Consider the following 56180-nt stretch of genomic DNA (forward strand, 5'->3'; position numbering starts at 1 on the left):
CGGCACCATGAACCCGCCGCGACAATCTGTTCTCATCCTGATAGTCGCTGACCTCTCACCCAGATCGTCGCGCTATAGTTCCGAAGCGGGCGCGCACGTCCGCCCCGGTCGGATAGAGGTTTTGCAAGCCATGCCGGCGCAGGATCGTCGACCTTACCGTTGCGATCTGTGCGGCTTCGTCAGATGTGGGAACACACGGCGGCCATCCTTTTACGAACCGCAGGTGAGGCGGCATGCTACTCTCAAGGCGTCGGCGCTCACCGGCATCGACTTTGGATTGGTGGATCGAGCGTAGCAGTGACGGTTGCAGGAGCTGCGGTGCCACATCGGCGAGCCAGCGCCCCGGCTGGAAAGAAAATGTAGAATCCGCCTCAATCGCGACAAGATGACGATAAAGGTCCAGATTGCCGGGTGCGCAGGTTGACGCGGCTATGTCGGAGAGCGACGCCAGAACGCAGAAGGCACAGGACAGTCGGCCAGCACCATAGTGGGCATAGGCTTCATGGAGCGGAAGATTGTGCGCAACATGGGCTGCAAAAACCTGGGCGGCAGTCCAGTGGACCAGTGGATGCCAACTGATCATGTGCGTGCCGGCCCGGTTACCGGGCTTGGCAAAGCGGTGATCCTCTCGCGAGACCGGCGTAAATCGCCGCGTGACACTTTCTTCGCGGCGTAGTCCGATGACGGAAACGATGGTCTCGCCTCTAAACCGTCTGACGAGTTCCGGGCCGATCTGGGTTGCCTTCATTTCACTCTGGCAAAAACGGAGACTTGCGCTCGACCAGGGACCGATGAGATTATAGGTTTCGAGCGCTTCGTAGCGTGCTTTGCCGCTTTCGAAGCGCTGCTCCCAGCGCGCCACCATATCGCCGGCTGGTCGGCGAACGACCGCGAGGGGCACGTCTAGCCGGGCTGCGATCTCTTCGACCATAGCCGGGGTTGAACGCCACTCAGCGCGACCGAGGTCGGCGTGGATGGCAATACGACGATCGCGGGGGTGACCGAGCCGGTCGAGCAAGGACATCGCGGCCCATGCGGAGAGTGTCGAGTCCTTCCCACCTGACAGGCTGAAGGCAAACCAAGCCTTTTGTTCTACCGCGGAGAGGATGACGGCGTCGAAAGCAACGGGAAGATCCTGCCTGGTGATGAGTTGTGAAGCGGAATTTGGAAGGGACATGGGAAGCTCCTGACCGCTCCACCAAATGAAGCGCTTCCCCGCTCCCTCTTCCCTTTCCAAAAAGGCATTTTCACCCAAGTCCCGAATGACGCTCGTCGAGAGCGCCCGTTACGGCTGCTGCATATAGAAGCTCTTGACTAGGCAGTTCGCCCCTTGCACTTCATATTCGATACCGACCCGATGATTTGAGAGCTTCCCGGTCAGTACCAGCGACCATAGCTTATCCTGCTCCGGTTGGCTCAGATGCGTGGCCTCCAAGCGGCCATTGCAACTGGCTGGCGTATTCCAGAATACAAATCCAATACCGGCATAGATTTGCATACGCCAGTTCACCGGGACCTCTTCAATTGTTTGTATTCCCTGAGCGTGGGCCTGCTTCGGCACGAAGTTCGAACCAAGCACAAGCGACGCAAGGATGAGGGTTATCCGTCCTGACAGTTCGGCCTTGAAGGGTCGAGAAAATTGCGCACGCTCCCCGCTCGCCAGTCGCGCTCGAGCACCAGGATGTCTCATCGCGGTGTCACCGGAATAACCGTGTAGCCGTTCAAGGGCAAAACGAGAACGGGTTTGATCGGTGGGCGATTTCTCCCGCCTGTGACCGAATAGCGCTGCCGGTTTCCCGTTGAATCGTAGGCGAGCTTGGTCTGATTTCCATTTGCTGGCCCACCAGTTACCTTGACCTCAATTAGTCTACCTAACTGGTCGTACTGAAATGTTGTATCCTCCTGGGCAAGAGCGGGCGGAGAAGAGCTGATTAATACCATTCCCGCTGCTGCGAAGAGGAGGTAGCTGAGAACCCGGTGTTTAGCTGCTCTCTTGATCATGCTCATTGTTCCATTGTTAGCCACTTGATGCTTTCGGTATCGGCCCAGACGTCACAGACCCCCTTGCCATCAATCCTGATTTTGATCTGTGAGGTGTAAGCGGTCAGGAGCTGGGACATCAGCGCCTGTCCACCCGGTGACGAAACGTCGATGACCCATCTCTGAAGAGTCGCGCATGTCGGCCGAGCCGTTCTCGGCCCATCGGTGGTGAAAAATACGATCCCGTTTGGTCCAGCTGAAATTACTCTCACATAACCCAACTGGGCTTCGCTGGCCTCGGCGATCTTTGGCAGAGCAAGGAGGCATAGTGCCAAGATTTTAGCGACAATTTTGCCTCGGCCCAAAAAGCGATATATCTGAATCGGTATCACCTTATTTCTCCCATGCATTTAACGTCTCTCATTCGATGAAGGCGGCGTATGGGAAAGGGACAGGTGTGCTGGAGCCAGGCGGAAGCGTAGAGCAATCGGTGGTCGTGCCATATTGATTGAAGAACAGCCTGACGCTTGCTCCCGTACTGAAAGCTGTCAAGAATAGCCCATAATATGACTTACATGTCTCTGGCCTTATCGGATTACCTCCTGAACCAGCAATGGGCATGTCCCCGTTTATATAACAATAATTATAGCTTACCGCGCCCGCTTGACCACTAGGCCGAAATATTACCTGGACAAGCCCATCAGTCGTAATCGAGAGGCTGGAAACGCTCGCGGTGCAAGAAAATATTGCGGCAAAGGCATTGGATGATGTCAGAAGAAGCGACAAAAATACTAAGAGAGAAAATTTTCTCATCCCGATACACTCCTCAAATGTGGAAGTGATATTAATGCCGTTGATCGAACATCGCGCCGATTTCCCGCATCACTATCTTTTTTCATTTTATGCCTCACGGTTTTTCCCCGAGTGCGGCTTCCATCCAACAAGGGGATGTCGAGGTCCGGGCGCTTCCGCTGAAGCACAGTCAGGAAATGTCTCAGGTCGGCTGGGCGGTGCGCTTCGAGAACGATAGAAATCTTCTCCTCCGTTTCTCTGATCCGATAGTAGATGGAAAGACCCTCAAATTCTCGGCCGTAGAAGTCGCGCTCTTGCTTGAGCCTGGTTATACTGAATATAGGGATGATCTTTTTGATCGGAATAAAGCCATATTTCATTCCGCGTTTGAAGATCAGATTAGCACCGTCAATTATATGCTGATGCCAATATATTGAAAACATCAAATATACCCAGCTAAACAGCCCAAATCCAAATATGTAGTACGACCAACTTGGATCACCATCTATTCCTATCAATTGTATCGGGGGCATCGTTGCCAACCCCACAAAGGTTATGCCGCCAGCCATAATGGAAAAGGCGACATAAGGCTGGAACGTGACGCGCAGTTCAGCTTCCGGGCGATGGTGGTCATTCATGGAGTGACGGGCCCCCATATATAGACTTCGATGTTAACACGCGGCCGGAGAAACTGATTTATATGCTGTTGCGCCGCCTGAATTTGGGCCCGCAGCGCCGCTGCACCGATGGCGCGGGCGACCGCAATCGGATTGGGCAGGCTCGGTGCGATCTGGTTGGCAATGTCTGGTATGGCGCTGACCGCGGTGCCTGCAGCGCTCCCCGGCAGATCATGCACATAGCGGCCGACAGCCCCCTTGAATGCCGTCTTTGCACTGACACGCGATATCGAGCCATTGTGGAATTTGGTGATGAAACTCCTCCCGATCGCCAGCCAGCTATTACGACCGGCGGAGATCGAAAGGTACGACACCCGAAGTCCTTGACTGGACACAACTCCGGGAGGGATAAACCGTGCGGTGAGGCCTCCTATTGTCGCATCCAATGCTAGCTTACTAGGATCAACTCTGCCGGTATCAATTGTTTGTTCGACCGCGCTCCCGAACCCTGTGGCAACGCCACCTGCCAAAAGTGCAGTGCCAGTAGCCGGTAGGTACAAGATCGCAGCGCCTGCCAGCCCACCTGTCACCGCAGCCCCAGCAACCCGACTCCACGATGTTTCACCCTTGACTATCAGGTCGGTGGTGACCGTGAGGCCAACATTCAAAAGTGCCCCACCACCTATGAATGCCAGATCGTCCCATCCGCCCCAAAGGCCTAAAGGATCGACCATGTTGACCGGATCATTGAGGCCATAGGCATAGAGGTTCATGCCGCCCTCTTCCCCGATCGGGTCGGGCTGAAGGAAGCGACCTAGCTCCGGCGAGTAGCTGCGGGCTCGAACATGATAGAGTTCAGCCTCAGGCATCCACATCATGCCCGCGAAGCCAAAGCGCCCACCGTTCGTCAATGCCGGCACCCCCCAACTATCGTAGGAATTAATCCGGCTGACGACGCCATTGTCCCCCGCCTCGGCGATGATGGAACCGCGTTCGTCACCGTAAAGCCAGTGCTGGCGTCCACGATCATAGACCATGACCGGTTCGTCGATGCCCGGGCCAGTGACGATCCGGCGAAGGAGTTCCCCCGTTCCCGCATCATACTCACCAATCAGATCCTGGCCGTCGTAGAGAAGCTGGGACACGGTCGATCCACGTCCGATCGTCGCAAGGCGTCCTATGGCGTCATACGCAAGACTAGTGCCGTTCGCGTAAGTCAGGCGCCCCTCGCTATCGTAGTGGAAGGTTTCGGCGCCGATTGAGGACGTGTTGGCTGTCAAATTGCCTGCCGCATCATAGGAGAGGGCATTCGACGCAGGTTGAGGCTGCGTGATCTGGCCATATTGGTTGAGCCCGTTGCCGCCGAGCGGCCCGCCCGACGCTGCGCGGTACTCCCGTGAAACGTTCATCGCATCGCGATAAGCATAGGCGTCATTATCACGCCGCCGCGAGACGATCTCACCTGCTTCATTATAGCCAAATGAAAGAGTAACGTCGCGAGCGGTCCCCGCGAGGTCATGGGTGAGGCTCGATAGGCGGGTTTGCGCATTATAGCCGTAACGGGTCTGCGTCCCGTTTCCGAGGGTGGTTGCAGTGCGACGGGACAATTCGTCATAGCTGAACGAGGCGACGGCTGGCCCGGCAGAGATTCCGGTTGTTCGGCCGAGCACATCGGAAGCATAGCTGGTGGAATATGCGTCTGGCCATCGCATCGTCATATTCGCGAGGCTGGGGTCATAAGTGTATCGAACTTCGCGGTTGAAGGGGCCGTTAGCCGTCACCACACGATTCATCCTGTCGTAGGTCCACGAGACGGACAAAGCGGCGTTTGGCCCCGGCAAGCTGGAAGCGGTGCGGCGTCCAAGCAAATCATAGTGATAGGTCAAGTCGCGATTTGCGTCAGGGACGTCTTTGCTGATGATCCGACCAAGTCCGTCATAGCGGTAAGCGATGGACTGGCCGTCACGCATAACGACGGAAGCCAGGTCACCATTGGCCGCGTAGACATAGCGCTCGCGCGTAACGCCTGCTGGCAATGTTCCGCCGACGCCAATCGACGTGCAATCCGGGGCCTGACCAGTAGAGGGACTTGGATAACGTCGCTCAATGAGTCGACTGAAGCCATCATAGCAGAAGGTTGTCAGGTGGCCGGATGCGTCGGCTTGTGTGAGCATGAGCCCGGCTGGCGAATAGGTGTAGGTGACTGTCGCCTGCTCAAGCGGACTTCCGACACCTTCGCGGACCGCTGTCAAATTGCTGAATGCATCGTAGATGTTGCGCGATCGACGTTCGGCACCACCAACCACCTCGGTAGTTTGGGATGGCCGGCCTAGTGCGTCATATACGAACGAGATTGCAGACCCATCGGATGCAACGGCCGCGGTGGGAAATCCGCGTGCATCGTAACTTACAGAGCTGGTAACCCAACCCGCTCCTAGCTTCTGTTGTGTCTGATAAGGTCGACCATCGGCGTCATACTTGTGGCGAATGACAGGGCTACCGCCTGCGACCGTCGGCGCAGTGATCTCGGTCGTCTGCCGCTTGCGATCGTAGCTGTAGGATGTGAGGTCATTGTCTTGCCGTGGTCCATCTTCGCCTATCAGATTACCGATCTTATCGTAGAAAAGTCGTGTGGTGGCATTCGTACCGAGAGAGTCGAGCGAAACGCTCTCGAGTTCAAAGCTCGACGGCGAGGTCGAAGTTGAAGGTGTGTAGGAGAGCGCCGTCCTCACGGTGTTCGCTGCAGGGCACACGAAGCTGGTGGTCGCGTTTGGCTGCGAGGAGAGACACTGATCGACGGTGAGGGCAAGCGCCACCGGAACCTGAGCGAGGGGATCGCTGCCAGGTATGGGGGTCGGCACGGTTCCGGCCGCAGGTGCGAAGCTTCCATAGCTAATGCGGGTGACTGCGCGGAGGCCCTCCTGATCCGGAGGTACAACGATAGCGGTCACGCCGCCATGGGTGACGTCATAGGCATAGTCCGTTCGTTGACCTCGTGGGTCAACTGTGTGCGTTGGCTGGTTGCATATCCGGTAGTTTGACGCGTCGCATGGTGGAAAGCTCGCGGTTGAAACCAGATCCGCCAGTCCTGAACCGGGCGCTGCTTTGCGACGCACCGTGGTTGAGTTGTTGCGGTCGTCTAATTCGATCGCAATGCTCGAGCCTGTCGGCAACTTGATATCGACGGTGCGATAGTAGCTATCGTATGTGAAAGAGGTACGGGTGGTGGAGCCACTGTCACCGACTTTCTCTATAAAGTCCGGTAGTGGTTTTCCTTCACTAAATCCGTAACGGGCAACGTTAGACAACGGGTCGGTGATCGTCGTTAACGTTGGCGCATAGGCGTATGTCGTTTGTTGCGCTGCAGCGTCAATTTGCGCGACTACACGACCGGTGGAATCATAACTGTTCCGAAACGCATCCACACCGGGGTTCGCGGGATATCGGACTCTTTCGAGGAGCAGGGTTTGCGAGTGGATATACTCAGTCGCGTTTCCCTCGGCGTCGGTGAGCCGATTCACAACGCATGCATAGCGAAAAAGCGTCGGGAGCGTGCATCGAAGGCCGTAGGTGACGCTGGCAAGATTTCCCGTTGAGCAATTGACTGCAGCTGAGTTTACGCAACTCGTCCGGATTGCAGTAGCTCGGACAACTGAGCGTCTCGTAGCGTCCGTGTTGCCATATTCGAACTCGACGCCATAGCCTCGGTTATTCACCACTTTGGAGATGTAGGCGAGAGGCCAAATAACGTTGCTTCCGGTGGATCGCGTTACATATTCATATGAAAGACTCTCACCGTTAGGAAATTCAACAACGCGGAGCCGGACGCATGTACCTTGGGCCCAGATGAGGCTGGGTGTGCTGCCATAAATATAGCCGCATGCATGGGTTAGAGCAAAATCAAAGGTCGCTCGCACACCTCCGCTAGTTACGAGCTGTAGTCGGTTGTCTGCGGTGTTGCGCGTAAGAACCGCTCCATCTCTTTTGAGATTGTCGTAACTTCCGCCGGCGTTCTGAACGAAGCTGTGGGTCTGTCCGAATAAAACGACGTCGACACCCGCCCACCAACTTGGGTGAAAATTATCAGCTAGCTTCGTGTTGTTATAGGGCGAGCAGGTAGTGCAAATCACTCGACCTTCGATGAGATACGCCTCCCCACGGAAGGTCGAAGTTCGGCGCACGAGATCGATGCGGGATGGGAAGGATCCGCTGCCAACCGAAAGGTCGACCGTATCGAGGACGAATTCTCCGGTCTTCGGATCGACACTACCATTCGTAAGTATCTGATATTTCGGTGGGGAGTCATCCGCCCCGACAGCGCCTTGCTGCGCATACGCCAGAGATGTGCCAAACGGCAGCAATAACACCATGAGAACGAGTAAAACGGTCAGTTGCGCTCCACTCCGGACATTTCGTCTGGCGATCATCCATTCCCCTGACTGGGCCATGCCCCATTTGGCGAGTTAGCCTCCTGCTGCTAGCCCCACCCTCGTTAGGTAGACACTTTGGAAGGGGGAAAGTGGCAAAGGCGGCATGAGGATTTCGGTAGGACGGCACTCACTGGTCAGCACAGCAAGGTTGAACTGAGGAGCGACCCGTAGACGGAAATGCGGTGCGGCTTCATGACCTGGCGCCTTCAGGTTCGTGGTCGGGCCCGTAGCTACGGGAGCGGACGAAATCGGTGTCTCCAGCTTCATCGACCAGATAGCCTGTGATCTCGTCGGCATAGTCGGCGTCCAATATGGTCGGCGATGTCGCTGTCAGCCGAAGGGGAAGGCCATGTGTGAACAGCAGTTTGTCGGCCGCCTCCATCGCCGATCGATGGTCGTCAGCATCGACTTCCACTTTGATGCGGATCACGGCGTAGACGTGAACGAAGTGGCGTTGATCGGCGGCGCCAGGCGTTTCGTTGACTTTCTGTCTATCGGTTTTGGTCATGCTTCGTCCTTTCCGCTGCCCTGCGGGAGCGACGCGGGTTCGGGGTGGACTTGGAGTGCGGAGTGCATGGATGATCTTTTCAAAAGCACGAAACCCGGCGCGATGGCCGGGCTCCGTGCGGATGATCGATAGGATGGGAAGCAGATCAGTCGCGCAGTTCTCCTGCCGCTATATCGGCAATCCAGGAGGCAGCTTCCTCGAAGTCCGCATCCTGATCATCGACGAGTGCAGCGACCTCGACCGCGGCCGTGCGGCCAAGCTGACCAAGACGTTGGATGGCGGCAAGCAGGACTGGTGCGAGTTCCTTCGGTTCGGCGGTGCTGAGGTCAGGAATCATCATACAATTTACTCCAGATTAGAAAGAGGTCGGTAATCGGCCGGCAATATCGGCCAGCGCTCCGATGCGCCCGACCACGCGCAACGGAAACCAATGACAGCAGCCATGGGGCGCTCGGTCGCCCGTCCCCGACCGCGGCGCGCCCTCGTTTTCTGGTTGAATGAAGGCTCTCGCGGCCGCTTGAGGATCTGCTTCGCTCATCGCCGGAATAGTCAAAATACTCCCGTAACCGGAATTATACGGCGGCGTTAAGCTGAAGGGCCGTCAAGGTGCGGCAAGCAGCATGTCGAGCGCCCTTGCAAACACCTCGTCGCTCGCGCCGTTGACTATAACTGCGTCGGGATTGGTAGCGCGCACCGCACGGGCGATGGTCTCGAGGGGGCGCTTGCGTAGCGGATATTTGAGGATGCTGTTTTGCTCAATCGTGATCAGGTTTGTGCGGAGCAAGCGCACGAGCCGCCGTCGCTCGAGTTCTCGCGCAAGCAGGTCACTCACCTCAATCTCGAGATCGTGATCGCAGGCTATATCTCCCAGGGAGCGCAGCGGGCGGTTCGCCTTGAGCCAGCCATCGACCTCAGCTTCTGTCCACCGTCCAACACGGTGATAGAAATCAGCCCCACCCGTCCCCTGGTTGCGGGCGTGAAAGGCCAATTTGCCATCAATCCAGATTTCGGCGGTATAGGCCGCAGTTTCCTGTGACAAAGCGGCGTTATAGCTGATCCTGCGTAGTTCGATTTTCATGGGAGAACTCCTGACTGCTCCAAAATGGCAGCACTCTCCCCCGTCCCTTCTCTCCTCCTCTCGTTGGGCCGAATTCGGATCGTCCGGGCCTGATAACGCGCAACCCTATGTCCTCAATCGAGCTTTCGGCGTCGACCAATCTGGTTGATCGTCGATCGGGCGCGGAGGAGAAAGTCGGCTCAAAGCTCATCGGCCTCTCCGCATGGTGAAGCGGAGGTTGCACGCCTTAAACATGCTCGTGACGCCAGACATTTTGTTGTTCGGGTCGTAGGCCCATGCGTCGATCCAGCCTTCCCAATCAATCACGACCGGCAGGTGCTCATCGTGAACTGAACCGCCCCGGGATTGCCGGAGGCCCTAACTCCTGAGAGGAAGGGTCTACGATGAGCAAGACGACGAACAAGTTTGCACCGGAGGTTCGTGAGCGGGCAGTCCGCATGGTGTTGGACCACGAAGGTGACCATCCGTCGCGCTGGGCGGCGATCACATCGATTGCCGAGAAGATCGGCTGTTCGGGGCACACGCTGCTGGAGTGGGTAAAGAAGGCCGAGGTGAACAGCGGCAAGCGCGCCGGCGTTCCTAGCGAGCTGGCGGAGCGCCTCAAGGCGCTGGAGCGCGAGAACCGCGAGCTGCGCCAGGCCAACGAGATCCTGCGCAAGGCTTCTGCATATTTTGCCCAGGCGGAGCTCGACCGCCCGTTCAAGCGATGATCAACTTCATTGATGAGCATCGGGATGATTATGGGGTCGAGCCGATCTGCCGTGTCCTGCCGATCGCCCCATCCACCTACCATGAGCGCGTGGCGCAGCGTCGTGATCCCTCGCGCCTGTCACCGCGTGCCCAGCGGGATGAGGCCTTGAAGCCCGAGGTTCGGCGCGTGTTCGACGCCAACTTCAGAGTCTACGGCGTACGCAAAGTGTGGCGGCAGATGCGGCGCGAAGGCTTCGACATCGCACGATGCACAGTGGAACGGCTGATGCGTGATCTTGGCCTGCAGGGCGTGGTCCGCGGCAAGCCGGTGAAGACGACGATGAGCGACAAGGCTGCGCCGTGTCCGCTCGACCAGGTAAACCGGCAGTTCCATGCGCCGGCGCCGAACATGCTGTGGGTGTCAGACTTCACCTATGTCGCGACTTGGTCAGGGTTCGTCTACGTGGCCTTCGTGATCGACGTTTACGCCCGCTATATCGTGGGCTGGCGGGTGAGCAGGACGGCGCATGCCAGCTTCGTGCTGGATGCCCTGGAACAGGCGATCCATGATCGACGCCCAGTCCATCGCGGTGGCCTGATCCATCATAGCGACCGCGGCAGCCAGTATGTCTCGATCAAGTATACCGAGCGCCTGGCCGAGGCCGGGATCGAGCCATCGGTGGGCAGTGTTGGCGACAGCTACGACAATGCGTTGGCCGAAACTATCAACGGCCTTTACAAGGCCGAGGTGATCCACCGGCGCGGACCGTGGCGATCCTTTGAAACCGTTGAATACGCCACGCTCGAATGGGTGGACTGGTTCAACAATCGCCGGCTCCTCGCGCCCATCGGCAATATCCCACCCGCCGAAGCCGAGGAGCGCTACTACGCCATGCTGGACGACACCCCCATGGCTGCATAATTTAATCCAATAGGCCTCCGGCAATCCCGGGGCGGTTCAAACATCCCAGATTTCTATCTCCCAATCAGGCAGGCGGCGGCGTTCACTCTCGACGCAGACCTCAGCCTCCACCTCGCCCCTGATCATTTGCTTCTTGCCGGAGGACGACCAGCTATCCCGAGATAGAAAGAAGTTTGCGTACTCGGCATGCCATTCCATGTCGCCCACCGAGAAGTTGTTCTCGGCAAAGCCTTGATGGGAGTTGCTACCCGTCTTGCGTCCTAGAATTATGCATCCCTCCGATGCCATCAGCGCTTCACGGCGCGCTGGGCCTACGGGTTCGATAGGCATATGTTCAGCTACTACGGTTCTCCGCGTGTAAAGCCAGCGCCAGCAGTCAGCGAGGGTCAATATCCCATCCTTTATTAGCGCGTTGAGCGAGAAAGAGGGCCAGACATGTCGAGCGGTCCAGCGTATCGGCTTCCAATGCCGATGCTTGTGCAAGACGTTCCCGTGTTCCTACGTCGAACTGGCTTCCAGCTACCCGAAGAGTGAGGTCATGCGGTTCGATAGGATGTGCGAACATCGCGGTGGGTAGCGCAGCCTCGGGATCGAATGCCAGGATAGCCGAAGCATCATACTCCTCCTCGGTGAGGGATATGACGGTGTCCGGGAGACGCGTGAGGATTTGAAAGCCGTGCTCGATGAGCGCGTCTCGGCTGGCTGGAGAAGCGTGCATAGTCTCATTCCTTGTGGTTGAGTTCATGGGAATGCGTCGGCAGCGCCACGATGACGGCGTCTGCTCGTGTTGCGACCGGGTCAGAGGCGGATAAGGTGTACGCTGAGGGAAGCCGTGCCTTGCTCTGGGCTTGCTTCCAGTGGGATCTTATCAGTCGCGTATGTCGTTGGCGTCGGTTTACACCGGCACCGCCCGGGCAACGGCGGCGCGGCTGAGAGCCGGAATCTCAGGACGATAATAAGTGCTGTCGTCGGACAGGGCGATCGCCGCTTGCTCAGCACGGTGCCAATTCAAGGCATTGATCCTATAGATTTCGCTGGCATAACGGTCTCCGCCACTGAAGAATTCGACGGTCACGACGAAAGTGCGAAGCGGAATGTAAACGTCAGTGCTCATGAGACAGTGCTCCTTCTGATCAAGGGAATTGGGCCCGCACAAACGCACACGAGAATGAGCGTGATAGGCGGCGTGGTTGATCGCCGGGGCCAGTAAGACCCCGGCGACTCAGCCTCAGTTGACTCGTACGAGAAGCCCGCGTGCCTTGCCTTCAAGATCGAGACGCGCATCTTGATGTGTTTTGGTGCGCGCAAGGGCCGTGATGCCGTTCACGAAATCGAACACGCTCTCCGGCGGATGGCCTTCTTCTGCGAGAACCATCTCGATTACCTTCGTGGTTTCCGATTTGGAGAATCCCCGCTTGCGCAGAAATTCCTCCCGGTCTTCATCCTTGCGGGCCACGATCCGCGTTCGCGCCGTCTGGATGCCGTCCACGAAGCAGCGCGGCGAGGCGTTGGCGAAGTGCTCAAGCGCAGGTTCAGCCTGTTGGGCAAAGCGCCCGGCGGCGAACTTGCTGTGCCGGATCTTGATCTCCTGGAAGTTTTCGACGCCCCACAAAATCCGATTTGCACACACCGCCCGCAGGTAAAATGTCGCAATTCCAAGAGTTTTTGCACCAACTTCGGAATTCCAGGCGTAAAAACCGCGAAAGAACAAATCCGGTTCGCCATTGGGCAGTTTGCCAGCCTCGATCGGGTGAGTGTCGTCGACCAAAAAGAGGAATACGTCACGGTCGGACGCAAAGAGTGTCGTCGTGTCTTTTGAGACGTCGACAAAAGGATTGTAGTGCATTGTGCGCCAGTCGAGCAGGCCCGGCACCTTCCAACGCGTGTCACCCGTCCCATTGCCGGCGAAGCGCATGACGGCGGATACTAACTCATGGTCCCAGATCCTACCGTACTCAGGGCCAGTTACGGCGCGGAGTTCCGGGCGACCGTTGTCGGTCTGGAGAAGTTTGACCTGTTCGCCACGATGATTCTGTAGGCCAAATTGGAGGTTGATGGCGGCGAGCGCTCCGGGCAGATCACGCAGGTAGGACGCCGGAGCGCCGACAAGGCTGCACATTTGCCCGAAAGACCAATTGGTCGGCGCGACCGGCATATCGTTGTCGGGCAAGACCAGAGCCAGGCGTTCGGGTGCATCGCGACGAGCCTCGACCTTGATCGCACGGCTCTCGATAATTCGGGTGTGGGCACGCTCAGCTCGAGCATGAACGCTTTCGTAGAGGTCACCGAGCGACAGGAAACGTTCGTCGTCGGGGCGCGCAAACCATTCGGAGGAAACGCGCGTGTTGGATGTGCCGCGCGAGATATCGACGCCATAGGCACCTGAAACAGCGCGCGTGGGACTGGGAACAAGCGTTGCCATGGAAGTTTCTCCAGGAGATATTTGGATGGAAGCCGGGTGCAGCGCGCATTCACACTGCCCAGCACCATCCCTTTCCCCCTTCCCTTTCCTGCCATCGGTAAGCAAAAGCGGACGCAGTCGCGGAGAGCATTGACAGAATCGTCACGATAGCGGGCGTAATGTTGTGGCCGGGCCCTATAGCGCTTGCTATCGTGGCTGCTTGCCCAGAGGCTCAGTGAACATCAGACCGAAGTTCCAAACAAAAGTGGGAAGAAAGATCGTATGACCGACAGCGCCGATATGTCCGAAACGCTCATCACGCTGACTGCGGACATCGTTGGGGCGCATGTCGCCAATAACAGTGTGGCGGTGGGCGATCTGCCGGCGCTAATACAGAATGTTCACGGTGCGTTGAGTGGGCTTGGCCAGAAAAAGGACGAGAGTCAGACCAAACCCGAACCGGCTGTGTCGATCCGCGCCTCCGTGAAGCCCGACTATATCGTTTGTCTGGAGGACGGAAAAAAACTCAAGATGCTCAAACGTCATCTGATGACGCACTATCAGATGACGCCGGATCAATATCGGGACAAGTGGGGCCTTCCCAACGATTATCCTATGGTCGCGCCTAACTATGCCGAACAGCGCCGTACGCTAGCGAAGGCAATCGGCCTTGGCCGGAAACGCAGTTCCAAGTCGGTCGAACCGGAAACGCCCGTAAAACCGGCCAAAGTACCGGCGACCCGGCGCCCCCGTAAGAAGACAGCTGAGTCCCCCGAACCCGCATGAGGGGCGGCCTTTGAAGTTGCATTTTGTATAAAGCTGAATAACCTTTGCAATTCGCAACTTGGCATCGCTCCATTGGCGCGATGCGATGTTCGAAAAGCGAGGGTTCTATGATCGCGGATGCCCGTCTGTACCGCCTGGATTGCTCGGAGTATTTCTCCAGGCTTATCAATCTGTGCAAGCGGATCCACTCAAGCCGGACCGGACATGACAGATCGTTATCAGACGTCATCGCCTACCGCGCTGGGCGAGCTGACGACACACTCGACCACGGCATTTCGGTGCTCCGCGAACATCTCGCAACGATCCCCCCGACCGGCGGTCACGAGGTCGCTTTTGCGATATCGTCTGCTACCCTTGATCTTCTGGAACGGGCCAGAATCCGCTTTTCCGCAGCGCTCGATAGCGAGCTGATGATTGGCGACACAATTTCACTACTGTTGTTCGATTATGTCGTCGAGGACAAGACTGAAGCCGTTATGGCAAAGCTGAGACATCGAGGCGTCTTCTGACGGCACGCCATCCCAAGATCGCTCGTTCGGGCTGGCGTGCCGCAATAAGTCGTTGTCGTTAGGAGGTGCCTCCTATCCTAGTTCGGCCAAAATCCGTTCAGCATCTTCAGGCGGCAGGAAAACGCGAGTGCGGAAACTGATTATTTCCGTGAAAGCGCCCAGTGACTTCAGCCAATCGAGCCGATCATAGGGATAGTCCCGGATCTCGAACCTCTGCTGGCCATTGACGCGCACCCTGATCAGTCGCGTGCCGGGCAAGCCGTCGATCTGCGCACCATCGATCCCGCTCGCGGCCGCGATGATTTCAGCCGGTGAGAGCTTGACTGCGTCGGTGACATTGAAGCTGGCAGCGGTTTCCGAGAGCATTTCGGCGGAGATGATGCGACCGAGCCGCGACTGGCCACTGGCCTCGTCAACGATCCGCCAGACACGCACGTCATCTTCCGGCAGTTTGTTCCAGACCGGCAATAGCAGACCGGTGGCGATATGGACGATTTCAATATCGACTTGTTCGCGGGCCTGATCGGCTTCCTCCCGCCAAAGACGTTCGAATTCGCCTTTATCGATGCGTTGCCAGAAGCTGCGGGCCAGGCTTTCGAAACGCGTTCTATCCTGTCCTGTAGGCCGCACCAGCTGGCACATCGCGATGGGCTGGCCGTCCTCATCCATCGTCGACCAGGAAGGTACGCGCAAGGCGACCCGGCCTGAGCGATTGTTGCGGAGGTATGCGATGTCGTCGGTGCCACCCCACACACTCATCAGTCGCTCAAACCCGGTCACGTTGCGCTTGAGGTGAAGCTGGAGTTTCTGAAGGCGGGTTTCTGCGCCGGAGACCTCGTCATTGTGGATCACGATGTCTGAGAGCAACTCGACCTTGCGCGCGAGGATGGTCTCAACGCCGAGATCAAGCGTACCCGCTTCGCGCGCCGCATCGATGCGCGCCTGGATCAACGCGAAGAATTCCTCGAAGATCGCGTTTTGTGTAGAGATCCGAAGAGCTAGCAGCCGGTTGAGCCAGCGCTGGATCGGTGGCAACTTTTCCAACAGCTCGCCGGATTCCCCTTGAGTCAGCTTAAGCGCGGTCATCGTTTCGAATGCCTCGAGCGTCGTGCTTGTGAGTTTTCCGGCGTGCAGCAAATGATACCATTGATGCAGAGCATCCTTGGCGTAATCGCTCTCGAGATTGTCGGCTGGATCGAACAGGTTCTGACTGCCCGCCTGCCGTTGCCCACGCGTCAAAGCTCCAAGAGCGTCAAGCCGACGAGCGATGGTGCTGATGAACCGCCGCTCACCCTTGCAGTCCGTCGTGACGGGCCTGAAGATCGGTGGGGTCATCTGGTTGGTGCGATGGGTGCGGCCAAGGCCCTGGACCGCCGCTGGCGCGCGCCAACCAAATTCAAGACCAAAATGCACGCGCCTGCGGTGCGCGCTCCTGGAATTGCGATCCGAATGATACGAACGGCCTGTCCCGCCGGCTGCCGAAAAGGCCAGGATGTCCTTGTCGCCATTCTGGAATGCCTGCGTGTCTGCGATGCGGGCAAGCGGACTCAAGCGTTCGATCTTCTGCCGCCCGGCCCCATCAGTCACGATGCGGCGTGAACGGCCGGTGACCTCGGCAACCCGATCTGTGCCGAAGTGGCGGATCAGTTCGTCGAGTGCGGTCGCGACAGGCGGCATCGCGCAAAGCTTCTCGATTAGTCCGTCGCGAGCACGGACCGCTTCCTGGCTGAGGACGGGATTGCCTTCTTCATCGCTGGCCGGACGTGAGCGAACCTCGCCGCTATTGTCCTTGTAGACTTCCATTTGGCGTGTTGGGAACGCGTCGGTCAAATACCGGACCAGTATGTCGCGAGGAGACAAATCGATATCCAAATTGGCACGCTCATCGGGCGAGAGCGTCGCCAGCCGCCGTTCGAGGGTCGCCTCGGAAGTCGAGACCAGTTGCACGACCGCGACATGGCCCTGAGCAAGTTCAGCCTCGATCGCCTTCAGGAGCGTTGGCATCTTCATTGCCACCAGAAGGGCCGAAAAGAAGCGTTGCCGTGAACTTTCGAATCTGGAGAGCGCCGCGCCCTTGGCCTGCGCGTTGAGCGTGTCGCCTCCAACCTGATCGATGACATTCGTCGCCTTGAGCACGGTATCGAGCCCGGCATGCACGACCTGCCAGGCGTCGGCATAGGCATCGTAGATCGCTATCTGAGCCGGGGTGAGCTTGTGCTCGAGTGGCTCATATTCGATGCCGGCATAGGAGAGCGAGCGGGCGGTATAGAGGCCGGTGGCTTTCAGGTCGCGGGACACGACCTCCATCGCGGCAATGCCGCCCTTTTCCATCGCAGCGGTGAAGCTGGCGCGGGAGGTAAATGCGGTGCCAGCCCCCCAGAGTCCGAGCCGCATCGCATAGCCAAGATTGGCGGGGGTGGTCGCGCCCGTCGCCGAGACATAGAGGATACGGGCGCGTGGCAAGGCATTCTGGAGGCGCAAACCGGTGATCCCCTGCTGTGAAGCCACGGCATCGCCGAAGTCGCTGGCAGCTGGCGCAGCATTGGCTAGGGCATGGGATTCATCGAAGATGATCAACCCCTCGTAATCATCGCCCAGCCAGGCAAGGATCTGATCGAGGCGCGAGAGGCCTTTATCGCGGACGGAACGCAATGTGCTGTAGGTGAGGAACAAGATGCCTGCTGACATCGTGATAGGCTTCCCAAGCGGGATCGCGTCGAGCGGCTGGATGTCGGCAGCCATGCCGTCCAACGCTTCCCAATCTCTCCTCGCATCGCCGAGCAGAGGCCCGCTCAGGGAAATCCAGACATGGCGCCGGTTACCGCGGCACCATTGATCCATAAGGCAGGCAGCCGCTTCGCGGCCTTTGCCGACGCCCGTGCCATCACCCACAAAGAAACCCTGCCGATAGACATGGCCTCCTTCGTTCTCGAACAGCTGATCGCCGGCCTCGTTGGGCATATAGCGACCGGGAAGATCACGCTCGAACGCACTGCCGGCAAGCAGGATTGTTTCGAGCTGCGCGCTCGATAGCGCCTTGAAGGTGCCGGGTGGCAATTCGGGCCGATAGCTCGGCAGCGGAGCCAACACCGACGCCATTGCCAGCGTTTCGACCAGCTCATCGGGATGCTCCGCCGCACTGGGTATCTCGATGCGCGACAGTCTCCAGGGTGCGAAGATTCCGGCTGTCTCACCCATCGGCAGCGGTTTTTCCCGCACGATGAATTCGACTGGCTTTGGAGTGGTTTCGACGGCCGCAACAAAAGGTGGTGTGAGCGGACGTGGCGCGGCCTCCCTGGCGAACATGGAAAAAGCCGATCTGCGGGTGCAGACCGGCTTGAGGATTGGCGCGGGGGCCGAGGTCGTAGGCGGTGTTGGAGGGCCCAATCGATCAGGGAGAGCCAGGACATGCGGCAGAGCTTCAGCCAAGGTCTCGACGTGAATATAGTGGGTTTCGCCGGTCCAGCCCTTGTCGAAGATGAGCAATCGGATACGCGCACTGGTGCCATGTTTGGCATAGACGTCGCCAAGGATATCGATCTCGACGCGCGGGCGCACCACCTCACGGACCGCTGCATAGCCGGTTCTCCCCGGACCGTCAGCGGTGAAACTCGATGGCATGATCGCAATGCAGCGTCCGGCTTCCCGAAGTCGCAGCAGCGCCGAGCGCAGATGGCGGGCGCCGGCATGGCGATCGCGACCACGGCCTTCGCTGCGCGAGAACGGCGGATTGATGAGCACGACGTCGGGCGCAAAGCTTGCGGGTAACCAGTCATCGATCGACGCGCCATCATAGCGTGTGACGGGTTGGCCGGTGACATGGGCGAGCAGGTCTGCACGTTGAGTATCGCGTTCGTTGAGATGTAGAACCGCGCCTGCGCGTGCCGTGAGAATGGTGAGCATACCGGTGCCAGCCGAAGGTTCGAGCACAACATCGGACGAACTCACCCGGGCGCAAAGGGCCGTGAGCCATGCCAGCGCGATAGGCGTGCTGAACTGCTGGAAATCGACCTGATGCTCGGAGCGATAGGTCTGGGTCGGCAGGCTGCGTTCGATGTCGATGAGCGCCTCCAGGATCGCAGCGGGCTCGGATAATGTCAGCGGTGAGGACTCATGGTTTCGCAGGAACAGCACCTGGCCGGCTTCAAGCGCGTCATAGGCGTCACGCATCGACCAGACGCCCGAAGCGTCGTTGGCTCCGAACGTCTCGCGCATCAGCCGCGAGAGATGTTGGCGCGACATCGTGCCGGCACTGGCGAGATGCTCGGCGATGGTCAGCGCGACACTGTAGAGGCCCGCTGCCTTACGAGCGGCATCGGCGGCGTGGACATCGAGGCCTGCGGCAGACTGGATATTCATGATGATGATCTCCGGGAAATTTGCGCACGGCATCTGTCCGCAGAAACGGACGCGAAGACGCAGCGGGGATAAAGGAACGGGCCGGAACGCAAGCGCCCCGGCCCGAGTGAGAGGGAAGGATCAGATCAAGCGGCTTCAGCCAGATCGTCCCCGTCCGCATCATTCGCGGCCTCGACCGGTTCCTCGATGGCCGGCTCAGCCTGGGTTGCGCCGATGGCGGCCGCCAGCTCCGCACGGCTCGGACCGCTGGCTTCCACGACCGGCGGTTCCTCGATCCGCATGGGCTGGGGAAGCCAGGCAAGCACCTTGTCCTTGATCTCGGCTTCGATGATCGACTGCCCGGCAAACAGCTTCTCGGCAGAGGCTGAGAGGTCCGCCTTCTTCGCTGCGCCATAGCGGGACTTCAGATCCTCCCCGCCAATGTCCTCGAACAGATCGAGGATCCAGTTGCGCGTAACGGCATCGAAGAAGTTTCGAGTGGTGGGACGCCACCAACGCGCAACATCGATGTCGAGGCTGCGCCCCAGATGCCGCAAGAACGGCGCTCCCGAACCGCTGTCGGCGACCGGCTCGATGGTCCGCGCGATCGCCCAGGCAAACCAGTTGGCGCGCATTTCATCGTCCAGCGCCCGGAAGGCATCAAAGCGTGCAACAGGATCGCCGGCGTCCCGCCAAGAGTGATCAAGCTCCCCTTCAAGCTTGACCCAGGCTTCAGCAGCGGCCGTCTCGCTGACGAAATTGCCAACCCGTCGCTCAGGCAGCGGCGCCTTAAGCCCCGATGCAAGATCATAGGCTCCGCCAAACTTACGATGGGCGGCATCGACCATGACGAAGGTGCCGAGATCCATCGCGAAGTGGGGATCGTTCGCGACATGGAGCGCCACAAGTTCAGTCCGCATCACGGCCAGCCTATCGAGAAGTTTCTGACTGAGCTTTGACTTGCGCGGGGTCGCCGTGCTTTCTGCATCCGAGCCGGCGTCGTCGCCATCCTCCTCGGCATCCGGATCGATATCCTGATCGTCCTCGTCGGTCTCAGCGAGAAACAAGGTCTCTTCCACGACAGGCTGACCATTCTCGCCGATCACGATATAGGCAAGCGCCTTTGCTTTCTGCTCGGGCTCGAACACCTCCTGCCGGTCCATGATAGAGCCGAGTTCGGTTTCCAGCGCTTCGATCTTTTCGAGCTGCTCGTCGCTATACTCCTCGGCTTCAGCCGCTGTTTCCTCGATTTCCTCGATCTCCGCCTGGATTTCGGTCCGTCGAGTCTCCTGGGTCTCGCTGAGTGGCGGAACAACCCCCTGGAGGCGCCGCAATCCCATGGTTGCGGTGTATGGAACGTGGTTGGCTGCGATCGTACGGACTTCAGCGAACCCTTCACGCTCGCGGATGGCTTGGGCTGCTTCCGTGAGAGCCTCTTCAGCGAGTTGGTCGAGCAGTTCTCGGTTGGTCCAGAGTTCACTTTCGGCATCGGAATAGAGGTCTCTGTCGATGTTGCCGCCCGCCGCGAGATAGGCCTCACGGCCGACCAGCAACGCTTTCGGATGACCGCCGGTGTAACTCCCCGCTGTCACCTGGCGTTCGATCTCGGCAGCATTGTTCGCATAGTAGGTGCCGGCCAGGCTTTCGAACACCGATGCCTGCCGGACGGTATCGGTCGTCTTGGCGTAGGCCTTGGCGATGTCGAGTGTGATCTGCCCCTTCGCCAGTGCCTCAAATACCGGCGTAGCCAGGTTGGCGAGGCGTAGACGGCCCTCAACGAAACGTTCCGTCAGGCTGAACCGCTTTGCAATGTCGGCGGTCGTTTTCTTCTCCTTGTCGATGATCGTGCGAAAGGCCGTGCAGGCGTCCGCCGGGTTCATCGCAAGCTGGAAGAAGTTCTCAGCGAGGCTCATTGATATCGCGTCTTCGGCGGTCGGGACCACCATGACCGGAACCTGAAAATCCTTGGGCAACACGCCCTTCTCGATATTGCTGAGCGTCCGGGACAGACGACGGCCGCCAGCATAGATGTCATACTGGTCTTTCCGGCGCTTGATCGGGACGCCGATCAGGTTCTGGAGGACGATGCCAGTTTCGCCGAGATGCGCTTCGAACTGAGCATCCGCATCAGCGTTGGAATGCTTGCGCACATTGTCTTCCGCCACACGGCAGTTGACCGCGGGCACATAGATGATCGGAAATGTCATCGGTGTTACTCCTGTGCGGTGCATCCACCTGACCATCAGGCTGCTTTCCGCACATTCTCACCTCCCCCTCCCCTTTCTGACTGATACCGATCATTCCAATCGTTGAAGCCCGATCCGGGGAACCGTGTCTCAATGCGACGTCCCGGTCCTTGGTGAGCAGCTGCCGCACGTTGCGCTCCACGACGGCCCGCAGCGTCATCGTCTGGAAGCAGGATCAGATGCTCAATCCGTTCGGGTATGGCGACCAACGGAAACCGTTCAGATCCGAAGGCGGCCCAGACAGGGATTCCGAGAAAAATGTGGGCCGACCAAGCCGTTTCCCACCCTTCCGCCAGCCCGAGCACCCGGGTCGCGGCACCAAAGCGGACGGCGCCATGGTGAGGTCGGCCGAGCATGCGCTTTGGCGGAGCAAGATCGTTGACTGGCAACCCGGTACAAGGGTCGAGGAACAGCCGTTCGAGCGCGATGACACCCAAATCACCTTCGGCAGCCGCCAGCAGTGCGGGGCGAAAACGGACGTCGGTTCCCCTGCCCAGTGGAACGCGATCATGATAGCGCAGTGCCGGGTGCGGCCCGGCAAACCCGCGCGTGGACAGATAGTTGTCTGCAGGCGTGCCCGTCACTGGACGTGCCTCTTTCCAGAGAGAGCTAATCCGCCCGTTCAGCCGCCGTTCGCGTGCTTCATCGCCCCACCCAGCCTGTGTTTCGGCGGAGGGAATAGAGAGTTTGTCCGTTCGAAGCGCACGCATGACATCGATGGTCGAACACCCCGCAAAGCATTTGAATAGAATGCTGCGCTCGCCGACGCGGACTGAAAGGCTTGGTGTGTTATCCTTGTGAGCTGGGCAGCGGCACATTACGCCCGATGGCCTCCATTCAACGCCGAGTGATTTGACGATCCGTGCAGCGGCGGCATGGAGACGGGGGTCAGCGCTGGTGCGTGAAAGAGCCATTGAGGGACACTCCGGTTTGAGCTTGCTTCCTCAAACCAAAGCCCCCTTCTCTTCCGGCGACTTTTTACCGGAGCGCTTATCGACGGGATTGTGTAGCCTCGTCAGGCAATGGCAATTCGCCAGCGTCGTCCATCTGGTTCATTCAACGTTGTACGACCAGCAACCTTATCCCGGAAAATCGGGTTCATGGCACATTCGCCGATCGTGACCCGCAGGCCCGGATGTCCATTCAAGCCCGTCGATTTGCTTGGCTCGACGTTGGTCTTTTACCTGAACGAGAACGGTGGCGGGCAGCCACTGACGAGGCTGCAAAGGCGCCAGCGCTCCAGGGACAATAGTCCTGAGGCCGAGCGGTGTCAGCGCAGCTGGCAGTGCAATCCTGGAAGGCTTGGACGAATCCGGCCAGGATGGTTTGGAAACAGGTATCCATCTTCTCTCGACCAGAGATGGTCAGCTGCACATAGGTGCGACGCTTGTCGAGAGGGTCAGGCAGACGTTCGACAATGGCCTGTGCCTCCATTACAGCCAGACAATGCCGGGCTGTCATTTCCGAGGCCTTTGAAGCACGCCATAAACTGGTAAGCGAGGTCTTCAGGCCTTGGCTGTCACGCCAATAAAGATCAAGGAGCATCTCGCTGCCGGGGTCCGAGCAAAGTGAGCCGAACAATTCCGCCAGCTGCGTCCTGCTAGTGATGATTGACTTGCAAAGTGGTGCAAAGACGGCCAGTTGGCCGCCCTCTTCCAACATGGATTCAATTCGACGTTGGTACTGCATGGGTGATAATCTCCGTCCCATTTCGCAGGTCACCGCAGAAATTGACGCGGATACCGCTCGGTTGTTTGCCCCCCGGCATCGTCGAAACGGAATTTAATCACCTGATCATGGTTCGAATTATTATTCGGTCAATCTGACTTTTGGCGGGGAAACCGCATTGCCGAAGAGCGCGCACTGGCTATTCCTGGGACGCAGCGCGGATATTCCATATACCAGCGAAGGCCATTGAACATTGGCTCTCATGTTCGTCGCGCGCCCGCAACAGTAATCGAGTAAATTGCTCAAGCGAAGGGAGAAAAACCATGAAGCTTGCTGTCTATAACGTCGAAAACCTGTTCGATCGTGCCAAGGCAATGAACCTCGACAGCTGGGAAGAAGGCCGCCCGGTATTGGAGAAGTTCGCCACGCTCAACGGGCTTCTTGGTCAGGTCACCTATGCTCCCGCCGACAAAACCCGGATGGTCGAGCTGATGCGTGACCTCGGCCTTGAGAAATCCGACACAGGCCCGTTTGTTATCTTGCGACGCAACCGCGGCGGCTTGTTGCGACGCCCCAAGGACGGTGGCGTCGTGATCGAGGCGGACGGACGCGCCGATTGGGTGGGCTCGCTGGAACTCCGCGACGAACCAGTCAACGAACATGCGATGCGGAACACCGCGCGGGTTATGATGGACCTGGAAGCCGACGTGCTCGGTGTCATCGAGGCCGAAAGCCGCCCGGTGCTGTCAGCGTTCAACACGGAGATCCTGCCGGCACTCGGCGGCACGCCGTTTCGCCATGTCATGCTGATCGACGGCAATGACGAGCGGGGCATTGACGTCGGATTGATGAGCCGCACGGGCTATCCGATCGGCACAATGTGCAGCCGCGTCGACGACCAGCTGCCGAACGGCCAACCTGTCTTTTCACGCGATTGCCCGCAATTCGAGGTAACGACTCCGAACGGTGAGACACTTCTGGTGCTGGTCAACCATCTCAAGAGTAAGGGCTATGGCGGCAAGGCAGCGTCCGACGCCAAACGCAAGGCGCAAGCCGAGCGGATCGCCGAAATCTATAGAGGGCTGATCGACAATGGTGCGCGCTACGTCGCTATCATCGGCGACTTCAACGACACGCCATCGAGCGCACCACTCGCTCCACTGCTCCATGACACAGATTTGGCGGACATCTTCACCCACCCGGCGTTCGACGATGGCGGCTATCCTGGCACCTATGGTCTGTGCAACGCGGCCAATAAGATCGACTATATACTGCTGTCGCCTTCGCTGTTTGAACGCGTGCGGTCAGGCGGCGTGTACCGCACCGGCATGTGGCCAGGATCGCGACCGAAGCGCTGGGAGGCCTATCCCGAAGTCAGCAGGGCAGCCGATGCAGGGTCCGACCATGCTGCCTTGTGGGCTGATATCGACCTTTGACGGAGTCAGCTATGCGAGTGCTCATCCTTGACGGACATCCTGACTCTGGCCGCTTCGTCAGCCATCTGCTCGATACCTATCAGGCTGCGCTTGGCGACCAGGTAGAGGTTGAGCGCATCGCGGTGCGGGATCTCGATTTCGAGCCGAACCTGCGGCGCGGCTACAAAGAAGTCCAGGGTTGGGAGCTCGATCTGGAACGGATCGGCGGCGCCATCGCGGCTGCCGATCATCTCGTGGTCGGGTTTCCGATGTGGTGGGGCAGCGAGCCTGCGCAGCTCAAAGGTTTGATCGATCGGGTTCTGCTGCCCGGCTTTGCGTTTCGCTATCACAAGGACGATCCCTTCTGGGACCGGCTTCTGGCAGGACGCTCGGCCGATGTCCTCATTACGACGGATACACCAGCCTTCTATCTTTGGCTCGCCTACGGCAACGCTGTCGTGCGCCGCTGGCGCGGCCAGATTCTGGGCTTCTGCGGATTCAAGCCCGTTCGCATCACCAAATTTGGGCCGGTCCGCCACGGCGGCGTGCAGAAGAATATCGCTGCCTGGCGGGGAAAGGTTGAACGGCTCGCGGCATCGGCCTCGGCCCTGAAACGCGCTACAAAGCTAACGGCCGATCTTCCAAGCTGGCCGGGGCAAGCAAACTGACTCGCCCCGGCAGGCTCGCCAGGCTCGGCGTGGCGCGACATGAAGGCACTCTGCTAGCGCAACTCGTGGTCGACACCTGTCGCAAAACCGGATTGTGCACACCTAGGGATCAACGATCTAGGTCTAGCGTCCGACGTGGTTCGACGGCAGCCCAGCTGGTTGCCGCACCTTCCGCTGGAGGCCAGCTGCGGCGCGGCAGGATTGTTATCCGCGCGGTGGAATCCCCTTCCAGTTGTCGATCACCGATGTCGAGCGTCAGGATCAATGCCTGGTGGGCGGAGGCAGCGCTGCGCTCTCCTCGAAACGCAACGCCAAGGGCCAGAGCCCTGTCTTCTTAAAGAGGCGTTCCGATTGGCTTTGGCGTGTCTCGTGTAGCAGCCCCAGCCAACTTAGCGGACGAAGGACATGCACATAGATGAGCGATTTGGAATGATAATCCTGTTCGTCAGCCCCCATCAGCCGCGAGGCGAAGCGCCGGTCAGTGACTCCTTCATGGGCCTCGACGTTCAACGCATGCAGAACCGAAACCCATTCGATCTCCAGCATGTCGTCGTGTCCGGCGGTAAGAAGGAGGTGCTGCGATAGGGTGATCCACAGGCTTCCTCCATGGTCCAGCAGGTCCCTTCCTGATTTGGTGATGTGCAGAAAGCCCTTCCGGTGGCGGGCAAGCTTTGCCGCCAGTAGCAGATCATGGAGCAAAACCAGCGGCGGAAAGTCATGCTCGTTCAGAACTTTATTGATCGCGTACAGCTCATCGGCAGTGTAGCCGGGCCAGCAGAAAGCTCCGGCCGCCCAGGTGACAAAGTAGCGCTTCAGTGCCTTGTTCGGCGTAAGTCCGATCGGACCGACATCAATCAGGTGTCGCAAGGTTAGGACAGCGGCGCGATACAAGGGTGACAACCCCAGCTCCGGAGTCTCTGCGGCAGGGGCATGGAACTCTATCATGATGAGAGTAGCCCTGCCCGACAGGCGATCCGAACACAAGGAAGGGCGCTTGCCCCAAATTTTCGCCGTTCGACAGTGTTTTTCGCGCTCGGGAGCAGACATTCAATTTTGGTCGAGATTGCGGACATTGCCGCCACTCAGGAGACTGGCGGCGAACGTCGGGTTGCAGGCGAACCGGACGTTCGATGATCATGGGACAAGGGCCAATAAACGAGAAAGCCCTCTGCGGTTCACAGAAACTGCTACCCAGTCGGATCGCTTCCCTTCTCCCGGAAGGGCTTCAGGCTTGCTATTTGTCTAGGGCTGCCCTTCGAATGACTTGGCCGCCCCGGTCATTCTTACTGGCAGGTGTCTGGATTCACTGTTTTCGGGACGCCATCGCTCACGATGGCGAGCGTCGTGAACGGTGGCGAGTAGTCGGCAGTTAACGCCGCCTTGTTCGCGGCTGCTTGCAGTTGGCGAGTGGCTCCGGACTGCGATATTCGGTCTGAAATTTTGCTCGCCGCATCTAGCGCGCAATAATTCAGCAATGCGACCTTGGCCTTAGCCAGTGCGTCGCCGTAGGCGCCCTCATTGTCCAGCGCGGTCTTCTGGCTGGCAAGCTGCGTGGCGGGATCTATTTCCTCCTTGAGCCGGGCGTCGATCGCCGGGCGCGCCGCTGCGAAGACGCCGGCCACGAAGGCTACGAACTCCTTGGTCGGCCGACTCTCGACGACGGTGACAGTGGCGGTGAACGGGAACGGCTCGTTTAGCATCGGCGCGCCCGCAGCAGGCTTTGGAGGCGCCAGCGTTGGCGCCTGGGGCGCAACCGCAGGTGCCTGGCCCGTCGCCTGTCCGGTTCCGCTGCCAGGTTGAGCCGCGGGCGCCGCGTCAGCCTGGGTGTTGGCGCGGCCGACCGCGCCGCCAGTGCCGCTGTTCGTGCCGATCGTCGCGAACCACGAAGCCTCGTGCGGGAAGCGCCCGTCGGACAGCGGCTGGTATGTCTGCTGCTTGCCGATCGTGCGGTCCTCGATCAGCACGGCGCTGCCCGTGTCTTGGCCGCCCGGGCGGCTGAACTTAACCGCGATCGAGAGGCCGCGAGAGCCGCTTGTCCCGCCGTCCATCGACTTAGCGATCCAAGTGTATGCGGGTGTGAAGGTGAGTGCCGTCTGGTTATGTGAGGGGCTGATCGCGATCTCCACGTAGTGCGCCAACTCGTACACGTCGGGTAGCACTCCTGTCACCTTAGAGCCATTGACGTCGCGGACCAAGATGCTCGGAACGGCAGTGCCGTTCACCGTCACTGGATCGACCGCCGGCATAGCGATCTTCGTCTTCAGCTTCTCGGTGGCCTCGAACTTGCCTCGGATCGCGATCAGGCACTGCGGGAGGTCGCCGCTGTAGAGCTCAAAGTTCACGCTCGCATTGCTTGCGGGGAGGTTGCCACCCTCGGAGCCTTTCTGGAGAGCGGTTCCGAAGTTCTCGAGCGTCTTAGTCGCGGCCCCTAGAAGGACGGCGGCAACGATCGGGGCGAAGTTTTTTCCCTGCTTCGAGAGGTGTGGGCACGGCGCGTAGCTGACTATGAGCCGTGTGTCCGCCGGCTGCTGGTATGTTAGAGGGCGCAAGCCCGGGAGGCCATTGGCGCAACCCGACAGCATCATCCCCAACGCCGCGGTTCCGAATGCAATCTTCTTCATTTCTTCCCCCGTCTTAAGTTCAGGTGCGCGCCTGCGCCTCGAGCGATGCGATCCGTGCGATCATCTGCTGGTCGGCCAACTCTCCTCCTGCCTCGAAGGGGTTGCCTGTGTCGAAACTGTCGGTGTGGAGGGCGACTACGACGGCTGTCGGGAAGGCTCCCGCGAAAATCGGCCCGCCGCTGTCGCCCTTGTCCGCCGGTAGGGCGTAGAGGAGCTTGTCGCCGCTAGTCTTCGCGGCCCCCACTCCGGCAGTAAGTTGGCCGAAGTACCCAAAGGCATAGCCCGCCAGGGTAACTTTGGCGGTCGGCCGTCCATTGAGCTGGAGGCCGGACGCCGGCGATGGTGCAGTGATCAAAACCGCAAAGTCTCGCTGCGCGTCCCAAGCCCAGCGGCTCGCCGAGACAGACTGAACAGGGTTCCGCTTGGCGTCGTAGCCCGCAAAAGCGCCGACCGCCGTGGGCTTTGCCATCAAGATGTTGTGAGCAGCCGTCACGACGACATCGGGCTTTACGAAGAAACCTGTAGCCGACCCCACAAACCGGCCATTCACGTAAAAGCAAAGAAAGGCGATCGAACGCGCTGGTTCCAGTTGCGGATTCGGAATATCGTCACGACTGCGCTTAGTGCCGAATATAGACTTGAGAAGGTCCCCCAGCCGCCGCGGCGGGGGTGGCGGCGCGTCGAGCGGCGCCAACTCGGTGAATTTTCCTGTCCCAACAGCCTCGTCGATCATGCCGCACCCCCACGCAACTTCAACAGCATGCGCTCGTAATTATCTTTGTCAAGAAATCAGCATCGGCTCGTAGTTCTATTTCTACCGGAATCTTACTACCCAGTCGATCGGTTAGAGTATAGTGTCCGCTTCCGGCGCGAGACGCTGTTAGTAGCCGGCAAAGTGAATGGCTTGATCGGGGTCGCGAGCTGCCACGCCGAGCCGCGCGGGCCCGCCGGGGCGAGTAAGTTTGCTTGCCCCTGTCATCCAGGCTAGAGAAGCGGACTTTCTCTTTGCTATTTTCAATACGTTCGAAAATCATCGATTAATACGGTCACAGGTCGTCGGGTATAGCATCACTGCTGAAAGCAAGGCGCCATTACGGGAGCACCTCATGCCCAACGACACCCTAACCGACAGCGAAAAAACTCGCTTTACTTTTGCGCTCGTGGAACAATGCGTAAGAAATACGGCTCTGGAGACGCTCCATGCTGGCACTGTGCCAGACAGCGCGACCGGGGACTATAGCGACGTCAAAGTTGTAACTCCGTATGGGGAAATTGACTGGACCGAGCTCTCTCGTATCTCCGACGCTGAGATGAAACAGCTTATGATCGAGATCACCAACAAAGTGTATACGTTCCTGACCTATCCAGAGGATCTCGTCACGCTGGGGCCGGCAGCGCGCTGGAACAAACCAGAAATCGATCCAGCACTGATGCGCCAAGCTGAACGACGGCGAGCCTCGAGATTGGCGCGATAATAGCCGTTCACTGCCGTTGAGATGGTCATGTTGGCGCTATGAGACACCCAGCCCTCTCCGGATGAAGCATCGCTCGGCGTTCCCAACTATGACCGAATAGGCCTGGCGATGACCCCGCCAATTTGAGTGTTAGGATTAGCCCTCAGCTGCAGACGGCACTAACGTACAATGATAGCCCGAAAAAACTCCCAAAATTCGTCCATTTCTGCGATATCCGGCTTCTTCGATTCACTCCAAATGGCAATCACCTGGAGCAGGAAGCGCATCGTGCCGTCAGTTTCGGAAGCAATGCTCGGCTGGTATACGACAGGTAGGCTCATCTCGGAAACCCTAGTCAGAAGAACTCAGTTTGGCGTTCTTGGTAGTATCAGAATCTAGGGCTCGAGAGCCAGAGATCTGGTTTAACATTAGTCTAACCTCGCAATCGGAGGCGCAAAACGCGGCGGCGGCAACGGACCCTTGACGATCTTCTCGATAGCCCGGACCGTGCTAGTACGAATATTCTGGCTCGCGTTTTCGCACGCCTGCCGTTCCTCTTCTGACATTCCCGCAGCGTAGGCCCGCGCCTGCAGAATGAACTGTAGACGATCGAGATCTTTTGCGATCTTGGCAGTGACCGTCTCCCCCTCATTGAATTCTTGCAAAAGGAGCGGAACCCGCCAGAGGTCGCCGATCCCCCTGTAGGTCTCGAACGCTCCATACTTCCATATAGCGATTTCCTCCAGTTTTGGATCGTTATACTTGGGAAGTTGATCGCCTAGACGAGACTCCGCGAGGTCGTGGACGAGGATCATCTCGATAACTTTGCGCTTGTCATATTTCTCCTCTCCCTCTGGATCGGATCGCAAAAAGATTTCGGCCAACCCCAACACCCCGACTAGATGTTCGGCTACGCTCTCGATACGAATCTCGTTCCAGAATGCCTTATGCTCTCCGAGCGCATCCCGGCGTCGCCGGAGCCAACCCGTCCGCTCGATCTTGGCGAGTCCGGTCCATTCGTCGCACACGGTTGACAGGCGAAACTCCTCCATGTCGAGATCTTCGGCAACCCGTTCGATATAACCGCGGACATTAGGCGGCAGCAGGTGGCGATCCTGCAATTGCGGCCCGTTCAGTAAAGCTAGGACCGCTGCCCGATGTGATTTGCGCAGTCTTCCATTGACGTTACGAACCTGGACAAGTGATAGGACAGTCAGCAGTTCTATAAGGGGAGGAAGATCGTTCGGTTTGGCGGTGATCCGCTCCATCAGCTTAGTGAATGTCTTGTTACAAGGAAGCAAACCATTGTCTTGACTTGCCATGTATCCGTCCGGATCGAATTCAGCATCACCGTAATATTCTAGGTGAAAGCCACGATTGAATTCGGCTTCATCAATGTCGGATAGCAAAATACTCGCATATTGGATGGCAGCTTCGTTCGGATGGTGCATTTTATCATGATTGTGCAGCATACTGCGACTAATGAAGATACTTCGACGGAGCATTCTGGCTTCAAGGGGCCATGGACCCGGCGCCCTGTGCTTGTCGCTGTCTATTTTTCCCAGCAGATCAAGCATCTCGCTTGCCTTGTCCTTTCTGACCCGGCCAGCGAGATACGCAAAATGGGATTTACCTAGCGTGGGCATCTGGCGATACTTGGATTTGATGACCTCGATTACGTCACGCTCAATCTTGGTATCCGACAGCATTATCTGCTTGGTAAAGCCGTTAACATCAGCGGGAAATACATAACTGATCTTTTTTGCAAGTTGCTGTGGCGTTATCTGAGCGCGCTTGCCCAAGACTTTTGCCTTGCGCAAGGTATTGATGATGTGCTGCGCGACGAGGAAGCTTGTAATAGAGGAGTGGCAAGATACCAGTTTGGCAGTGTTACGCTCATTCAAATCTGCATAGCTGCTGGCATGGCTGATGAGAATATCATACGCGATTTCCGCCGCCGCATTGAAATTCGCATCTGGCATGTCCTCGCCAGGATCCTTACCATCGGCCAGCACCCCCTTACAATATAGTTCGTAGCATTGCGACAACGATGTCAAATCCCGGTATGTGAATGTCCGGAATGGCCCGAAAAATAATGAAAGTAAGAATAGATCAATAGATAACACGTCCTTTCTTTTCATATCTGATAAGACCGTGTTTGCTTCTTTGCTATTTTTAGCACCCCAAATCATTGCAAAATCGTCAACCAATGCTGCAGCATCTTTATGATCGACTGCGAGCGGAACAATCCGATACGCCGCCTCAATGTTGAGCGGAAGTCGGCCGATCAGGTCGCGTAATTCGACCTCGCTTTCGGTCGAGATCACGAGTCTGACGCCCCGGTGTCGGATCGCCTCCTTGACGAGATCCGCAATCAGTGGCGTCCGATGGGAACCCGCTTGATTAAGACCGTCGACGAGGACGACAACTGGCCCCGCTGTGTCCGCAATGATGTTGTTGAGCCTTTGGCAAGCGCTCACAACCCGATTGCGGGTTCGTTCTGCATCTAATTTTCCGTTGCTCCAACTCTCCAGATCGCTGATGCGCACCGAGATCGATTTGCACCCTGGAATTTCTTCATCTTGGATTGATCGGGATGCTTCGGCTTGGATGAGTCCCATCAAGGTCGTCTTGCCAGCGCCCTTGCCGCCGAGAAGTACGATCGGTTCCCGATAATCGTTGGATCGCAGATGGCGGCTGATCGCCGCGATGGGGTTGACCACTTGCTCGAGGTCCAACCCTTGGACGAGTTTAGAAAAAAGCGGCTCGTTAAGAGCGATGTCTCGAATGATGGACGGCGGGAGGGGTTGGTCCGGATTAAACACATAGATGCCCGCGCCCGGCGCATGTGCATCTTTCTGATCAACGCGAAGGGTTAGGATCGACTCAAGCACAGCACAGGCGGTAGTGAGTGCAAATCGCCGATTCTCGTCACCGAAATTCAGTTCCAGCTCAGATTTATGGAAGTCGGCGCCATCAGAGACGCCGCGAACGCTCAAGAATTCGATGTCGGTCTTCTCGAGCGCCGTCATGACACCGGCTGACTCCATCTCAAGCGCTGCAATGTCGCTATGAGATTTTGCGAATGATTTACGGAACTCTTCGTTCGCTACGACTAAAGGTGTGCAGGCTAACGGCTGCACCACAACCTTGATCGCCCCGGCAGGCCACAAAGCGGGGTTCGTGAACCGCTTCTTCAGCGCGGAATTCAAAGCTGCAATCCGCTTTGAATCTTTCTGAAGGTGGGTCTCGACGAGGTTGACGAGATCGCTGCCTACGTGTTTTTGCGAAGGGCGGTGTTTGAACTCCGCCTGAACCGGATCGCCGCCGATCTTGCCGCCCTGCGTGAAATCGAAAACATCGCGTGGGACGACGACGTCGCCGATCGACAGCCAGTCGGCAACTCGCCCCGCGATCCCAATATTGGCGACTAAGCGCACCTTCAGCTCTTCAATAACGGCCGCAGTTGAGGCACGTGCGCGTTCGAAACCCATCTTTCCAGACAGTATCAGGACGCCTTTCCCGAAGGCATCCCATGATTCCTCGACGATGGGCCAAGCCGAATAGCCGGCGACCACGAACGGATCGCCGCACGGGACATAATCACGAAAATATTCGGCTTCTTCACTCAGTGCAACAATGACTGCAAAATCGTACTTGGCTCGCGTCACGTAGTTCCCCCTCATTATATTTCGACGAATTTTCGGCTTTTGTGCGCTTCGCTCAGCTTTGCGTATGTTAGTCCCAAGACTGACAGACAATTTTGGGCTATGGTTAGGAACCGGCCGCACAACGCAGTCTAGTCGATGGGCTTGACGACTGGCGTGATAGTGAGAGTACTTGCATCCACCGAGCCGAATGCAAGAATGCTCGAATACCGTTCATCCAGCCCTCCGCGGGACCGCGCGCCGCTCGACATGACCCAACTGAACGACGAACCGGCAGCGCGCTGATGTGGGAGATGCCGGGACCAATATCCCATTTCCTTGGTGGCCTGAGTTCTCTGTTCCGCCTCTGGAGCACCGTCGCGCAACGCAGTCAGCATGTCGCCAAGCAAAGTATTGGAGTAGGCGAAATAAGGGGCACCGAGCCGGCGGGCGGTCGACAGAGCACGCAAGGCTTCAGAAGCCGCACCAACCCTATCCTCCGGCGCAGCCCCTATGAGCAGACCCCGGGCGAGAAGAACATGACTATCGGGAATCCAGGCAAACTGCCTGGACAATTCCGGTGCCCATTGAAGTGCTTCGCGCTCATCGATGCTTGGGAAACGAACGGCGCACAGCATCGCCAAGATTACTGTCCACGGATCTTCGGGAATATCCCCTGAAATATAGGCTGCGACCGGCGTGCGCCTGGTAAAGTCACTCCAGATGCCCTGCCCCTCGGCACCGACCGCCGAGGACAGGGCTCTGGATAGCGACTGTTTCTCCAGGTCGACTGGCGCAACGTCAAGCAGCAACCCTCCTGACGGGTCCAACGCAAATTCGACAGTCGTGCCACCAGCGAACAGCGGCACTAGCGTCCGCTCAACTCGTAACCCTTCGATAGAAATGGATAGCCTCAACCGCGCGCCGTCGGCGGGCAAGGGCATTCCTCTCGCGTCGCCGTTACTGGACATGAGCGTGATGTTATCGCGCTCGATGTACAGCCGCGCACTTGTAACATTCTCAAGCACGGTATCGCGATTAATGGAAGCAGCACGATCACGCGCGTTCGAGAAAGCGAGCGGCCACGGTCCGACATAAGGCCGCCAACCACCATAGCCCATCGGCCTTGTATCGACCGAGAGACCAATCGAAAAACGGCGTGGCTGCAAAGGCGCGCTTGTGTCTTCACGCCCAAGAGCCGATTGGCTGTCGTCCACCAACGCAGACTTGTTCGCATCTCCGGAAGGTGAACTCAAATCGACATGGTCATCAATGTCGTCGAACCCCGCACCAGCCTCACTGTCGTCATCACCCCGTGGAGAGGCAGTGCGCATCTCCCGTGCTTGCGATCCTGTCGTCGAGAAACCGTCAACGGGCTTCGACCAGACGCTGCCGGAAAACTGCTCGAGCCAGTCCCTGGAAACCGATGATGCGGAAAGCTCCGATAGCGCTGGCGCGTCAATTCTGTCGGTAAGGTCATCGACCACGAAGGAATAGAAGGTCGGCGCCTCGCCGAGCGGTTCGATGACAGCCGCATAGGCACCGGGAACCGCGCCCTGGATCAGCACCTCGCGATTCGAGGGGGTGGTCATGCTCTCAGAGCCGACGCCGCGCCTTTCGAGTTGCATCTCACCCTCCGGACCCAGAATCCGAATACGGGCAGCGGCAGCGTCGGGTGGCGCCAGAAAGGACACGGTTTTCAAGCGCTGCCTCCACTCATCGGACATTGACCAGATGATGATAGAGCGACCGATTGGGGCAGAACACCTGCTCGACATCGCGATAGCCGCTACCGTTTGTGAACGACGCGCTGACGAAATGCGGATAGATGCTCGCGCGCATCGGCTGAAGCCAACTGTCCGCGCCCGTCCCAGGACAAGTGTGCAACGTTGCGCCTTGCGGGTCCCGGATACTCACGGTCCCGATCCCAAGCGCCTGTGTCGGGTCGAGCACCACATTGACCGTCACGTGCGGTGGTTCAGGATAGGTCACAATCGCCGCAGTCGTGGTCGGTAGCATCGGCGACACAGGCTCGAAAGGTTGCCGCTGCCAACGTTGCTCAAGTGAATAGATGCTCTTCAAATCCTCATGAATCGCGATGGGATAGGCTCCCCATTGCGCGGTTCCGGACGGGTTGCGCGCGGATTTTCCACGAAGTGCGCTCAACAAGGTTTGCGTAAAACGACCTCCCGTTGCCGGGCTGTCTTCATAGGTGAAATAGCTGCTCGCGGCCGCCGCCATCAGCGTGACCTTTTCAGTGCCCCCGACAAATGGATTGGAACGAATGAACTTCGCACCGACGCCAGGGTTTTGGACATACAAGTCCGTTACCATCTCACCGCAGGCATCGACGAAAAGATACGCAGCGGACACATTGGGTGCCTGCTTGAGGCCGACCCCTAGGTCGTACATGTTGATGAATGCTCCCCACGGATTGATCGGATTCTGATTCAGATCAGCCAGGAGCACAAAGGGTTGCGAGGTCACGGCGACGCCGTGGCCGCAGATGAATACGATCCCGACATTTCCAGCTACGGCATTCAGCCGCGCGAGCCATTGGGTGCCGGCAGCAGTGACATTGGCTGTGTTCGGCACGCCGACCGCAGGATTGCCGCGCGGGTCATTAGGCGCATTGTCGTTTACTTGAACTGGCGGGACACGGCCAAGCCAGTCATAGTGACTATGGGCCGGCGCCGGGCCGTTAGACAGCATTTCGATGGAAGCAAGCGGCTGCTCAAGCGCGGCCTCGCCAATCAGCCAGTCGCAGAATGCGGCGGCGCCCGCGGCGGCGCTAGGAAGGTCGCGCACGTCCTTGAGCAATTCGGGCGTGGTGCCGGGCACGAACTTGTCCATCTTGGCGTCTGGATAGGCGCCGACTCCGATGATCAAAGCATGCGTTGCCGGACCATTGACCTGCCGTTGGTAGATAAGCGTCATGCAAGCGCCTGCAGTCGCGACCGCAGACGCTCGAAGAAGCGAGGACGCATGAAGTAGCTGGTATGGGCATCGATCACGCCGGTCATCGAACTGAACATGAAATCTTCGACGCCATCGAAGATACCCTGGCAACGGAAGCTAAGGACATCGACAGGGTCATAGACATTCCACCAATGAGCCACCGCTGCCGGCTTTGCTGCCAGCGTACGGCCAGGCGACGGAATCGACTTCTCGCTTGCCGCAAACAGCTTGAGTTCCTCAAAGAAACCGGGTTGCGATCCCACAGTCAGCAGCACGTCGATAGCGAAGCCGTCTGGTAGTCCGGCACCGGCTGGATCTGTCAGGAGATCGTACAGGATGACCCCGCCCAGACTATGACCGACAACCACCAGCGGCTCATCCTTTGCGGTTGCATCGGCCCGCGCGGCGAGTAATTCTGCTACCACCCGATGGCGAATGTCGGCTCGAACAGCCCCGCCACGTAGATAGACGAACACGTCGCCGATGAACCTAGCTGCCATCGGGTTGAGCTTGTCGCGGGTAAGCCCAAGAACGCCCGATGAAACCAGGTTCCTGCCGCGATCCAGGACAGTGCCGGCCGCCGCCTTCAGGCGATCGAGCAGACCATAGGCAGCAGGAGGCTCGCGCTGAAGGCGCTCTCGCAAGGCGTCGATAAAAGCCGCGTCGGTCATGTCGGGCTTGACCCAAGTCGGGGCAGTATTGACCTCGGCATAGGCGGCGGCGGCCTGCATTTCCGAAAACTCTTCGGGATCGAGTTGGCGGTTTTGCGTCGCTGCGGTTTCGATCAGCACTGCGTAGAGCGTGTCCACCGCAGCTGGAAAATCCACGGCCGCAATCTCTGCGATCGATACACCACCGATTGCGCCAGGTATCTCACTGCCTCCCCCGAGACTGAACGGCGTCGGCACGTCGCCGCTGCGCGGCAGGCATTGCTCCCCAAATGCGAAGGACGCGCCTAAGTCTCCCCAGAAGGGGTTGCGAATGCCCGCCTCTTTTCCGAGAGCAAGCTTGCGGAACCGATCATCACGGAGCTGGACTTCTGCTGCATATGCCGGAGTTTGCCGCGTAGCGACGCCATGCACGAACACCAATTGGGTCATTTTCTAGCTATCCCGCCTCTTGCTTGGTCAGGCGATCAGTTCACCTTCGCCGAGTTCTGCCGGATCGACCGTCTTGAGTTCTGGAAGCGCACCTTCAAAATCAGCGAACACGACACCTTGCCCCGCGCCGACACCAAAGCTGACCGTACCGGCCTTCACCGGGCGGAAAACGAGATCAAACTCACCATCGTCACCACGATCACCGGCGGAAAGCTCGATCGCCACGAAACCGAAGGCGAGATTCTTATCGCCTTCGTATGTGACGGTCGTGGTCGTCTCCGTCTCCTTGCCAACCGATAGCGAGCCACCGACCAACTCCTTGATCACGGGCACTTCCAGTTTGATGCTGCTATTATCGTGGTTGTAAGCTGTGACCCCCAGCTTCTTTGACGTCACAATCTCAGTGAGTATGTAAAGACGCCCCTTACCGAACAGATATTTCTTCAGGATCGGATGATCCCACCGCACCTTCGACGCCTCCAGATAATCGCCGATCTCGATCGTATTAGCGCGGTGGCGTGTCACCCCGGCGTAACTGAACTCGACTTTGCTGGCGCGCTCATAGGCTGCTTTCACGCCAAGATTTCCGCCCATGGCACCGATGATGTTGCCGAGTATATCGAGTCCAAGCTCAATGGGCAGCTTGCTGCTCTTCTGCCCGTTGATGTTGGCGGCTTCGCCCGATGTGATCTTCGGGAGGTTGCCATCCTGTTCTTCGGTAAGCTGACTCAGCGTACCAATGATTCCGCGAGCACCTTTATATTCTCCAAGCAGGGCCAGAGGCTCCAAATCTTCGAGAGGATGCAATACTACATTGAGATTCAATGATTTCAGATAATTAACCGAACGGTCTGAACAAATACCCATCGAAGCCCCCTACGGTTCATGCCACCGGCCGATCGACTGTCCTGGAAATGTCCCTCAGAATCGATATGGAATCATTCTGGACGTCTATTCTGCCCTATTATTGGGGACACTTCTGCAGAGAAAATTGGCAAAGAATTTTTTCGTCGAATGGAGTGATGAGATCGAGGTGCGCCAATGTGGCGCTTTGCCATCACATTTTCAGGATGCGAATTTCCTCGATTCGGACCACCTCTCGCCGGCAGCCCAACTTTCCTTCACTCCTGCTGATCCAGTCCGAACGCCGGATGATGGATAAGTTCTCCGTGAGGCTCGACGCTGTCGAATGGCAAGGCTTGGACTACCTCGGGGGGACAGCCAGCCACGCCCAGACCGGAAAAAGCCCGGAAGCCGAACCGGCTGTAGTAGATGGGATCGCCCACCAGCGCCGCGCCCCTGCTCGACGCACGGAGTTGGCGAAGGGCTTCCGCCATCAGGGCCGACCCGATACCTTGACGTTGCCTTGAGGGCAGAACCGCAAGCGGACCGATCAGACCCCAGCCGTCCTGCTTCCCCGCCCGTGCTTTTGAGGCGGCCAGAAAGCCGATTATCTCGCCTTCATCCTCCGCAACGAGCGAGAGGACGAGCGCGTCATCGTCCCGCAGTCTCTCGACGATGGCCGCTTCGGCTCCTGTGGACTGGGCAAGCATCTTGAAAGCGTCGGTGACGACGCGACGGATAGCCGGATCGTCACCAACCTTGTCGTTGCGAATCAACATTTGGCTTTTCCTAAGCGATTGTCGAGTTGAGCGCGACGATCATGCTGCCCGCAGCCATCCGTGTTCATCGCGGCGGATTTCCTCCATTCTCACCTGAAGGTCGCCGCTTGGAACCGAACACAAAGTTCTATAGGACAACACGAAGGCCGACCACATTTTTTTGGGTTTTCTGTCTGCCATGGACAGGGGCTCAAGTTTCATATTGAATCTACCGCCTTTCCTCCGATTGCGCTGACCACACTGCGCAGCGCCTGAAGGAGGCAACGATCAGCCGGGCATGGCACGATGCCGCCTATTTCGCGCCGCTGCTCTGATATTGCCATCCAGCCTGCCGTGAAGAACTTGCGGCCTGCTGGTGGATAACGTGAACATCGACCATGCGGTGCCGCACTTCATCATCCAGAATAATGATGTCCGCGGACGCGCAGCGCATGGGCATGATCTGCGTCCGGGCGCTCATCGAATAATATCGCCATGGTCCATGTTGCCTAAAACAAATCAATGGATCAGAGCCGGGGCCTGAAAACCAGCCTCACATCGCAAATCGAATTGCGCCTTCCGAATTCAGTCACCGACTTGGGAATGAAGAACAAGGCGGTGCTATCAACCTTTTGCTAATGTTAACGCGGTAGATACCGGAGCTGTCAAAGGGAAGGTTACCCTTAATGCTCCGAGAACGCCTTGCCATAAATGCGCCGACATCCAGGGCTGGTCTGTTGCCTGAACGCTTTTATGTGCTTGGGGTGCCAGTTTCCGTCACATCACCTGATCGCTGCCTGGAAGATATCGTTCGTTGGTCTTCGGATAATTTCGGGCGCTTCATCTGCATGCGCGATGTTCATGGCGTGATGCGCGCGCGGCGCGATGCCGAACTCGCCAGAGCCCATGACAATGCCGCAATCGTTGCACCGGATGGGGCGCCCCTGGCCCTGATCGGCAAGTTCCGCGGGTTGCCAGTCAAGCGCACGACAGGCCCGGACCTGATGGACATGGTGATGGACAAGGGGCGGCAAACCGGGCTGCGACATTATCTCTATGGGGGGACGCCGGGCGTCGCCGATCAGTTGAAGACGGTTTTCGAGGCCCGCTATCCCGGATGCCGGATCGTCGGCACGTATTGCCCGCCCTTTCGTCCGCTGACCGAAGACGAAGAAGATATGGTGCTGCAGGACATTGCCGACAGCGATGCCCAGCTTGTCTGGGTGGGGCTTTCCACACCCAAGCAGGAACTGTGGATGCTTCGCACTGCCGCCAGGACGGAGACAACCATGATCGGTGTGGGCGCCGCGTTCGATTTTCACACCGCGCGCATCAAACGCGCGCCTCTATGGATGCGCAACTGCGGCCTTGAATGGGCGCACCGGCTCTGGAGCGAACCGCGGCGACTTTGGCAACGCTACCTTGTTTTGGCACCGCTCTTCGTATTTCTTGTGCTCTTCGGCCGGGATCGTAAAGGCTAACCCATGGCGCAGGCAGATCATGTTCCGAACGGCAAGCGAACATTGGCCGTGGCGCTTGCCTGCCATAATCGCCGTCCGCTGACGTTGCGCTGCCTGCAAGGGCTTCACGCGCAGGCCGCTGATTTCAACCTGCGCATATTCCTGTTCGACGATGGCAGCAGCGATGGCACGGGCGATGCCGTGCGCGCGGCCTTCCCCGACGTGACCATTATCGAGGGTGACGGCCATGCCTTTTGGGGCGGTGGCATGTACCGGGCCATCAGCGCGGCGCTGGACACCGATTTTAACGACCTCCTGTGGTTGAACGACGATGTCGCGCTCTATCCGGACGCGCTCCAGCGGCTGATCGACGCGCAGGCCGGTGCCGACGCGCAATTTGGCCCGGGCTCCAGCCTGATCGTCGGCGCAACTCGGGAGCCGGGCAGCGACAGCATTTCCTATGCCGGCTTTCGTCGCCGCTCGCGCCTGAGCCCGGTCTGGCTGCAGAGGGTGGAGCCGACACCCGGAGCATTGACTCCCTGCGACACGATGCACGGCAATGTCGTTCTGGTTCCGGCCGCGGCAGCGCGAGCGATCGGCCCCAACGACCCCAAGCTGATCCACGAACTGGGCGACCTGGATTATGGCTACAGGGCCGGAAAGGCCGGCTACAAGATCCTGATTGCGCCGCAGGCGGTGGGCGAATGCGCGTCCAACCCGCGCTCCCGCAAGTCCACCCCGCCTGGAACCCTGCGCCAGCGCTGGAAGCAGCTCAATACGCCGCATGGCCTGCCGATCGGGCCGTGGCGGCATTTCATGTGGCGGCACGGCGGCATGCTCGGCATGGCGGAACTGGGGACCATCTATTTCAAGCGCCTGACCGGGTGGTGAGAGGGCATATAGCGGCACGCGGCGCCGCACTCCGGGGAAAACTGTTGAGCCCGGCGGGCATCAGCATTGCCCTCTATGCGCTGGCCATCGGTCTTGCGAGCGGGGCCAATTTCCTTACGGCCCCGCTGCTTCTGGCGCTTCAGGGGCCCGTCGGTCTGGCGCGGTGGGGATTGGTGGAACCCCTCATCCTCGCCCTGATCCCGATTGCCGGCTTCGGGATCAATTTCGGCATCATGCACCTGCTTACCGGCAGCGATGCGCCGCGCCGGATCATCGGGCGCGTATGGCGCTACCAGATCGCCGCGGTGAGCGTGACAGCACTCGTCGGCGCAGCCCTTGCCTGGCACTGGTTCGGCGGCGCGATCGCGTTGCTGGCCGCCGGTATCATCGCCGTCGAAGGCGCGATCACGCTCTTCATTTCCTACTGGCGCGCCTGCAATCAGCCAATCCGGTTTGCCGCCATAGAGGGCGGGCGCGCGGCGCTTGTCGTGCTTCTGCTCGCTATCGCGTTGCTCCTTCCCCGAAACCTCGTCCCTGACGTCCAGGCCTATATGGCACTGCGTCTTGGCGTCGGGGCTTTGGCAATCGCTGCGGGCTTTGCCCTGATCAGGCCGATTGGTGGCGGTGATCGGGTCGCGCTGCGCACCGCGGTGCATTTCGGCCTGCCTATTGTCATCGCGTCCATGCTTGTGGCTCTTGCCACCTCGATCGATCGCTACATCCTCGCGAGCGCCGGGGCGAGCGCGCTGATGATTGGCGCCTACGTCGCGCATGTGAAGCTGATCCAGATATTGGGGTCGGCGCTTGCGCCATTTTTCACCTGGTTTGCTCCCGTGGCGATGCGCAGGCTGCAAGATGGCAAGGCGGCGCATGGCTTTTTCGTCAACAGCGCCTTTCTCTTCTACGCCGTCAACGCGGCACTGACGCTCATGCTCTGGTTTGCCGCGCCGCTGCTGTGGGAGATATTGTTCAAAAAACTGGATTTCGATCCCACCCTGTTCGCGTTGCTGTTGATCGGACAGGCCATATTCTCGCTGGGCAATCCGGTCAGCATCGGCACGTTACGCCCGGGCCGGACCTGGTTGGCACTGATGTCCACCGCCGGGATGCTGATCGTGACATTGGTGGCCTGCTTCCTGTTCGGTCGGGTCTGGGGGGCCCCAGGCATTGCCTTTGGACGATTGCTGGGCATGGTCAGCTACACGCTGTTTCTAGGCGGCGTTACAGTGCATGACCTGAAGATCCGCTTCGGCTGGTGGCGCTTTGTGGTGATTACCGCGCTGATCGGCAGCGTGATGGCCGCAACCAGCCCAATGCTTTCGCCATCACCGCTGAACAGCGCCGCCATGGCGCTTGCCGCGCTTTGCCTGCTGTCAGGGCTTGTGTGGGCGATCCGGCCGCGCGGGGGCACGAACGCCTAACCGGCGGCGCGCCGGGTCGCCCGCTCCCATCGTCCCGCGCCCGAAACACGCGACCAGATGCCGCGCAACTTGCCATAGGCAAAGACAAGCGCAAATATCGCCGCGTCGAATGGATGCCGCACCGCCGCAAAGCCGAACCCTTCATAGCGGCTGCCCACATCCTCATTCCCGACCAGATCGGGACGCAGCGCGACCAGTTGCGCATGCCCGCGCGACCAGCGGGATCGAACCGCCAACAGTTCGTGCAAGCCATCGGGCAAAGCAAATTGATAGGTCGGTCCCGCGATATGCATGCGCTGGGCAGGCGTGAAGCTCAGTCGGGCGAAATAATCGTCGGCGATGATCTCCGGATATGGCCCGCGCTGCGCGAGACCCTGTGCATTGGTGGCATAGCAGCCGATGCCGTGGGGCATTTTCGACAGGAGAGGCAGGCGCATCCACATGCGGCCATAAGCGCGCGTCATCAGCGATGGCGATGGCGCCAGGTTGAGCGTGAAGCTGGCATAGACCGCCCCCGCCATTTCGGGAAGCGCGCGGGCCATGACGTCTATGATCGTCGGTCCCACCAGCACATCGGCATCGCAGTAAAAACGAAAGTCGAACCGCGCCGCGGCATCCCCCATATTAAGGGCCAGCGTCTTGCTGCCCTCCGGGGTTTCGATGACCGCCAGCCGGCGACCCGGCCACGCCTGTCGGGCAAGCGAGCGGGCGATTGTGGCCGTATCGTCGGTGCAGCCATTGGCCACCACGATCACTTCATAGGGAATATCGGTTTCCTGATCCATGAGCGCGCCCAGCGTGCGCGCAATCACGGTCTCTTCGTTGAAGGCGGGAACGATGACGGAAATCATTGCCGGGCGCGCTTGCCAGGCTTGTGGCGATCGATCGCCGTGAACACCGAAGCGCCGCGCGGGGTGGGCGCATGGGAAAGCAGCATGATCAGGAACAATGGCGGCCCCAGATAGGCGCCATAATCCGATTCAGTGATCGCAAAGCATATATTGGCCATCGCAATGGCCGCTGCCATCACGGCATAGCGCCCCATCGCCCGTTCGCGCGCGCCAATCAGCATGAACTTGGAAACGAGAAACAGCGCGAATATGCCGACCGCGAGCCAGCCAAGGTCCATGGCCATCGTCAGATAGCCGCTGTGCAGGCTGGGGGCGACAGCGAAACCGGCTCTGCGCGCCGCATTCAGCACGGTCATGCCGCCGCCCGTCCCATAACCATAGCCCAGGGGCGCATCGAATGAATATGGCAGCGCCGCATCCCACATTTTCGATCGCCCGGTGAAATTCATCTGACGCCCGAGTGCCCCGAAGACGATCACGGCAATGCCATAGCTGGCCACCGCCGTGGCCGCGATGCCGGCCAGTTCGATGACGAAGATGAGAAATGGCGCAAGCATGGAACGCAAGAAAAAATGCACCGCCACAGCCGCAGCAATCGCCAGTGGCAGCGCGATGATCGTGGTCGCGGAATCGGACATCAGGATGCAAAGCACCGCAAGCGCCGCGACCAGATGGGCCAGCCACGGCACGCGCACCACGCTGGCCGGAAGCGTGCCTGAAAAGAGCCCGACACATAACGCAAATGGCGCAAAGGCGTTCTTGTGCTGGAACAGGCCGCGCCACCGCCCCTCATGTAAGCCGCCCATGAGGGCATATTCCGAACCTGCCGCCGCCAGCAGGGCCGATACGAGCAGAATGGCCGACAGGGTGATCCATGTCAGCCAGAGCGTCCGTTCGAACCCGAACAACCGAACGAACAGCGCGGGAAACAACACGCAGAAAAACAGGTCGCCCGCATGATGAATCGTGTCGAGCGGCGCTATCGACCATGCTGTCGACAGGATCGCCAGAACCGCCAACCCGCCCAGGACGGAAAGAAAGGCCGGCAATATCTTCAGCACCACATCCGCGCGCAAAGCCAGATAGAGCAGGAAAATGACCTGCCCGACCTTACCCGTGATGAGTTGGCCATAATAACCGCTATGGGCCATGCCCATCTGCGCGATGACCTGACCGTCCAGCGGCGATACCAGGACATGCATCGCGTAGATGAGGAACGCCACGAAGGCCAGGTGATCGATGATCTGAAAGGCAAGGCGGCGGCCTCTGCGAACCGCTGAACCAATATCACCCTCGGGCAGCACGCTGGAAGCGTTTACCGGCACACCGCTTTGTAAACCGCCATGCCCCTGATAGACGTCCATTGTTCCCCCGCGTTGTCCGCTGGCGAGCGCCACTGCGTCGGTCGGTGCATTTCCTTATCACCGGAACTATAAAGATAGCCTTATCGCTGCCTTTACCAGTGCCTTCTCTGACCGCATGGTCATTATCGCATGCTTACGGGCACCAGCGAAAAGGGCAGCGGCAGCGCTTCGCGCCAGCGTGCCGCACGTTGCTGGTCATCACTGAGATCTGCCGTCATTGCCCTGATCTGCGCCCCGCCAAGATGGGAACGATTACAATAAAAGGGATTGCGCGGCTGGCGGGAAAAATAGCTGAACATTGCCGCGTAGCGCGGCTGATGGCCCGGCGGCTTCCGCCGGTGGAAATAGCGCACGCCATCGACAAGGACGACAGTGCCGGCTGATCCACAGCATGTGGTGACATGCTCCTTTCCGATGGGGCAGCCCAAAGCGCGCACGACATCCGCTTCCTTCATCAAGGGGAAGGCCGTCTGGCCGCTCTGATCATCGCCAAAAAGACCACCGTTCAGTATCTGGAATGGGGCTCCGCCGTCATCGACATCATTCAAATAGACGATCAGCTTGAGCACGCGCCAATCTTCCCGGTCCCTGTGCCAGGTCCGCGCCCCGCCTTCACCCGCGATCGCCGGCGTATAGACAAGCTCGCATCCATCATAAGCCACCGGACATTGGAGATAGGCCTGCGCCAGGGCAAGAAGGCGCGGATCAAGCCCCCAACGATATATGGATGCATAGCGTGTATCCGCCCTGGCCGGGAGGACGATATCCTCGCGGGCATGCGGCGCGTTTTGCTCAGCCTCAAGCATGAGCGAGGTCACGCTGCCCATCATGTCCGCCGTGCCGTCGACAGCCAGCGCATCGACATGAGTGATCGCAAGTGCGTTCGTTTCCAGCGCGGGGGGAATGGAGGCCAGCATTTCCGGCAGACGCTCTGGAAATGCGCCCGACATTTGCTTGAGGTGCCGCGCCCACAGCAGCCGGTCAACCGCCGGAAAAGTCGTGAGGCTATATGCGGCATCCGCTGGAGCGCTCTGAATGCGCCTTACGACCCTGCGTGCTGCATTTATCACTGAAGGCCCTTCAGAATCGCTGCCAAAATACATCGCCTGAAACGATCGTAACAGCTCAGCAACGAGCGCGCGCCTTTAATCAAAGCGGCGAATGCAAGCGCCACGACGATGCCCGCAGCGTGAAGCGACGCGGCGCGCCACCCTGAGATGAAGCCACAGCCGAAATAGACCATATGCTGGCTGAGGGCGATCATGCCCGGAACGCCAGGATATTCCCGTTCCGCGCCGACGCCTATCTGGCGGCGATGGAGCGACACCAGCCTGACATGCTGGCTGCGGTAAAAACATCGATGACCAGCGCAGTGCGCATCGGCAAGCGCGGATCTCCCGCCTCGCAGGCCTTTGCCGCCTGCCCTTCCGGCTCGGTCTACGATGCGATCACGGAGCGGGAGGATCGCGTCGGCTGCGTGTCGGTCTCCTTGGGCCGGTCCGATGTGGGCAGTTGGGACTCCCTGCATGCCATCAGCGTCGAGGATGGCGCCGGCAATGCCATGCGATCCAGTGCAGCCAGACCAAATAGGTCGCGACGGTATCCTCAGCGACATAGCGCTTGATCGCGCCGACATCGCCGGCACGCCAGAGATCGCCGACTTCATCGCCATGCACGGCCGTCTTCACGGGGACCTGTAAAGCCTCGCGCACAGCGGCCAGCGACAATGTGCGTGATGCGCCATAGGATGAAAACTGATCCGCCAGATCGCAGTGGGTGGCGCCATATCTATCTGCCTGCGTCTGTTGGGCCAGTCCGCGAAGGTCGAAAAGACCATGGGCCATGCCCTGCAATCTCAAAACCGCATTGTCGAAGCCACGGGAGTTCCAGCCGATCCCCACGACGCCGGAAGGCAGGCAGGCATTCACCTAGCGATAGAAGGCTTCTTCGCGTCCGCTGCGGCAAATCAAGACGTCCAGGCGGAAATCATGGCGGCCATCCGGTTGCCGGTTCGCCGCCAGAAACGCCGCGGCGACCGGCAGATGCTGGTTAAGTGGTGGAAAGCTTCCATCCGCTGGCGGCTGTTCAACAACAGTTCTATATCGTAAGCGACGCCCCTGTCGGTGGGATGATCATCGCGTGGGCGCTGTTGCCACATGCTCACTGCGCTCTCCATGAAGAAGGACGCGCCGCCCGATGGCGGCACGGATCGCAAGGCTCGGCAGGCTACCTGTGCAGCCCTTTTCCCCTATGCCTCGAGGACCATGAGCACGGCCATGCGACGGCTTTTCCATGGGTGGGGCATGCGGCTGACATTTTGACGCGGCCCTTCTCGCTTGTAACAGGGCTCACTGGCATTTAACGCAATCAAGTTATCGCCAAAATGAGGTATTCGTCGTGGCCCTCGTTATTCATGCTTTTCGACGACATCCCAGCCTGTTGATGGCAGCCTCTCTCATGCTGGCAATTCTGGTTATTGTCGCTGGGTTAGTGCTGACACCGGCATCTACAAGCGCGACATTGCCGCTGTCGACGGTCCAGTTCAGGGCCGAACGTGGCGTGAATGTCTATCCGTTTCTGTGGTTTCCCACACGTTACGACGGCCGTGCCTTCCCGGACCCAGGCTATCCGTCAGTCGAGGCGTATTTTCCAATTAAGGAGTTTGACAGAATTAAATCCCTGGGGTTCGACCATGTGCGTATCCCGCTCAACATCGGTCCGCTTCTCATCGCGAATGATCAACAGCGCGGTCAGCGCGCCGACTATATTTTCCGTCAGGTAGACGCCATCGTCGCCAAGGGTTTGAAGGTCATTGTCGACATCCACACACCCGATCCGCACCGATCAGATTCAACCTATGACGCAGAAGCGATCATAAACCGACCTGCGATGTTCGCAGCCTTCAACGAGGTGCTGGCGCAGGTGGCAGCGCGTGCCGGGCGGCGCCCTGTTGACAAGGTTGCCCTTGAACTGATCAATGAACCACAGGTCAATTGTCGCATCCCGGGGTTGTGGGAGACATATCAGGCGGGATTTCTGAAGATTGCGCGCCAGCATGCACCCCTTACAACCATTGTCCTTACCGGAGCCTGTGGCGGCGGCTTGTTTGGGCTGCTGCAGCTTGATCCGTCTACGTTGAATGACCCAAACACATTATTCTCCTTTCATTATTATCTTCCGTCCGAATTTATCTATCAGTCCCATCCGCCAAAGGCGCTGGGCGCCCTGGCTGACTACCGCCCACGTTACCGCTGGCCCGCGACGAAAAGCGCGCGTGCCGAGACACTTGCTGCCTTTACCGCGCTGACGCGCTCTGCACCGGACACACCGGAAGTGCAGGCCCATATCAGGGAGCAGATGCGCAAGATCCAGGAATATTATGATGCAGGCTATGATGCGGGGCGCATCGCCAAGGATTTTCGTCAGGCATTGGACTGGGCAGACAGGCATGGCGTAACACATGACCGTTTGCTGCTCGGAGAATTCGGCGTGCAACGGGCAGAACCCGGCGTTCTTCCCGAATATGATGCCGACAAGCTGAACTGGTTGAAGACGGTGCGCGCGCAGGCCGAGCGGGATGGTATTGCCTGGGCCTACTGGTGCTACAGGGATTATTTCGGCCTGTTCGACATAAAGACAGGCATGCTCGACCCAGACATGGTCGCAGCGCTGGGCGTTACGAAGAAGTAGCTTCCTGCGCTCCTCGGGGCTCCAGGGCCGCGATAAGGGCCGCGTCGCAGGCGTCCTGGGTGAACACGGACAGGAACCTCTCTTCCCCCGCGCACGCATCATGTGCCAGCGACGCAGGCGCATCGGCATAAGCGGCAATGGTGTCGCACAATGCCTGCGGGTCATTCGGCGCGATCAGCCGTCCCGTCACGCCATCCTCCACGATTTCGGTCAATCCGCCATGATTGGTCGCGATGATGGCATTGCGATAGGCCATGCCTTCAATTGCGACCCGCCCGAATGGCTCCGGCAGCGTGGAGGGAACGATCACCAGGTCCGACGCGATATATTCCTTACCAGGATCGTCGATGAAATCGCTCATCTCGATCATTCCGGTCAGACGATTATCGGCAATTTCCTTGATAAGCGCCTCGCGAAAATGTGTCTGGTCCTTGTACACGCCGCCGACGATCCGCACGCGCACCCGATCGCGCAAATGTTCGGGCAAGAGTGCGCAAGCCCGCGCAAGCACTTCCTGCCCTTTCCAGGCGTTGAGGCGTCCGATGCAGAGCAGGCGCAGCGGCCGCTGCCCGTCATAGACGTCCTTGACGAAAGGCGCTGGCGGCTCGAACCCGTTATAGACGACCGACTGGTGCTGTTTACCCGCCGGAAGATCGAAGGCTACCTTGGTGGCCTGAGAATTGAAGATCACGGTCGCTCGCGCCGCGATCAGCAACGCGCGAATGACTTTCATGGCAGCGCCAACCGGGATTTCCCGAACATGCACGACAAGGCGGCGGCGGGTCAGGATGGAGGCCAGAAGGAAATCGACGATGACAGCTGTGTTGACATAAACGAGATCATGACCGCGCAGATCCCGCATCGCCCGCCAGACAGCAAAAAGGTTTCGCGGCAACCCCAAGGTGATCGCGCGAAGAAAATCCGCCTTGCGCAGCACCCAGAGATGCCGAACCTCCGGCTTGGCGAGGCCAGCATCCTGTATCAGTGAAAATATTTCGCCCTGACCGGGAAGCAGGATGCTCGTCTGATTTTCCTCTAAGCGTTCAATCGCGGCCACTGCGGCAACAAAGCTTTTATCGGAACCGTATTTTTCAGTGCCCTGGTGAACGCAAAGAATTTTCTTCATCGGCATGCCCCGGATATGAGGGATAAAATTAGCAGGGATTGTCACCAACCGGCATCACATAAAGCCTGGACGGCAAAGCCATACTATCAGATTTTACGTCTCTATTCGCGGGCAGAGTGCGCCAAGATAACATGTAACGTGGGGATACCCCATTTGATTGATCTACCGCGACCCTAGGTAATAAGCCATCTTTAGGGTATCCATCATTGTCCTGCTTATTCAAAGTGTCCCTTTGTAATGGACCGCAGGTATCGAATCGGTATGTATCATTATTAATAACGCATGTTTTCCCAGAACTATTAACGATGATGTCTTGCAGGAGTAATCCATCTTTACCCTGTTTTGGAGGATAAATAACCAATTCTGGTTCTATGGACCCTCCGCCGGAAGGGGACCATTTTAGCTTAAGGTCAGATGCTCTGTAATTCACCCATTTATTTTGTGATTTTCTGGACAAAAATACCTGGATGAAACCATTTTCATCCTGGCGGGCAAAGGTAACTAACGGATTGTTATTGCGATCTATTCCCAATTTTACGTTGATATTGGTCAATCCAAGTCCCACCGGTACTTCTTCCACTAATTCTCCATCACCTTCCTTGATAGGGAAGTTAAGTTTTTTTCCGTATGCGAACCAATGTTTTAGATCTCTTGATTGCGCGTAATATATATCATGCGTTGATTCGACAAATCTTGTTTTTCTCCATGTCCATATTGCATGATATGCTCCATCTCCCGCATAAACTGGGCCATATATATAGGGGCTTCCATTTTTTGTGCCGGAGAGAAAATAATTTTCGGTAATATTTTTCCAGATATTACGACGATTATCGAACTCTGCTATTACTTCGCTTCCCGCACCGCTCTTTCCGTCGCGAAACATAAAGAACAGATGCCCATCTTCACGGCGAAGAAATTCTGGATAGGTTACAGATGAAGTTATATTCCCATTAAGAATATCATATCGTTTAAAAGATTTGAGATCGAATTTTGGAGAAGATCTATAATATGCCATTTTACTGGCATGCATATTGGCAGCAAGATGGATTTGCCCCAAAGGATCAATCCCCAACGCGATTCCATTATGGCTATCGCTGCCTACCCATTGATCCAGTTTCACATACTGAAAAGCCGCCTCATCAATGGTTCTGAGGGCAACCGTTAACTGCCGATGTTCGTCATAGAACGCAACTACCTGAGTCCGCCCGACAGTTCTGATGGAAAAGGGTACAGGGATGTCCGACCAAGCCAGACTTACAAAAACCTTCTTCTTGCAGACTAGTTCTTGCCCTCGGAGAGGCATGGCTAAAAATCCCGAAAATAATATCGCCGGAATAGCAAAAAGATATCTAGTAAATCTGTTCATATGATCAAATTCAACATGAATGTGTTTCAGGTCGCAATAAATCTGATATCTTTATAGATAATTGCATATTTAATCGAACAGTAAGTCTGATATAGAAGTGCCAAAAAATACCTTATTGGCGATCCACCAAATACAATAAGAGATGATTTTCGTAATAATCGAAAACGTTTCAAAAATTCATCTTTCGATATAGGTGACCAAAGGGCAGAGTCATGTACAAGGGTCGCGTCGGTTATGTATGCAAAACTATCGACCTTGGCATAATCAAGCATGAACTTGGTATCGATTCCATAAAAGTTCAGCCTTTGATCGAATGGTAGTGATTTTTGCGCAAAATAAGCCGAACGGATGGTCATTCCGCTGGTGATACATGCCAGATTTTTTGACGTGATGCGGCCTCGACGTTCTTCTTTCCAATGCTTCCCCTTGAACAAGATCAGCGATCCCGGGCTTACTATACGAGACCCGCAACGAACGATCGGCAGGAAAAGATTGACGTCTGCATTATTACGCATGTCAGTGCTCAACGAGCGAATGAATGAGCTCGGCAAGGCGGTGTCTTGATCGAGCAGCATCAGGCCGTCGAAGTGGGCGGCCTCTTCTGAAATAAGATTATATATTTCGGAAAGAGAGCGATTGTCTGGCGCCAAGACGAAATTGATATCCGCACCTCGCTCCCGAAATTCAGCCAGAAGCGAATCGTCTTGATGGATGGTTGGACTATTGTCCCAGATCGTAACTTTATGACCGGCAAGATCACCCGCCTTTAGCAGGCTGGCAAGCGTTTCCGAATCCCGCCATGGGCGCCCATATACAACGACCAGGATCAACAGTTTCATATCATGCCTCATCCAAAATCTTACCTGTCCAATGTGCGCTTCGAGAGGCGCAACATGTCGCGGCCGGTCAAGCCCCCGGCGCTGCGAGTTGCGTTGGGAGCGCCGGAAGGCTGCAAAGCCGAAAAGGTGAGAAGCAGCACCACATACTCCGAGAAGCCGCCGATCACGTAGTGGAACCCAAAGACGTACCAGAAAGTGATCAGGGAAAGCAGTGACGCGAATGCGACCACATATTCAGTTTGGCCCTGCCGTAATTCGTTAAATCGGTTATTGATATTGCTCTGAATTTTAATGAAAATCCAAATGAACAAAGGGGTCGCAACGCCAAAGGTTCCCAAGGCGGACAGGTAAAGCGAGTCCTTATATGTAGGCCCGTTATTCTCGACAGGACCAAAGCCCCAACCTTCGGGCCTGAACGATGACACAGCCGAAACATGCTGAATGGGGCGACCGGCCAGCGAAGGCTCGAATGAACCAATATGCGTTGCGATATAAAAAATCGAAACGGCAACCACCCCCGCCAGTGCCAGAGCGTAAACCATAGGCTGTCGAAAGCGGAGAACCTGATAAGCAAAGCCAATGATGAACGCGATAGCGAGGATAAGGAGTCCGACACGCGTCCTCGATACGTAAACGGCAACTAAACAAAGAAAGAATGCAATAGCGGCTGGAATCTTGAATGCTGCAGGGCGAAAGTACAGTAGTCCAACAAACGCATATACCGCTGCGAACCCGGAAAACATGCTGTAGTCGACGGACGAAATGAAGAAACCGGATGCCCTGAGATTCCCGTCCCGTACAAGCGACCACGCGACATCGACGGCGCGAAGATTGCCGTCAGTTTTCTTGTCAAAAATGAACTGGTAAAACCAGATGTCCTTAATATTTCCGTCGAAAGTAAATGTCGCATAAATCGAATAGAGAGCCATAAGTGAAGTGAGGCCAAGAAATAGCCAATAGAGAGAAACCGGCGAGATGTCTCGATATGACCGAGAAACATACAGCCCCCACGGAACAAGAAAAGGCAAGAAATACGAGCGCCAGGAATAAAATATTTCCATTATCGACCCTCTAGATGAACCAGATGCTATTCCGAGCCCTGTAAGTAAAACTATTACCACGGTAACAAATATCATATCGTTAGGGATTCTCACCACATCCCTACCGCTTCGTGATAAAATCATGATAATGCAAATAATTACTACGATTTCTCTCCACGATTTGGCGATAAAAATTAGAATGTCCGGTGCAGAAGCGGACGCAGGAATGAGAATTATATCGTTACAGACCGTCATCACCATCGATCCGTATATCAACGGACGCCGTTCGCCGACTAAAGCAGCGATCGCTGCCGCGAAATACAGCGCGGTGATGAAAACCAGTATCATTTCGATCCTATCAAATCATACGAGCTAAATTAACACGCATCGGTGTTTGCCAAACAGAACAGAACCTCAGCCTCGTCGGCTTGCACCAGCAGAACTGCACCGCTGGTCACCAATAAGAGCAATCATGTCAGAATCTCGCGCTTTGCGGATATGGCGGGCCATAAGGCAAGCCGGCGAGCGGCGGCAACCCCCACGGCGCAGACAAGGCACCCGGCAAGTCCGCCCAACGCCATCCGCCATATCGGGTTCTCCAGCATGGAACCGGCAACGGCCATGGCGAAGAATATTATCGCGGCGATGTCCACAAATGGCCGCCTCAGGTCCGCACTCACCTTATGGGACAGGAAATTGCGCAGCAGCAGCATGTCGAGGCACGCCCTGATCGCCCAGGCATAAGCCACTCCGAGCAGACCATACCAATGGATCAGCGCATACAGGACGATGAGATAGACCGGTAGTTCGATGAGATGCACCGTAGCTGTCGAGCGCACATGTCCAGCAGCCTGGAGTGTGTTGAAGGATGCTCGGCTGATGAAGTTAAACACCAGTCCACCCGACAGGATGATAAGGATTTGCCAGCTCTTGTCGGCAAATGCTTGCCCCACCCACAGGGCAAGAATCTGCTCGCCGAACATGATCACTCCGGCACTTACCAGCGCCATAAAGACTCCCAAGATCAGTTCGCATACAAGGTGCGTCTTTTTCTGGAAGCTTTCATTCGTGGCATGTTCCCGGGCACTTTTAGGGAAAATGACCGAAAATATCGCTTCAGGCACGATCGATATGCGTGAGATGATGTCATATGGCGTCGAATAATAAGCCACGGAAGCGGGGCCGGAAATCGATGAAACAATAAATCTGTCAAAATAGACCATCAGTGGCGATACTGTATTGGACACGGTCATCCACCCCGCCATCCGCAACGCGCCAGTCGGGGAAACCCACCTTTCGCCGGCAAAATAACCATGATTCCGGAAATGCCTGTACAAAACGGCCACGGGGATGATCAGGATCGCGAAGCGAATGATGCTGATCGCAAATACCGCAAAAGAAAGAGACGGAACATAGGCTGCCGCGACCGCCGGTCCGGCAAAAGCCCACCCCCCCACGATGGCCCGGAGGCTGGCGGCAAGCTTGAAATAACCAAAGGCTTCCAGAAGCCCGCGAGCTGCGCTGAAGAAGATCACCGCCGGCACCCCAAGCGCAAGCCACCGGATCGCTGCAGTGACGTCTGCGATATCTTTGTCCGCCACGTTGAGGAGACGATAGACATTCGTGAATGAGATCAGGATCACGCTGACCGCCCCGATCAGCGCCAAGCCACTCATCAGGGACAAGATGGACCTTACGGTGCCATAAATCTGAAAATCATGGCCTTTTGCCAGACAAACGGACACTTCGCGGGTCAACACTCGCCCCAGACCAAGATCAAAAATGCTGAAATAGCCGATCAAGACCCAGATAAGGCTGAGATAGCCGAATTTCTCGATGCCCAGAGTCGAAATGAGATGAGGGACTGTAACAACAGCCAGAATAAGCGGCAAAAAAGCAGTCAATACATAGAATAAAATCGCGTCGAAGCTTTTCCGCATTCCCGTTCTCGCGCTAGATGGCATACGCAATCGAAATATATTTCATCCAAGGCAATGACACAATAATAGTCCCAATACAATTAATGTCCGGGCACCTACCAAAATATCATGTTAATTTATAAGCTAATCTGTTCCAAAAAGATCCCTTGTAAATACTTTTTCGACAACATCGCTCAAATCCGCCGTCATGCGATTGGCAATGATAATATCAGCGTCGGCTTTGAACATATGCAGATCGCGCAAAACGCGGGATCGGAAGAACTCATCGCCTTCAAACGCAGGCTCATAGATGATTACTTCTATGCCCTTTGACTTGATCCGTTTCATGATCCCCTGAATAGAACTCTGACGGAAATTGTCTGAACCCGCTTTCATGACCAGACGATAGATACCGACAACACGTGGAGACCGCTCCACGATACGTTGTGCAATGAAATCCTTGCGCGTCGTATTAGCTTCGACAATTGCTCGGATGAGATTTTGCGGAACCTCAGAATAATTGGCAAGAAGCTGCTTGGTATCTTTCGGCAGGCAGTAGCCACCATAACCGAATGACGGGTTATTATAATGGTTTCCGATCCGGGGGTCGAGACCGACGCCTGCAATAATCTGTCTGGCATCCATATCATGGATCAGGGCGTAGCTGTCCAGTTCATTGAAATAGGCGACCCGCATGGCCAGGTAGGTGTTGGAGAAAAGCTTGATCGCCTCAGCCTCCGCAGGGTCGGTGAGCAGGACAGGCACATCCTTGGCGATGGCGCCCTCAAGCAACAAATCGGCGAACTGTTGAGCGCGCGCCGAACGCTCGCCCACCACGATGCGGCTGGGATAGAGGTTATCGTAGAGAGCACGACCTTCACGCAGGAATTCTGGGCTGAAGATAACACCATCATGCCCCGTCCGCGCCCGCAGATTTGAGACATAACCGACCGGGATCGTGGATTTAATAACGATAGTAGCCGAAGGATTTACTCTCACGACATCCGAAATCACCGCTTCTACCGATGATGTATCAAAGGAGTTTGTCATTTCATCATAGTTAGTCGGCGTTGCGACAATGACAAAATCCGCATCGCGGTAAGCGACTTCGCTGTCCACCGTGGCGGTAAGATTTAATGGCTTCTGCGCAAGATATAGCTCGATTTCCGAATCTTCGATCGGGCTGCAGCGAGCATTTACCTTCGCGACCCGTTCAACTGAAACATCAATCGCAACCACTTCATGATTTTGGGCCAGAAGCACCGCATTTGACAGTCCTACATAGCCGAGACCAGCAACCGCGATTTTCATCTTAATCCCTATTTTGATGCGAAAGCGGGCACGCCAATGGACATGCCTGCCTGTGCAGATTTATCAAAGACGAGCTATGCTGAATTTATTACGTTGGAATTGCCAGCGTAGACGTTTTTCGTCGCCATTATGTCGCCCATCGAGGCAGAGAGAGTCAATGTGTGACGGCACGGTTGTGATGTCACGTCGCAAATAATCTTCAAAATTTGGCGATGTAGGTCTGCTGATCGAGTAGATTTCTACTGATTTTGGTTTTGACGTGCTCCCCAGAAACTCCTCCAGTCTGATCTAGGTGTGTAGTCCCGGAGTGTAATGGTGCATCATTGATCCTGACACGTCAGGAGGAGGATGCCCTATGGCGAATGTTCTTGGGACTGTCAGGAATTTCGTGTGCGACGAGGCGGTTGACCATCAGGCCGTCATGGCCCTGATGAAACGTTCGCCGAAGAGCACGGCAAATTGCGCCTTCGCCA

50 protein-coding genes and 1 other annotated feature are annotated in these 56180 nt (G+C 57.5%); of the genes, 11 read left to right on the plus strand and 39 right to left on the minus strand.

What is annotated here, in order from left to right:
• Positions 1-55 precede the first annotated feature (55 nt).
• From WFP78_RS20370 to WFP78_RS20410, 9 genes are all read right to left on the minus strand, one after another.
• Positions 56-1177, minus strand: coding sequence for a phosphoadenosine phosphosulfate reductase family protein (locus tag WFP78_RS20370; protein ID WP_336966239.1), 1122 nt, complete (start codon positions 1175-1177; stop codon positions 56-58).
• A gap of 108 nt (positions 1178-1285) precedes the next feature.
• Positions 1286-1510, minus strand: a complete 225-nt coding sequence (locus WFP78_RS20375; protein WP_336966240.1) for a hypothetical protein — start codon at positions 1508-1510, stop codon at positions 1286-1288.
• 176 nt (positions 1511-1686) lie between these two features.
• Positions 1687-2001, minus strand: a complete 315-nt coding sequence (locus WFP78_RS20380; RefSeq protein ID WP_336966242.1) for an RHS repeat domain-containing protein — start codon at positions 1999-2001, stop codon at positions 1687-1689.
• 2 nt (positions 2002-2003) lie between these two features.
• Positions 2004-2372, minus strand: a complete 369-nt coding sequence (locus tag WFP78_RS20385) for a hypothetical protein (RefSeq protein WP_336966244.1) — start codon at positions 2370-2372, stop codon at positions 2004-2006.
• 417 nt (positions 2373-2789) lie between these two features.
• Entirely contained in the window at positions 2790-3410 is a 621-nt protein-coding gene (locus WFP78_RS20390; RefSeq protein WP_336966246.1) for a hypothetical protein, read from the minus strand.
• The gene (locus tag WFP78_RS20395; protein ID WP_336966248.1) at positions 3407-7816 is read right to left on the minus strand and encodes an RHS repeat domain-containing protein; all 4410 of its coding nucleotides are present in this window, start codon (positions 7814-7816) and stop codon (positions 3407-3409) included. Before WFP78_RS20395 ends, WFP78_RS20390 begins: the two co-directional genes overlap by 4 nt.
• Before the next feature lie 193 nt (positions 7817-8009).
• Positions 8010-8327, minus strand: coding sequence for a hypothetical protein (locus tag WFP78_RS20400; RefSeq protein WP_336966249.1), 318 nt, complete (start codon positions 8325-8327; stop codon positions 8010-8012).
• A 145-nt stretch (positions 8328-8472) separates the two neighbouring features.
• Positions 8473-8667 carry a hypothetical protein gene (locus WFP78_RS20405; RefSeq protein ID WP_037491199.1) on the minus strand — a complete coding sequence of 65 codons (195 nt, stop codon included), beginning with the start codon at positions 8665-8667 and terminating at the stop codon, positions 8473-8475.
• Between the two features lie 261 nt (positions 8668-8928).
• Positions 8929-9405 (minus strand): hypothetical protein, encoded by a 477-nt coding sequence (locus WFP78_RS20410; RefSeq protein WP_004211483.1) that lies wholly within the window; start codon positions 9403-9405, stop codon positions 8929-8931.
• A 383-nt stretch (positions 9406-9788) separates the two neighbouring features.
• Between WFP78_RS20410 and WFP78_RS20415 the strand changes: the two genes are divergently transcribed.
• Positions 9789-11017 (plus strand): IS3 family transposase gene (locus WFP78_RS20415; protein ID WP_336966251.1). Its coding sequence is split into 2 segments (ribosomal slippage): positions 9789-10077 and positions 10077-11017, totalling 1230 coding nucleotides; the frame shifts between segments, so codons are not numbered across the junction.
• Positions 10070-10186, plus strand: a sequence feature (AL1L pseudoknot). It overlaps the preceding gene by 117 nt.
• Before the next feature lie 36 nt (positions 11018-11053).
• Here WFP78_RS20415 and WFP78_RS20420 read toward each other — a convergent pair.
• The 4 genes from WFP78_RS20420 to WFP78_RS20435 form a co-directional block, all read right to left on the minus strand.
• Positions 11054-11407, minus strand: a complete 354-nt coding sequence (locus WFP78_RS20420; protein ID WP_336966253.1) for a hypothetical protein — start codon at positions 11405-11407, stop codon at positions 11054-11056.
• Positions 11394-11735: a hypothetical protein gene (locus WFP78_RS20425; protein ID WP_336966255.1), complete on the minus strand. Its 342-nt coding sequence runs from the start codon at positions 11733-11735 to the stop codon at positions 11394-11396. The genes WFP78_RS20420 and WFP78_RS20425 overlap by 14 nt, the downstream gene beginning before the upstream one ends.
• A 177-nt stretch (positions 11736-11912) precedes the next feature.
• On the minus strand, positions 11913-12131 hold the full coding sequence (locus WFP78_RS20430; protein WP_336966256.1) for a hypothetical protein: 219 nt from the start codon (positions 12129-12131) through the stop codon (positions 11913-11915).
• A 114-nt stretch (positions 12132-12245) separates the two neighbouring features.
• Entirely contained in the window at positions 12246-13439 is a 1194-nt protein-coding gene (locus WFP78_RS20435) for a DUF932 domain-containing protein (protein ID WP_336966257.1), read from the minus strand.
• A 261-nt stretch (positions 13440-13700) separates the two neighbouring features.
• On the opposite strand from WFP78_RS20435, the gene WFP78_RS20440 reads away from it, so the two are divergent.
• Positions 13701-14204, plus strand: a complete 504-nt coding sequence (locus tag WFP78_RS20440; protein WP_004211476.1) for a Ros/MucR family transcriptional regulator — start codon at positions 13701-13703, stop codon at positions 14202-14204.
• Positions 14205-14311: 107 nt separating this feature from the next.
• Complete coding sequence (locus WFP78_RS20445; RefSeq protein WP_336966259.1) at positions 14312-14713, plus strand: hypothetical protein; 402 nt, start codon at positions 14312-14314, stop codon at positions 14711-14713.
• 72 nt (positions 14714-14785) lie between these two features.
• Here WFP78_RS20445 and WFP78_RS20450 read toward each other — a convergent pair whose 3' ends face one another.
• The 4 genes from WFP78_RS20450 to WFP78_RS20465 form a co-directional block, all read right to left on the minus strand.
• Complete coding sequence (locus WFP78_RS20450) at positions 14786-19072, minus strand: strawberry notch family protein (RefSeq protein ID WP_336966260.1); 4287 nt, start codon at positions 19070-19072, stop codon at positions 14786-14788.
• A 125-nt stretch (positions 19073-19197) separates the two neighbouring features.
• Positions 19198-21258 carry a ParB/RepB/Spo0J family partition protein gene (locus tag WFP78_RS20455; protein ID WP_336966261.1) on the minus strand — a complete coding sequence of 687 codons (2061 nt, stop codon included), beginning with the start codon at positions 21256-21258 and terminating at the stop codon, positions 19198-19200.
• Positions 21259-21293: 35 nt separating this feature from the next.
• On the minus strand, positions 21294-22211 hold the full coding sequence (locus WFP78_RS20460) for a DUF7146 domain-containing protein (protein WP_336966262.1): 918 nt from the start codon (positions 22209-22211) through the stop codon (positions 21294-21296).
• 229 nt (positions 22212-22440) lie between these two features.
• A complete protein-coding gene (locus WFP78_RS20465; RefSeq protein WP_147373617.1) occupies positions 22441-22986 on the minus strand; it encodes a helix-turn-helix domain-containing protein in 546 nt (181 codons plus the stop codon).
• Between the two features lie 302 nt (positions 22987-23288).
• On the opposite strand from WFP78_RS20465, the gene WFP78_RS20470 reads away from it, so the two are divergent.
• On the plus strand, positions 23289-24401 hold the full coding sequence (locus tag WFP78_RS20470) for an endonuclease/exonuclease/phosphatase family protein (RefSeq protein WP_004211470.1): 1113 nt from the start codon (positions 23289-23291) through the stop codon (positions 24399-24401).
• Positions 24402-24412: 11 nt separating this feature from the next.
• Positions 24413-25048: an NAD(P)H-dependent oxidoreductase gene (locus tag WFP78_RS20475; protein WP_004211468.1), complete on the plus strand. Its 636-nt coding sequence runs from the start codon at positions 24413-24415 to the stop codon at positions 25046-25048.
• A gap of 261 nt (positions 25049-25309) precedes the next feature.
• On the opposite strand, the gene WFP78_RS20480 is transcribed toward WFP78_RS20475, so the two are convergent.
• The 3 genes from WFP78_RS20480 to WFP78_RS20490 all read right to left on the minus strand — a co-directional run bounded on the left by WFP78_RS20480 (position 25310) and on the right by WFP78_RS20490 (position 28402).
• A complete protein-coding gene (locus tag WFP78_RS20480) occupies positions 25310-25993 on the minus strand; it encodes a hypothetical protein (protein ID WP_119034394.1) in 684 nt (227 codons plus the stop codon).
• A gap of 338 nt (positions 25994-26331) precedes the next feature.
• The gene (locus WFP78_RS20485; RefSeq protein ID WP_004211462.1) at positions 26332-27669 is read right to left on the minus strand and encodes a hypothetical protein; all 1338 of its coding nucleotides are present in this window, start codon (positions 27667-27669) and stop codon (positions 26332-26334) included.
• 19 nt (positions 27670-27688) lie between these two features.
• Entirely contained in the window at positions 27689-28402 is a 714-nt protein-coding gene (locus tag WFP78_RS20490; RefSeq protein WP_004211461.1) for a trypsin-like serine peptidase, read from the minus strand.
• A gap of 373 nt (positions 28403-28775) precedes the next feature.
• Here WFP78_RS20490 and WFP78_RS20495 point away from each other — a divergent pair, with 373 nt between their 5' ends.
• The gene (locus tag WFP78_RS20495; RefSeq protein WP_004211459.1) at positions 28776-29144 is read left to right on the plus strand and encodes a hypothetical protein; all 369 of its coding nucleotides are present in this window, start codon (positions 28776-28778) and stop codon (positions 29142-29144) included.
• Positions 29145-29302: 158 nt separating this feature from the next.
• Here WFP78_RS20495 and WFP78_RS20500 read toward each other — a convergent pair whose 3' ends face one another.
• The 8 genes from WFP78_RS20500 to WFP78_RS20535 all read right to left on the minus strand — a co-directional run bounded on the left by WFP78_RS20500 (position 29303) and on the right by WFP78_RS20535 (position 38910).
• Positions 29303-29464, minus strand: coding sequence for a hypothetical protein (locus tag WFP78_RS20500; RefSeq protein ID WP_004211457.1), 162 nt, complete (start codon positions 29462-29464; stop codon positions 29303-29305).
• 87 nt (positions 29465-29551) lie between these two features.
• Complete coding sequence (locus tag WFP78_RS20505) at positions 29552-32794, minus strand: phosphorylase family protein (protein ID WP_336966274.1); 3243 nt, start codon at positions 32792-32794, stop codon at positions 29552-29554.
• A gap of 128 nt (positions 32795-32922) precedes the next feature.
• Entirely contained in the window at positions 32923-34473 is a 1551-nt protein-coding gene (locus tag WFP78_RS20510; RefSeq protein WP_147373618.1) for a hypothetical protein, read from the minus strand.
• A gap of 13 nt (positions 34474-34486) precedes the next feature.
• Positions 34487-35707 (minus strand): caspase family protein, encoded by a 1221-nt coding sequence (locus tag WFP78_RS20515; protein WP_004211454.1) that lies wholly within the window; start codon positions 35705-35707, stop codon positions 34487-34489.
• Positions 35704-36828 carry a hypothetical protein gene (locus tag WFP78_RS20520; RefSeq protein WP_336966278.1) on the minus strand — a complete coding sequence of 375 codons (1125 nt, stop codon included), beginning with the start codon at positions 36826-36828 and terminating at the stop codon, positions 35704-35706. Before WFP78_RS20520 ends, WFP78_RS20515 begins: the two co-directional genes overlap by 4 nt.
• Positions 36829-36855: 27 nt before the next feature.
• On the minus strand, positions 36856-37695 hold the full coding sequence (locus WFP78_RS20525) for a gasdermin (protein ID WP_004211452.1): 840 nt from the start codon (positions 37693-37695) through the stop codon (positions 36856-36858).
• A gap of 254 nt (positions 37696-37949) precedes the next feature.
• On the minus strand, positions 37950-38450 hold the full coding sequence (locus WFP78_RS20530; RefSeq protein WP_004211451.1) for a GNAT family N-acetyltransferase: 501 nt from the start codon (positions 38448-38450) through the stop codon (positions 37950-37952).
• A 292-nt stretch (positions 38451-38742) separates the two neighbouring features.
• Entirely contained in the window at positions 38743-38910 is a 168-nt protein-coding gene (locus WFP78_RS20535; protein WP_336966281.1) for a hypothetical protein, read from the minus strand.
• Positions 38911-39166: 256 nt separating this feature from the next.
• Between WFP78_RS20535 and WFP78_RS20540 the strand changes: the two genes are divergently transcribed.
• Genes WFP78_RS20540 through WFP78_RS20550 form a run of 3 tightly spaced genes read left to right on the plus strand, consistent with a single transcriptional unit; the run spans position 39167 to position 42201 of the window.
• A complete protein-coding gene (locus tag WFP78_RS20540; RefSeq protein WP_336966283.1) occupies positions 39167-39910 on the plus strand; it encodes a WecB/TagA/CpsF family glycosyltransferase in 744 nt (247 codons plus the stop codon).
• Between the two features lie 3 nt (positions 39911-39913).
• The gene (locus WFP78_RS20545; protein WP_336966284.1) at positions 39914-40780 is read left to right on the plus strand and encodes a glycosyltransferase family 2 protein; all 867 of its coding nucleotides are present in this window, start codon (positions 39914-39916) and stop codon (positions 40778-40780) included.
• Positions 40781-40824: 44 nt separating this feature from the next.
• Entirely contained in the window at positions 40825-42201 is a 1377-nt protein-coding gene (locus WFP78_RS20550; protein ID WP_336966285.1) for a lipopolysaccharide biosynthesis protein, read from the plus strand.
• Here the strand turns inward: WFP78_RS20550 and WFP78_RS20555 are convergent.
• The 5 genes from WFP78_RS20555 to WFP78_RS20575 form a co-directional block, all read right to left on the minus strand.
• The gene (locus WFP78_RS20555; protein ID WP_336966286.1) at positions 42198-43052 is read right to left on the minus strand and encodes a glycosyltransferase family 2 protein; all 855 of its coding nucleotides are present in this window, start codon (positions 43050-43052) and stop codon (positions 42198-42200) included. The genes WFP78_RS20550 and WFP78_RS20555 overlap by 4 nt on opposite strands.
• Entirely contained in the window at positions 43049-44416 is a 1368-nt protein-coding gene (locus WFP78_RS20560; protein WP_336966288.1) for an O-antigen ligase family protein, read from the minus strand. The genes WFP78_RS20555 and WFP78_RS20560 overlap by 4 nt, the downstream gene beginning before the upstream one ends.
• A gap of 122 nt (positions 44417-44538) precedes the next feature.
• A complete protein-coding gene (locus tag WFP78_RS20565; protein ID WP_336966289.1) occupies positions 44539-45333 on the minus strand; it encodes a hypothetical protein in 795 nt (264 codons plus the stop codon).
• Positions 45334-45482: 149 nt separating this feature from the next.
• Positions 45483-45680: a hypothetical protein gene (locus tag WFP78_RS20570; protein ID WP_336966290.1), complete on the minus strand. Its 198-nt coding sequence runs from the start codon at positions 45678-45680 to the stop codon at positions 45483-45485.
• 268 nt (positions 45681-45948) lie between these two features.
• On the minus strand, positions 45949-46260 hold the full coding sequence (locus WFP78_RS20575) for a 3'-5' exonuclease family protein (RefSeq protein ID WP_336966291.1): 312 nt from the start codon (positions 46258-46260) through the stop codon (positions 45949-45951).
• Here WFP78_RS20575 and WFP78_RS20580 point away from each other — a divergent pair.
• Together WFP78_RS20580 and WFP78_RS20585 are read left to right on the plus strand one after the other, a co-directional pair.
• Positions 46252-46524, plus strand: a complete 273-nt coding sequence (locus tag WFP78_RS20580) for a hypothetical protein (protein ID WP_336966292.1) — start codon at positions 46252-46254, stop codon at positions 46522-46524. The genes WFP78_RS20575 and WFP78_RS20580 overlap by 9 nt on opposite strands.
• A 289-nt stretch (positions 46525-46813) precedes the next feature.
• A complete protein-coding gene (locus WFP78_RS20585) occupies positions 46814-48106 on the plus strand; it encodes a glycoside hydrolase family 5 protein (protein ID WP_336966293.1) in 1293 nt (430 codons plus the stop codon).
• Here the strand turns inward: WFP78_RS20585 and WFP78_RS20590 are convergent.
• The 6 genes from WFP78_RS20590 to WFP78_RS20615 all read right to left on the minus strand — a co-directional run bounded on the left by WFP78_RS20590 (position 48093) and on the right by WFP78_RS20615 (position 55707).
• The gene (locus WFP78_RS20590; protein ID WP_336966294.1) at positions 48093-49232 is read right to left on the minus strand and encodes a glycosyltransferase; all 1140 of its coding nucleotides are present in this window, start codon (positions 49230-49232) and stop codon (positions 48093-48095) included. The genes WFP78_RS20585 and WFP78_RS20590 overlap by 14 nt on opposite strands.
• A 28-nt stretch (positions 49233-49260) precedes the next feature.
• On the minus strand, positions 49261-50598 hold the full coding sequence (locus WFP78_RS20595; RefSeq protein ID WP_336966296.1) for a BNR repeat-containing protein: 1338 nt from the start codon (positions 50596-50598) through the stop codon (positions 49261-49263).
• Between the two features lie 26 nt (positions 50599-50624).
• Positions 50625-51437, minus strand: a complete 813-nt coding sequence (locus WFP78_RS20600) for a glycosyltransferase family protein (RefSeq protein WP_336966298.1) — start codon at positions 51435-51437, stop codon at positions 50625-50627.
• Between the two features lie 20 nt (positions 51438-51457).
• Positions 51458-52825: a hypothetical protein gene (locus tag WFP78_RS20605; protein WP_336966300.1), complete on the minus strand. Its 1368-nt coding sequence runs from the start codon at positions 52823-52825 to the stop codon at positions 51458-51460.
• 122 nt (positions 52826-52947) lie between these two features.
• Positions 52948-54417, minus strand: a complete 1470-nt coding sequence (locus WFP78_RS20610) for a flippase (protein WP_336966302.1) — start codon at positions 54415-54417, stop codon at positions 52948-52950.
• A gap of 123 nt (positions 54418-54540) precedes the next feature.
• Positions 54541-55707, minus strand: a complete 1167-nt coding sequence (locus WFP78_RS20615; RefSeq protein WP_336966304.1) for a nucleotide sugar dehydrogenase — start codon at positions 55705-55707, stop codon at positions 54541-54543.
• Between the last annotated feature and the right edge of the window lie 473 nt (positions 55708-56180).

This window comes from Sphingobium aquiterrae (genome assembly GCF_037154135.1).
Classification (GTDB): domain Bacteria; phylum Pseudomonadota; class Alphaproteobacteria; order Sphingomonadales; family Sphingomonadaceae; genus Sphingobium; species Sphingobium aquiterrae.

Bases quoted from the DNA above. Each gene is read 5' to 3' on its own strand.
- WFP78_RS20370 (WP_336966239.1), bottom strand. From the start codon at position 1,177: ATGTCCCTTCCAAATTCCGCTTCACAACTCATCACCAGGCAGGATCTT.
- WFP78_RS20380 (WP_336966242.1), bottom strand. From the start codon at position 2,001: ATGATCAAGAGAGCAGCTAAACACCGGGTTCTCAGCTACCTCCTCTTC.
- WFP78_RS20390 (WP_336966246.1), bottom strand. From the start codon at position 3,410: ATGAATGACCACCATCGCCCGGAAGCTGAACTGCGCGTCACGTTCCAG.
- WFP78_RS20395 (WP_336966248.1), bottom strand. From the start codon at position 7,816: ATGATCGCCAGACGAAATGTCCGGAGTGGAGCGCAACTGACCGTTTTA.
- WFP78_RS20400 (WP_336966249.1), bottom strand. From the start codon at position 8,327: ATGACCAAAACCGATAGACAGAAAGTCAACGAAACGCCTGGCGCCGCC.
- WFP78_RS20405 (WP_037491199.1), bottom strand. From the start codon at position 8,667: ATGATGATTCCTGACCTCAGCACCGCCGAACCGAAGGAACTCGCACCA.
- WFP78_RS20410 (WP_004211483.1), bottom strand. From the start codon at position 9,405: ATGAAAATCGAACTACGCAGGATCAGCTATAACGCCGCTTTGTCACAG.
- WFP78_RS20425 (WP_336966255.1), bottom strand. From the start codon at position 11,735: ATGCACGCTTCTCCAGCCAGCCGAGACGCGCTCATCGAGCACGGCTTT.
- WFP78_RS20430 (WP_336966256.1), bottom strand. From the start codon at position 12,131: ATGAGCACTGACGTTTACATTCCGCTTCGCACTTTCGTCGTGACCGTC.
- WFP78_RS20435 (WP_336966257.1), bottom strand. From the start codon at position 13,439: ATGGCAACGCTTGTTCCCAGTCCCACGCGCGCTGTTTCAGGTGCCTAT.
- WFP78_RS20440 (WP_004211476.1), top strand. From the start codon at position 13,701: ATGACCGACAGCGCCGATATGTCCGAAACGCTCATCACGCTGACTGCG.
- WFP78_RS20445 (WP_336966259.1), top strand. From the start codon at position 14,312: ATGATCGCGGATGCCCGTCTGTACCGCCTGGATTGCTCGGAGTATTTC.
- WFP78_RS20450 (WP_336966260.1), bottom strand. From the start codon at position 19,072: ATGAATATCCAGTCTGCCGCAGGCCTCGATGTCCACGCCGCCGATGCC.
- WFP78_RS20455 (WP_336966261.1), bottom strand. From the start codon at position 21,258: ATGACATTTCCGATCATCTATGTGCCCGCGGTCAACTGCCGTGTGGCG.
- WFP78_RS20460 (WP_336966262.1), bottom strand. From the start codon at position 22,211: ATGGCTCTTTCACGCACCAGCGCTGACCCCCGTCTCCATGCCGCCGCT.
- WFP78_RS20465 (WP_147373617.1), bottom strand. From the start codon at position 22,986: ATGCAGTACCAACGTCGAATTGAATCCATGTTGGAAGAGGGCGGCCAA.
- WFP78_RS20470 (WP_004211470.1), top strand. From the start codon at position 23,289: ATGAAGCTTGCTGTCTATAACGTCGAAAACCTGTTCGATCGTGCCAAG.
- WFP78_RS20475 (WP_004211468.1), top strand. From the start codon at position 24,413: ATGCGAGTGCTCATCCTTGACGGACATCCTGACTCTGGCCGCTTCGTC.
- WFP78_RS20480 (WP_119034394.1), bottom strand. From the start codon at position 25,993: ATGATAGAGTTCCATGCCCCTGCCGCAGAGACTCCGGAGCTGGGGTTG.
- WFP78_RS20485 (WP_004211462.1), bottom strand. From the start codon at position 27,669: ATGAAGAAGATTGCATTCGGAACCGCGGCGTTGGGGATGATGCTGTCG.
- WFP78_RS20490 (WP_004211461.1), bottom strand. From the start codon at position 28,402: ATGATCGACGAGGCTGTTGGGACAGGAAAATTCACCGAGTTGGCGCCG.
- WFP78_RS20495 (WP_004211459.1), top strand. From the start codon at position 28,776: ATGCCCAACGACACCCTAACCGACAGCGAAAAAACTCGCTTTACTTTT.
- WFP78_RS20500 (WP_004211457.1), bottom strand. From the start codon at position 29,464: ATGAGCCTACCTGTCGTATACCAGCCGAGCATTGCTTCCGAAACTGAC.
- WFP78_RS20515 (WP_004211454.1), bottom strand. From the start codon at position 35,707: ATGACGCTTATCTACCAACGGCAGGTCAATGGTCCGGCAACGCATGCT.
- WFP78_RS20520 (WP_336966278.1), bottom strand. From the start codon at position 36,828: ATGACCCAATTGGTGTTCGTGCATGGCGTCGCTACGCGGCAAACTCCG.
- WFP78_RS20525 (WP_004211452.1), bottom strand. From the start codon at position 37,695: ATGGGTATTTGTTCAGACCGTTCGGTTAATTATCTGAAATCATTGAAT.
- WFP78_RS20530 (WP_004211451.1), bottom strand. From the start codon at position 38,450: ATGTTGATTCGCAACGACAAGGTTGGTGACGATCCGGCTATCCGTCGC.
- WFP78_RS20535 (WP_336966281.1), bottom strand. From the start codon at position 38,910: ATGAGCGCCCGGACGCAGATCATGCCCATGCGCTGCGCGTCCGCGGAC.
- WFP78_RS20545 (WP_336966284.1), top strand. From the start codon at position 39,914: ATGGCGCAGGCAGATCATGTTCCGAACGGCAAGCGAACATTGGCCGTG.
- WFP78_RS20555 (WP_336966286.1), bottom strand. From the start codon at position 43,052: ATGATTTCCGTCATCGTTCCCGCCTTCAACGAAGAGACCGTGATTGCG.
- WFP78_RS20560 (WP_336966288.1), bottom strand. From the start codon at position 44,416: ATGGACGTCTATCAGGGGCATGGCGGTTTACAAAGCGGTGTGCCGGTA.
- WFP78_RS20565 (WP_336966289.1), bottom strand. From the start codon at position 45,333: ATGCTGGCCTCCATTCCCCCCGCGCTGGAAACGAACGCACTTGCGATC.
- WFP78_RS20570 (WP_336966290.1), bottom strand. From the start codon at position 45,680: ATGATCGCCCTCAGCCAGCATATGGTCTATTTCGGCTGTGGCTTCATC.
- WFP78_RS20580 (WP_336966292.1), top strand. From the start codon at position 46,252: ATGGGCCATGCCCTGCAATCTCAAAACCGCATTGTCGAAGCCACGGGA.
- WFP78_RS20575 (WP_336966291.1), bottom strand. From the start codon at position 46,260: ATGGCCCATGGTCTTTTCGACCTTCGCGGACTGGCCCAACAGACGCAG.
- WFP78_RS20590 (WP_336966294.1), bottom strand. From the start codon at position 49,232: ATGAAGAAAATTCTTTGCGTTCACCAGGGCACTGAAAAATACGGTTCC.
- WFP78_RS20595 (WP_336966296.1), bottom strand. From the start codon at position 50,598: ATGAACAGATTTACTAGATATCTTTTTGCTATTCCGGCGATATTATTT.
- WFP78_RS20600 (WP_336966298.1), bottom strand. From the start codon at position 51,437: ATGAAACTGTTGATCCTGGTCGTTGTATATGGGCGCCCATGGCGGGAT.
- WFP78_RS20605 (WP_336966300.1), bottom strand. From the start codon at position 52,825: ATGATACTGGTTTTCATCACCGCGCTGTATTTCGCGGCAGCGATCGCT.
- WFP78_RS20610 (WP_336966302.1), bottom strand. From the start codon at position 54,417: ATGCGGAAAAGCTTCGACGCGATTTTATTCTATGTATTGACTGCTTTT.
- WFP78_RS20615 (WP_336966304.1), bottom strand. From the start codon at position 55,707: ATGAAAATCGCGGTTGCTGGTCTCGGCTATGTAGGACTGTCAAATGCG.